This window comes from Pelagimonas sp. (assembly GCF_050633425.1).
In the GTDB taxonomy this organism is placed as follows: Bacteria; Pseudomonadota; Alphaproteobacteria; order Rhodobacterales; family Rhodobacteraceae; genus Pelagimonas.
This window is the reverse complement of sequence record NZ_JBOEGM010000026.1, coordinates 1-55,286: the sequence shown is the minus strand read 5'-3', so window position 1 is coordinate 55,286 and position 55,286 is coordinate 1. Positions and strand designations below refer to the sequence as shown.

The following is a 55,286-nucleotide window of genomic DNA, read 5'->3' as shown; positions in this document are numbered from 1 at the left end:
CATGGAGCAACGCGCAAAATGTTGGTCGTGCCGGGAATGTTGAACGGCACACCGGCTGTGACAACGATTTGGTCGCCTTCCCCGGCGAAACCGGCCTTGCGTGTCGCACGCGCAGCATTGACCACCGCTTGCTTAAAGCGCTCCAGATCGCCGGTCATGACACAATGCGTGCCCCAGCTCAGCGCCAAACGGCGCGCAGTTGAGCGCGACGACGTCATCGTGATGATCGGAACCCGTGGCCGCTCGCGTGACACTTTGGCCGCCGTGGTGCCAGACGACGTAAAGCAGCAAATCGCTTTGATGTCGGTGGTTTCTGCGATTTCACGGGCCGCAGCAACGATCCCGTCCGCGACGGAAGACCGATTGGCCTTGCGGCTGGCTTCGATGATTTCACGATAGGTCGGGTCTGCTTCAACCTCGACGGCAACCGCATCCATGGTGCTAACCGCCTCGATTGGATAATCACCCGCCGCCGATTCCGCTGACAACATAACTGCATCAGAGCCCTCGTAGATCGCATTAGAGACGTCTGAGACTTCTGCGCGCGTCGGCATCGGCGATTCGATCATCGATTCGAGCATCTGCGTCGCGACAATCACCGGTTTTGCCGCAGCACGGCATTTGCGCACCAGACGCTTTTGAATAGGCGGAACGTTTTGAACCGGAAGTTCAACGCCCAAGTCACCACGTGCAACCATGATCCCATCAGAGACCTCAAGAATCTCATCAAAGCTCTCAACCGCTTGTGGCTTTTCAATTTTCGACAAGATGGCCGCGCGGCCGTTGGCCAGCTCACGCGCTTCCCAAACGTCACGGGCACGCTGTACAAAGGACAGAGCCAACCAGTCGACACCAAGCGCGCAGACAAATTCCAAATCTTTGCGGTCTTTTTCGGACAGCGCCGCCAAGGGCAAGACAACGTCAGGCACATTCACACCCTTGCGATCTGAAATCACACCGCCGGTCACAACGGTACAATTGGCGTGGTCTTTTCCGCAATCTTCAACCCGCAGGCGAATTTTACCATCGTTGACCAGCAAATGCGCGCCGGGTTCAAGCGCTTCGAAAATCTCAGGATGAGGCAGCGTTACGCGGTTTTTGTCACCAGGCGTAGGATCAAGGTCAAGGCGGAACGTTTGCCCCCATTCCAAATCCTGCGGGCCCTCAGCAAAGGTCCCCACACGAAGCTTTGGCCCCTGCAGGTCAGCCAAAATAGAAATCGGGCTATCCAGGTCTTTTTCGACCTGACGAATGATCGCGTGCTTTTCCCTGATCTCGTCATGGCTGCCATGGCTCATGTTCAGACGGAACACGTCGGCTCCGGCCTCGTGCAATGCGCGGATCATTTCGTAGGTTGACGACGCGGGGCCCAAAGTGGCCACGATTTTGATCTTGCGATTGCGCTTCATAGTCTTCCCCAATTCATCAGATGGCCACACGCAGGAGCGGCCAGAAATTTACGTACCGTAAGCGCATTCACAAAAAGCGACTTGTTAACGCTAACGGCGCACGGTGCTTATTGCCTATTTCCCTTCACCGCGCAACTGCCCTATGTCTTGGCGACAAGAGATGACGGTACAATGACATATCACCCCTATCATATAGAAGGTGCCAGCCGCAAAAGCCGCTGGTTGATCACCTGTGACCACGCCCGCAATACAGTTCCGCCTGATTTGGGTGGCACTTTGGGCCTGCCCCAAGACGATATGCAGCGCCATATCGCCTTTGATCCCGGTGCCGAAGGGGTGTCTGTTGCCTTGGGTGAGGCATTGGGCGCACCTGTGCTTCTCGGAAATTTCTCTCGCTTGGTGATTGACCCCAATCGCGGCGAAGATGACCCGACTTTGCTGATGAAGCTTTATGACGGATCGGTCATTCCCGGTAATCGTCACGCCGATGAAGCCGAGCGGGAGCGTCGCCTGAATGCCTATTACCGCCCGTATCACGACGCCTATGCCAAACTGGCTTCGGCTCGGGAAGATATTGTCATTGTTGCGGTGCATTCCTTTACCCGCCAATTGCGCGGTCGCCCGACGCGGCCCTGGCATATCGGTATTTTACACGCTTGGGACAGCCGGTTGAGCGATCCGTTTATAGCCGGTCTGGAGGCCGAACCCGACCTGACTGTCGGACGCAACGAACCCTATCCCGGTCACCTTCCCGGAGATGCGGTTGATCGGCATGGGCTGAAACATGGGCGAAACAACACGCTGATCGAATTGCGCAATGATTTGATCGAAACTCCGCAACAGCAGGAACATTGGGGGCAACGCCTTGCCCCATTGCTCGAAGATGCTTTGCGGCAGGTGCCTGAATAACACCTGCTGCAGCGGCCCCAAACAGCACAAGCTCAGCGACACATGGGAGAGACCGACATGGACAACCAGACAAGACTTGAAATCGAAGCCGCCGCCTTTCGCCGTTTGCAACAGCATTTGATGGAAGATCGCAAAGACGTCCAGAACATCGACATGATGAATCTGGCCGGTTTTTGCCGCAACTGCCTCTCGCGCTGGTATCAAGAGGCCGCCAATGAACGCGGTGTCGAGATGGACAAAGCCCAAGGCCGTGAAGCCTTTTACGGCATGCCCTATGATGATTGGAAAAACAGCCACCAATCCGAAGCCAGCCCCGAAAAGCAGGCCGCCTTTGACGTCGCGTTCAAAGAAAACGTCACCGACAAAGAATAAGGCGGCCGAGAATGAAGGCGCGCGGCTTATCCCTGTTTGTCGCGCGCAGCCTTAAAGCCGGGACGCGCCCGTGTCCGCGCCAAATATTGCGAAAAGGCCTCTGACGGGGCCGGAAATTTGGCGCTGATCGCCCAATTGGCCAAATGGGTCAGGATGATATCCGGCACGGTAAAGGCCTCGCCCATCAAATAGGGGCCGTCTATCTCTGCAATCAGCTTGGTCACATTGCGTTCAAACTCAGCTTTGCAGGTGGCTTTGACTTCCGGCACGCGCTCTTCTTCGGGGAGAACAAAGCTGTGGCGGGCCGCAGTCCAGAGCTGGCTTTCAATATCGTCGAGAATGCGGAACGTAATCGCATCTTGTTTGGCGCGCGCGATTGTTCCCGCCTGGGCGGTAAAGGCCCCGTGTTTGTCCGCCAGAAAGGTCAAAATCGCGGTGCTGTCGGGGATCACATCATCACCAACTTGCAAAACCGGAATTTTGCCCAGCGCGCTCACCTTTTGAACGTCTTGGGATTGCGGGGCCGCATCCACATGATCATAGCTTTGACCAAGCTCTTCGAGCATCCAAATCACCCGAAACGCGCGGCTTCTGGCGCTGCCAAATAAAGTGTAGGTCATGTGATGGTGTCCCTGTTTCTTGTTCTTTGACAAGATGGCAACGACCCTAGCGCCTTGCAAGGTAGGCCAACCTCACGAATGCGCGTTCAACCAATGCCCCCGCCGGAGCTTTTTGCCCTGCGGATCGCAGTTTCAGATCGGTTTCCATCAAAGCATCCAATGCAGCCTCAAGCCGGTCCACCGACCAGCGTTGTGCCTGACGCAGCATTCTATCCCGGCGCGGCCCAAAGATTGGCGGACGCATTCTTGTGATGCCTTGCGCCGGGCCGCCGGGTGCCGACGCCAATGTGTAAAGCGCCCGAAAGTGCCGCATCCCCATGATTAAAAGGGTCACCGGGGCAACGCCTTGGGCCGTCAAACGACGCATCACCGGGTCAATCTCAGCGGTGCGCCCCTCGGCGAGAACATGAAATATCTGATCGATCTCGGCTTCGATCGACGCAGGCGCATTCAGCTCAACCTCAAGCGCGGTCAACGGATTGGCATCGTTGAGCTTATACAAAGCGATCTTTTCCAACACCTGCCGAAAATCACCGGGGGTCAGGCCACGCGCCAGTTCCTCCAACGCGCCCATGGCATCGCGGTCCATGTCCTTTAACCCAGCTCGGGCCAATTCCGCTTCGATCTCGGCACGGCCCATCGGGTCATTATACAAAGCCGCCGCATAGGTGCGGTTGTCGCCTTCAAACACCTTGCGAAGCGCCGATTTGGCCGTGAGTTGCCCGGCAGTGACGATGATCTGTGCATCACCAGCCTGCCAATCCTCAAGTGCCGCTTTGAACACCTTAGAGAAGCCATCGGTCGCCTCTTCGACCAAGACAACACGTGGGCCGGGGAAAAACCCTTGCGCCTTGACCGCATCCAACAACGCAGCCGCGTCTTTGCGCAAATCCGCCGCCGGTATCCGGGTGAGCCGCATTTCGGCCTCACCCTCGGGGCCAACCAAGGCGGCCACAACCTCTTGACGTTTCATCGCCACGCGCATGGTGTCTTCGCCACTGATCAAAAGACCGGCGGAATCGGGATTTGGCTTTTTGAAGTACCCATTTGCGTCGCGCGGAGACAGCTTCATTCCGGAAGGTTGCCCGCAGACAAGATCAGATCGTCGATCACTTGATCGGCAAGAATGACCATCAAACGCTCATAGGCGTCATTCTCGGATGCCATTGTCGCAACCGTTGATCCGGTGTTTGAATAACCGGTAAAGGCGCTGGTCGAACCGCTCAAAAGCTGGGTCTTCCCTTCGGATAGAACATAATTCGCATATCCCGTCACCTTGAATCGTGTGGTGTTCCCGGTGGACGTCGCGCCCTGATCAAGCTCTTCGGTGCTGAGTTTCACCTTGAGCACATAGGGCGCATTGGCCGGACGCCCCATGCGTGTCTCGAAATGACGATTGAACTGGTAGCTGTTGCGCGTTTCAGGGGCCTGAAGGGTGATCTTACCCTGTAGCCGATCGCCGGTTCCTTGCGGCCCATAAACAGGTGTGAAACCACAGGCGGTCAAAGACAGGGAGGCCAAAGCCAGCCCCCCAAGACATTTCCCAAGAAATTTACGTCGTTCAGACAACCACATTCACAATCCGCCCCGGTACCACGATAAGCTTTTTGGGCTGCCCACCATCGAGCGCCTTAACAACAGCTTCGTGCGCAAGGGCGGCTTTTTCAACCTCTTCCTTGGGCATATCGCGTGGAACCTTCATTTCGCCACGGCGTTTGCCGTTGATCTGGATCGGAAGTGTAACACTATCCTCAACCAACATCTTTTCATCGGCAACGGGCCAAGGCGCGTTGGCAACAAGGCCCTCGCCGCCCAAAAGCGACCACAGCTCTTCGGCCAAATGCGGCGTCATCGGTGACATCAGCTGCACAAGCGTTTTGGCCGCAAAGGTTTTCACCTCAGAGCCGGCACGCGATTTGTGCAAAACATTGGTGAAACCGTACAGTTTGGCAATCGAGGCGTTAAAGCCAAAGCTGTCGACGCCCATAGTCACATCATGGATGGCCTTGTGGGTTTCACGCAAAAGCGCTTCGTCTTCTTTAGTCGACGGCACATCGCCACCCGCGATTTCCGAACAGATGCGGAAAACCCGCGCCAAATGCTTGCTGGCCGCTTCGGCACCCGATGCTGTCCATTCAACATCACGTTCGGGCGGAGAATCAGAGAGCACAAACCAACGCGCCGTATCGGCCCCGAATGCTTTGATGATCTCAACCGGATCGACCACGTTGTTTTTGGATTTCGACATCTTGGCCGACGGGATGATTTTGACCTGCGTCCCATCCTTAAGGAAGCCGCCGCCATCGCGCAGCTCAACATCCTCGGGGTAGTGATAGACCGGGCGGCCATCGTCGCCGGTGGTCTGATAAATCGCGTGGGTCACCATGCCTTGGGTGAACAGCGCATTGAACGGTTCGCGCGCCGTGTCAGGCAAGTGACCAGTGATGTTCATCGCACGAGCAAAGAATCGCGAATAGAGCAGGTGCAAAATCGCGTGCTCGATGCCGCCGATGTATTGATCGACGTTCATCCAATAGGCCGCGGCGTCCAGATCGGTCGGTGTCGTTGCATCCGGCGCGGTGAAGCGGGCGAAATACCACGAGCTATCGACAAAGGTGTCCATCGTGTCGGTTTCACGCTTGGCCGGTTTACCACAGCTTGGGCAGGCACAATCGCGCCATGTCGGATGGCGATCAAGCGGATTGCCCGGAATGTCAAAAGACACATCATCGGGTAGCTCAATCGGCAAGTTCTCTTTCTTTTCAGGAACAACGCCGCAATCATCACAATGCACAACCGGGATCGGGCAACCCCAATAACGCTGACGGGACAGGCCCCAATCGCGCAGGCGGAACTTGGTCACACCATTGCCCCAGCCGTCCTTTTCGGCAGCATCAATCGCCGCATCAACGGCCTCGTCACCGGTTTGCTCGGTCTCACCGGCGAACCCACGCCGGAAGGTGACCTTGTCTGTTTTGGCGGGCACATAGGCTTCGGTGATGTCTTCTTCACCAAAGACCGGAATGATCGGCAGGTCATATTTTGTCGCGAATTCAAAGTCGCGCTGATCATGGGCCGGGCAAGCGAAAATCGCGCCGGTGCCGTAATCCATCAGGATAAAGTTGGCGATCCAAACCGGCAGCTCCCAATTTGGGTCCAGCGGGTGTTTGGCGCGGATGCCGGTATCAACGCCCAGCTTGTCGGCCTTCTCCAGCGCTTCTGCGGTGGTGCCACCTTTGCGCATCTCGGCGATTTGCACCGCGATCTCGGGGTTTTCGGCCTCCAACTGTTTCGCAATCGGGTGATCGGGCGAAATACCGACAAAAGACGCGCCCATCAATGTATCAGGACGGGTGGTATAAACGGTGATCGGCTCTTCGCCATCCACGCGTTCAAAGCCAAATTCCAAACCGCGCGATTTGCCGATCCAGTTTTCCTGCATCAAGCGCACCTTGGCGGGCCAGTTGTCGAGCGAATCCAGCGCGTCGAGAAGCTCTTCGGAATAATCAGAGATCTTGAAGAACCATTGGGTCAGCTCGCGCCGCTCAACCTCGGCCCCAGACCGCCAGCCCTTGCCATCAATGACCTGCTCGTTAGCCAAGACGGTCATATCGACCGGGTCCCAGTTCACCACCGCGTTTTTGCGATAGACCAAGCCCTTGGACAGAAAATCAATGAACAACGCTTGCTGCTGGCCATAGTATTCAGGATCACAGGTGGCAAACATACGCGACCAATCAAGGCCAAAACCAAGCGGCTTCATCTGGCCAACCATGGTGTCGATGTTTTCGTAGGTCCAGGTTTTGGGATGCCCGCCAATCGCCATCGCGGCGTTTTCGGCCGGCATGCCAAAGGCGTCAAACCCCATAGGGTGCAACACATTATGACCTGTCGCCAGCTTGTAACGCGCAATCACGTCACCCATCGTGTAGTTGCGCACATGGCCAATATGAATGCGGCCCGACGGGTACGGGAACATTTCCAGCACATAGTATTTGGGCTTGTCGCCTTCGCGGGTGGCTTTGAATGTACCGGCCTCATCCCAGGCAGCTTGCCATTTTGGTTCGATCGATGCGGGGTCGTAAAGCGACATGTGTATTCCTCAGGCGGGCTTAGACGGACGAATTTAGCGGCTGTGATAGGCTGATGACAGGCAATCGTCTAGCCTTTGGTGCCTTTTTGGCAACCCAATGCAGACAATCGGGCGCAAAGCATTGGCCCGCACCGCCCATCATGGCAAAACGCAAAAAATAGAAATTGAGGCGGTTCGGATGAAAATCCTTTTGATTCACCAGAATTTCCCCGGGCAATACAAGCATCTGGCCCCGGCCCTTGTTAAACAAGGCCATCAGGTTGTGGCGCTGACTTGCAAGGTGAAACAGCCAGCGCAATGGCAAGGCGTTCAGGTTCTCCCTTATGAGATCAAGGGCGGCTCGACACCAAACATTCACCCCTGGCTGTCTGATTTTGAGACCAAGCTTTTGCGGGCCACGTCCTGTTATCGCGGTGCTTTGGCGCTAAAAAACCAAGGCTTTGAGCCGGATGTTATCTGCGCCCATCACGGTTGGGGTGAACCGATGTTCCTAAAGGACATCTGGCCGACAGCCCGACTTGGTCTCTATTGTGAGCTTTATCACCTCACCAGCGGTGATTTCCTGAATTACGATCCTGAATTCCCATCCAAAAGCCCCGAAGCGGATAAATTGCGCATTCGGATGAAGAATATGAACAACCGCCTGCATGAAGAAATCATGGATGCGGGGCTTAGCCCAACACAGTTTCAGGCCGACACCTTCCCGGAACGTTGGCGCGAGCGGATCACAGTTGCCCATGATGGTGTCGACACTGATCTGGTCTGCCCCAACCCAAACGCGGCCCTTAAAGTGTCAGATGACCTGACTTTGACCCGCGACGACGAAGTCATCACCTTTATCAACCGCAACCTTGAACCCTATCGCGGCTATCACATCTTCATGCGCGCCCTGCCCGCAATCCTTAAACAGCGTCCGAATGCGCAGGTTGTTTTGTTGGGCGGGGATGAAGTGTCCTATGGGGCCAAGGCTCCTAACGGGCAAACCTGGAAGCAGATCTTTATCGACGAGGTGCGCGGCCGCATACCGACACCGCATTGGGATCGCGTGCATTTTATGGGTCGGGTGCCCTATGACACCTATCTGTCGATGATTCAGGTCAGCCGCGCCCATGTCTATCTGACATATCCGTTTGTTCTGTCTTGGTCGCTGCTCGAATCCATGAGCGCGGGCTGCGCAATTCTTGCCAGCAACACGGCCCCCGTGCGCGAGGTCATGACCGAAGACGAAAACGGCTGGATGGTTGATTTTTTCGACAAAGATGCGTTGGTCGAGCGACTTTGCGCCCTATTGGACGATCCAGATGCCCGTGCCCGCATGGGCGAAAACGCCCGGCAGTTTGTGCGGGAGAGATACGACTTGAACACAATCTGCCTGCCTCAGCACCTGGATTGGGTTGAACGCTTGTCAAAAATGGAAGCCCGCCCGGTTTTAGACTAAGGCCACAGCTTGCTTAGGCGAAGTGAGACAAAGAAAAACCTCGACCTGCGGTGGCAAGTCGAGGTTTTGTTTTTTTGCACCCGCTTATCGGTACCGATGTCCGAAGCCGTTACAAACGGCTGTCTTGCGCGCGAAGCTGGCGCGCCCGCGTCAGAATGGCATCTTCGATTGCCCGCACAGTCGCTGCGCTAGCCGGGCCTGAACGCGTCATGAGGGCGACATTCAACGACCGTGCATCCAAAGCAGGATCATTCACATGAATTGTCGCGCGATATGCTTTGCCGCCGCCCGGTGGTGTGCCAAAGCCGGTCACAATCACGCCGGTGAACGGATCCACCGACTGGATCGGCAAAAAGTCCAACGTATCAAGAGAGGCATTCCAGATGTATTTGTTAACGGCCCCAATGCGCCCCTGATCTTCGCGGGATCTGAAAATGTCCCAAATCGTTCCGCGGGGTTTGTTGCCATCAGGATAAAGGATTCCATCAACAATCTCATCCGCAGGAGGCGTCTCAACCGATCCTCGCTTGGCAGAAGACCCGCAGCCCGATTGAACAAGCAATGCCACCGCAAGACCAATACCTAATAAGATTCGCGATATGCTCATTCGCTTTTTCTCCCACCGACGATGTTTCCCATTGCATACAAGGGGCGCGGCACAGCGGCAAGTCGTCATTATAAAGACCGCCGTTCTGAGGGCTATCGGCAGGAACTTGCGCAGGAATTCGGGGATTCCCGGTTTGCCACCGAAAACCTTGTGACAATTGCGCATCACTGGATTGCTTGTTGGGCATTTGCAATTTCAGACGGGTTGCAATGCGGGGGGCAGCAAGCGCATAGATCTCGCATCAGGGCCGGACTTTCGGCCTGGTAGTGCCTTTAGAACACATGAGGGAAACAATGAAACATATTCTGCTTGCTACCACTGCACTGGTTGCAACCGCTGGCGTTGCGTCGGCAAACGAAAACATCGCACTGTCCGGTTCTGCCGAAATGGGCCTCATCGGTGGTACATTCATCGAAACTGGCTTCCACACAGACATCGACATCACTTTCACCATGACTGGTGAAGCTGACAACGGTCTGACATTTGGTGCCAAAGTTGACCTGGACGAAAACGGTGCGTTCGCGAACAGCACCCAAGGTGGTGAAACTCTGTTCATCGCTTACGGTCCTGCAAAACTGACCATGGGCGACGTTGACGGTGCATTCGACGCCGCAATGAAAGAAGCCATCATCGGCTCCGCAATCAATGACGACCACGAGCAAGGCCTCGGCGCGTTCACAACTGGCGGCGAAGAGTTCTCCTTCGGTGGTTACAATGGTAACTCCGGCCTCGACGGCGTATACGACGGTCAGATCGCTCAGCTTGAGTACTCTGCTTCTGGCTTCACCGGCTATCTGTCGGTTGAACTGGACGACACCGACGATGGTGGCGATCCTATCTGGGGTGTAGGTGTACGTTACTCTGCTGACCTTGCTGGTCTGGCACTGGGCGTTGGCCTTGGCTACCAAGCTGGTGACCTGAACGGCGACGCAGACGACGGCAACGTGTCTGTTTGGGGTGTGTCGGTTGACACCACCTTCAACAACGGCATCCAAGGTATCTTGAACTACTCCTCAACAGACTTTGGTTCCGACGACGACCAAACACATGTTGGTGTTGCATTCGGTTACACAATGAACGCACTGACCATCGGTGTGAACATGGGTAAATACGAAAACCGTGGCGGTTTCGCTGATCTGACAACCAAAGGTTACGGCCTGGCAGTTGACTATGATCTCGGTGGCGGTCTGCAGGCACAATTCGGTTACGGCTATGCCGAAATCGAAGACGAAGCCACAGACTTCAGCGACGATGCGAACAGCTGGTCCTTGGGTCTGGCAATGTCCTTCTAAGGACTGCTTGACTTAGACTAAGAGAGAGCGGGCTTCGGCCCGCTCTTTTCTTTTGCGGCAAAGCCCTTTAGCTGAGACATCAGAAGACGACACTGATCTCGGAGAGCCGACATGGGTTTGATGGACATAAAGAGCCGCATCACCAACGCCTGCCAAGAGGCGGGGCGTTCCCCGTCTGACGTCGAACTGATTGCTGTCAGCAAAGTACAGCCAATTGACCGCGTCGAAGCTGTTTTGGACCAGGGCCACAAGCTGTTCGGCGAAAACCGCGTTCAAGAAGCCGCTGAGAAATGGCCAGATCTGAAAACCCGTTTTGAGGGCGTTCATGTTCACCTTATTGGCCCATTGCAGAGCAACAAAGCCCGTCAGGCCATGGAACTCTTTGACGCCATTCATTCTGTCGATCGGCCCAAACTTGCGACGTCTCTGGCGCGTCTCGCCCAAGAGCTGGGCCATTGCCCAGACCTGTTCATTCAGATCAAAACCGGCGAAGAACCGCAAAAGGCCGGGGTCCGACCCGCCGAAGCCGATGCTTTCATCACCGAGGCACGCGGCCTTGATCTCCCGGTCAAAGGGTTGATGTGCATTCCCCCAGCCGAGGAAACCCCAAGCCTGCACTTCTCGTTGCTGCGCAAGATTGCTGAGCGCAACGGGTTGTCCGGTTTGTCGATGGGAATGAGCGCTGATTTCGAACAGGCCATTGCCTTTGGGGCCACGCATATCCGTGTTGGCTCTGCTATTTTCGGTGACCGGGTGAAACCAGCCGAATAATCGTATATCCAGATTGCAGCCGTTTTAAAGCCAGCTTATCTTGCTCCCATGGCGATACCTGTCGAAACATTCTTCCTCGCGCAAAACACCCAAGGCACCCTTCAGGCCCGCATCCAACAGATGGTGGCCGAGGGCATTTTGTCGGGGCGATTCAGACGAGGGGAAAAGCTCCCTTCGACGCGATTATTGGCCAAACACCTAAGCGTGAGTCGGATCACTGTCACGTTGGCCTATACCGAACTTCTCGCGAATGATTATCTGATATCACGGGGGCGATCGGGCTATTTTGTTAGCGAAAATGCCCCCGAGCCACCGGACTTTGGCCCCCTGACCCAAGCCGAGGATAAGGTGGACTGGGACAGTGCCTTGGCCCGTCGCTTTGCCTCTGATCGGCCGATGGGCCTCGCGCGGCCAAGCGATTGGTCGAGGTATCGGTTCCCGTTCATTTACGGCCAAACCGACCAGAAACTGTTTGATCACGCCAATTGGCGGCTTTGCGCGATGCAGGCGTTAGGGGCCAAGGATTTCGTGTCTCTGACGCAGGATCAATTTGATCTCGACGATCCTGAACTGGTGACATTTATCGCCCGGCACAGCCTGCCGAGACGCGGGATTATTGCCGGACCTGACGAAATTCTGATCACGCTGGGCGCGCAGAATGCCCTCTGGCTGGCCTCTCAACTGTTGGCCTCGGATGGTCGTAAGGTCGCGGTAGAAGATCCATGTTATCCCGAATTGCGCGGGTTATTGCGGCAAACCGGAGCCGAAATCACCCCCGTCGCAGTTGATGAACAGGGGCTGCCACCTGATGCGATTCCAAGGGACAGCCGGGTGATTTTCACCACCCCAAGCCATCAATGTCCGACCTCATCGACCCTGCCCCGTGACCGGCGCGATGCGTTATTGAAACGCGCCGCCGAGATTGACGCCCTCATTGTCGAAGACGATTACGAGTTCGAAATGTCGTTTTTGGCCCCCCCAAGCCCCGCGCTCAAAAGCCTCGATGAAGACGGGCGCGTGATCTATGTTGGCAGCTTCTCCAAGTCGCTGTTTCCGGGACTTCGGCTTGGTTACATGGTTGGATCCGCTGAATTTATTCGCGAGGCGCGGGCTCTGCGCGCCAGCGTTTTGCGCCATCCCCCCGGTCATATCCAACGCACTGCGGCCTATTTCTTATCGCTTGGGCATTACGATGCGTTGGTGCGGCGCATTGGTCTGGCCCTGACTGAACGCCGGCAGGTGATGGAGACCGCCATTGCCGAACATGGGCTCGAAATTGCAGGCAAAGGAGCACATGGCGGTTCCGCGCTTTGGATGCAGGCCCCTGAAAACTGCGACACCCGCAAATTTGCGGAACGCATGCGTGAACAAGGCGTTTTGCTTGAGCCCGGCGAAGCGTTTTTTGCCGGACCTGATCGCCCGCATAATTATTACCGATTGGGGTATAGCTCGATCCCGACCGAGCGGATCGAAGAAGGTATCGCCCGCATTGGCACAGCGCTTGCGCAAAAGAAAAAGCAAGGCTAAGCCCCCCCTATGCGGATTATCAGAGACTATCAGTTCACCACTCCCAAAGATCGCGGCGCCTGTGCTGCGATTGGCAACTTTGACGGCGTGCATCGGGGCCACCAAGCCGTGATCGCTTTGGCCCAACAGGCCGCACCCGACGCGCCGCTGGGGGTGATGACCTTTGAGCCCCATCCACGGGAATACTTTGCCCCGGACGCCCCGCCGTTTCGCTTGATGAGCGCCGAGGCCCGTGCCTCTCGGCTTGCAAAACTTGGGGTAGATCATCTGTTTCAACTGAATTTCAACACCGCCCTGGCCTCTTTGACGCCTCGCGAATTTGCGCAAAATGTCATCTGTGATGGCCTAGGCCTGACTCATATCGTCGTTGGGGCGGATTTCTGTTTTGGGCAGGGGCGCAAAGGCACTGTCGAAGATCTCAAAGCCTTTGGGCGTGAAATGGGCTTTGGTGTCACCATCGCTGATCTTTTGGAAACCGGAGGGGTGCAAGTGTCTTCAACGGCTATTCGAACAGCTTTGGGCGACGGTCGTCCGCGTGATGCTGCGATGCAGCTGGGCCATTGGCACCGGATCGAAGGCGAAGTCATCGGCGGTGAACAGCGCGGTCGTGAGCTTGGGTATCCCACCGCGAACATGTCCATCGACGGGCTGCATCCGCCAAAATTTGGTGTCTATGCTGTTCTGGTCGACGTTATGGATGGCCCGCACAAGGGCAGTTACCACGGCGCGGCCTCGGTCGGCGTCCGACCGATGTTTGGCGAAAACATGCCCAATATCGAAACATTCGTGTTTGATTTCACCGGTGATCTTTATGGCGCGACCTTGTCTGTCGCATTGGTCGATTACCTGCGACCGGAACTGAAATTCGATGGGTTGGATGCGCTGATCACTCAGATGGATCGCGATTGCGATCAAGCCCGCGCCATTTTGGCCGCTTTATGAGCGATCAGATCAACCGCACCGGCCTAAGCGACCGCTTTTGGGAACATAAGCGGATGGACGAAATGTCGGGCGCGGAATGGGAAGCCCTGTGTGACGGCTGCGGCAAGTGTTGCCTCAACAAGCTCGAAGACGAAGACACCGGCGAAGTTGCTTTGACCCGTGTTGCCTGTCGATTGCTCGACGATACGACCTGCCTGTGCGCCAAATATGAAATCCGCCACAAATTTGTACCCGAATGCATCGTGTTGCGACCAGGCAATATCGAAAAGAACCTGTATTGGATGCCCGAAACCTGCGCCTACAAGCGGGTTTGGAACAATGCGCCCCTGCCCGATTGGCACCCCCTGATTACGGGCCGTTCCGAGAGTGTTCATGAGGCCGGCGTTTCGATGAGAGGGCAAACAGTGTCCGAATATGATATCGCGGACGAAGATTGGGAAGACCACATCATTGAGGAGCCTGTTTGATGTTTTTCGCCTCTGACAATTCCGGCCCGGCCCACCCTTCCGTTCTGGAAGCGATTGCCAAGGCCAATGAAGGGTACACCTTTGGCTATGGCAATGATGATCTGACCCGCGACGTCGCCGATCAAATTCGCACGCTGTTCGAAGCGCCAGAAGCCGCTGTTTATTTGGTCCCAACCGGAACCGCCGCAAATGCTTTGGCGCTGTCGATCCTGTGCCAACCCTTTGATACCGTGTTCTGTTCGGATCGCGCCCATATCCACGAAGATGAATGCAACGCGCCTGAGTTTTATACAGGTGGTGCCAAGCTGACACTGGTTCCGGGCGGTGATCGCATGACCCCCGAACGCCTACGGACCGCCATTGAAGGTGAGGAAAACCGCGGTGTGCATGGTCCACAACGCGGTGCGGTGTCTATCACCAACGTCGCCGAGATCGGCAATGTCTATACGTTGGCCGAAATGAAGGCGCTCTGCGACATCGCCAAGGGATTTGACATGCCTGTCCATCTGGACGGGGCGCGATTTGCGCAGGCTTGTGCTGCCTTGGACTGCTCCCCGGCTGAGATGAGCTGGAAGCTTGGCATTGATGTTGCCGTGTTTGGCGGCACCAAAAACGGCCTGATGGGCGTCGAAGCTGTGGTGATTTTTGATCCCAAACTGGCCTATCAGTTTGAACTGCGCCGCAAACGCGGTGGGCATTTGTTTTCCAAACACCGTTATCTCGCGGCGCAAATGCAGGCTTATTTGGCTGACGATCTGTGGCTTGATCTTGCCCGACGGGCCAACTCCAGCGCTGCGCGCCTATATGCCGGACTACAAGACAACGGCGTGACCGTGCTCACCCAAGCCCCAGCCAATGTGATTTTCTTTGAGCTCGCACTCGGACAGCACAAGGCTTTGATGGCTGCGGGTGCGAACTATTACCTGATGGGCGACGAAAATGGATCGGACGACACAATCGTAACCGGGCGACTGGTTTGCGATTGGTCTATTGGGCACGCGGGCGTCGACGCGTTCTTGGCCGAGTTGAACCGCCTGACCTAACGCTGGATGCACGAGAAAATTCCCGGCGGGCACGGCCCGCTGGTCTTCCCCTGCTGACATGTCCGACGGTTGGTTTAATTAAGCTGAAAATGCAGTTCGTAGCTGCCATCATGAAAAGCGCCGAACAGGTCAGGAATATCCGGGTGATCCACAGGTTCGCCTGAATAGTCCGCAACTAGGTTTTGCTCAGACACATAAGCGACGTAAAAGCTTTGATCATTTTCTGCGAGCAAATGGTAAAACGGCTGCTTTTTTGTTGGGCGCGACTCTTCTGGAATGGCCTCATACCATTCATCGGTATTCGAAAATTCTGGATCGACGTCAAAAACCACCCCGCGAAACGGATGCTTGCGGTGCCTAACCACTTGGCCCAGGTGATATTTAGCGCGTTTATGTTGCATCATCCGCCTCTTTAATCCCCTTTTTACCGAAAAAGCGAGAGGCTTGTCCAACGTTTGGGGGCGCTATTTGGGAAACACTGTGTGGAATGCCTTCCGACAGAGCTTTTGAGACGGCGTGATAACGCCGCAACCGGCGGGTTTCCATACCCTTTCCGAATTGTGATTTTCATAACCGCTTTGATCGGCTAAACTGTGCCAAAATAACAAATACAAAAAGCGAGAGGCATATGAGCAAGTGGCTTCGCGCAATGGTGATTTTGGCACTCGTCGCCTCCTGTGGAGGGGGCGGTTCGGGCCAAGCGCCGCGCAGTCTTGATAACGCATGTGAGATTTTGAAACAGCGTTCGACCTATTACAAAGCTTTCCGCGCGACTGAGCGTAAGTGGGGCGTGCCGGTGCATGTGCAGATGGCGACAATCTATCAGGAAAGCAAATTCATCTCGGATGCGCGCACACCGTTGCGGTTCCGACTTGGCGTTATTCCGGCGGGCCGTCAAAGCTCTGCCTTTGGGTATAGCCAAGCCTTGGATGGAACGTGGAAAGAATACCTGGCCGATCAGGGCCGCCGTGGCGCAAGACGAGACAACATCAAAGATGCGACCGACTTTATGGGTTGGTACATGAACGATACCAAGGAACAGCTTGGGATTTCGTTATGGGACGCACGCAATCAGTATCTTGCCTATCATGAAGGGCGCGGAGGCTACCGACGCGGCACTTACAAGTCGAAATCCTGGCTGCTGCGTGTATCGTCTGAGGTCGGACAGCGTGCTGTGACCTATCAAAGTCAGCTTCGAAATTGTAGGGCAGCGCGCTAAGTCGCGCGCTGCAATCGCTTGGGTTACTTGAGCTTTTCGAGCTCTGGTTCGATGTAGAAAATCCGGTTGGGGAGGCTCTTTTGCGCCAACCCACCCAAAACCACAGTTGTGGTTGACCCGTTGCCGTCGTTGATCACCCATTGACGCAACTGCGCCGGGTTTCCAGTGAATTTCAGTTGGATTGACCCATATTCGGGATGTTTTGGGTCTTGTGCGGTGACAATGGTTGCTGTGCCATCATAGCTGTGCCCCGTCACCATCCCAGCGGCGCCAAGATTGACCTTCTTTGCGAGGATAATCGACAAGGGCGTGCGTTTGAGCGGGTAGGTCTCCGGCTGTCCACCTAGTTTGCGATCGAGAATGTAAACGGCACCGGCCGAGGCAAGCACCAGAGCCCGTTCAGGGGGGTTATAGTCAAACCTCACCTTACCGGGTCGTTTGATCAAGATCGTCCCAGTTGACACCGTGCCATCGGCATTGATCTGGGTGAAACTGCTTTCGGCGGATTTGATGGTGTTGAGGTATCGCGACAGCTCATTGAGCGACAGTTTTTGTGCCTGTGCGGGCATGGCTGCGATCAGCAGCGCCAAAGCGGCGACAAATATGCGGATCATCCTTGGGTCCTTCTGCTCCTATTGCCTGCTTTGTCGCATGATCCGTGCGGATATGCGATAGCGCGGGCGTGGCAACAGATATCAGGGGCGAAAGGGCGCCGATCAAGGGGGAGAGATTGGCTTAAAGCTGCAACTCGGGTGTATCTGTCAGCGGATCAGGGGCCCGATCCCCCTGTGGTGACACCAGAATCAGACACTCGGGCACACGCCCAATTCCAAGCCCATATGCCGCGACGCGATGATTTCCAGCCGGAATCAAGACCTCAAGCTTTTTGGCACCACCACCAGAAATCCGCAGCTTTCCAGTAGGACAAGACAGGCGAGCGTCTTGTGTAGCCTCGCGGAGCCGCCTGAATTCAAGCGATTGCGGTTCACAAGCGCCGCTTTCATGAATGCGAAGCCGCACTTTGACGGCTCCGTCACCTCCCAAGTTCAGGAACAAATATCCCAACCGGTTCATATGGCTGTGAAGAGGCTCTTTGTCCGAATACTCAACATCCTTGCTGGCGTCTTGTATCCAAAGCCCCCCTGCCTCGACATCCAACGTCCGCGCTTTTTCCAAAAGGATCTTGGGTTCGGGATCGCCGAGAGCCTCGCGCCGCCTTCGCATCAAGCGTGCCCGAGACATATGGAGACGCTGTGAAGCGTAATGGGCCATGGCCCCTGCGGCCAGTGCCTCAATCGCAACCGTCATTTCCTTGGCGTTTTGCAAGGCCCCGGCCTTCTCCAACTCCATAGCGGCATAACCAAGCGCCTTTGCCTGTTTCCGGCGTTCCTTGATCGGCAACGTCTTTAGCTGTGCGACAGCGCTTCGAAAACTGGCAAAATCAGGCAATATGGTCGGTCTCTTACTGCTCCGGGACTAGGATTTCACGTTTCCCGACATGGTTCGCGGGCGACACCATACCTTCATCTTCCATTTGCTCGACCAAACGGGCTGCTTTGTTGTAGCCAATGCCGAGCTTTCGCTGGATATAAGACGTCGAGCATTTGCGATCCTTGATCACAATGGCCACGGCCTGATCATACAGGGCATCTTCGCCGGTTGTGTTCCCGCCAGTGTTCAAACCCAAGACCGCATCGATATTGCTGGCCTTTTCATCATCCGGCCCGGCCACAACACCCCCGACATATTCAGGCGGACCAAAGGCCTTGAGATGGTTGACGATTTCTTCGACCTCTTCATCCGACACAAACGGACCGTGGCAGCGGGTGATTTTCGCTCCCCCAGCCATGTAGAGCATGTCGCCCATGCCAAGCAGCTGTTCCGCGCCCATTTCACCCAAGATGGTACGAGAGTCGATTTTCGACGTCACCTGGAAAGAAATCCGGGTAGGGAAGTTCGCCTTAATCGTGCCGGTGATCACGTCCACCGATGGACGCTGGGTTGCCATGATCAAATGGATGCCCGAGGCACGGGCCATCTGGGCAAGACGCTGGATACAGGCTTCAATCTCTTTGCCCGCCACCATCATCAGATCGGCCATTTCGTCGACGATCACGACGATATATGGCATTTTCTTGGGCTCGAACTCTTCGGTTTCAAACACGGGTTCACCGGTATCATCGTCGAAACCAGTCTGAACCGTACGTGAGAACATCTCGCCTTTGGCCTGCGCATCCGCAACGCGACCATTATAGCCGTCAATGTTACGCACACCCATTTTCGACATTTTGCGATAGCGGTCTTCCATCTCGCCCACGACCCATTTCAACGCAACAACAGCCTTTTTCGGGTCGGTCACAACTGGGGAGAGCAAGTGTGGAATGCCGTCATACACGGACAGTTCCAGCATTTTGGGGTCGATCATGATCAAACGGCAATCATCCGGCGTCAGCTTGTACAGCAACGACAGGATCATCGTGTTGATCGCAACCGATTTACCCGAGCCGGTGGTCCCCGCAATCAAAAGGTGAGGCATCTTGGCTAGGTTGGCAACAACTGGATCGCCACCAATATCTTTGCCCAGCGCCAGCGGCAGTTTGTGGTTACCGTCTCCGAATTCACGCCCGGCAAGGATTTCGCGAAAACACACCATTTCGCGGAAATCATTGGGCAGCTCGATGCCGATCACGCTGCGGCCGGGCACAGTGGACACACGCGCCGAAAGCGCAGACATAGACCGTGCAATGTCATCAGCAAGACCGATAACGCGTGAGGCTTTCAGGCCCGGCGCCGGTTCAAGTTCGTACATGGTGACAACCGGGCCAGGGCGGACCGATACGATCTCGCCTTTGACGCCGTAGTCATCCAAAACCGCCTCGAGCATGCGGGCGTTTTCTTCGAGCGCTTCGTCACTCAGGTGGTGGCGCTCAATGGCTTCGGGCGACATCAACAGGCCAAGCGCTGGCAATTCATATTCGGGCTTGGTGTCGTCAAACTTGAGGCTGGGTTGCGCTTCGGCCTGAGCGCGTTTCGATTGTACAATCGGTTTGCGGACAGGCTGCTGGACAACCGCCTTTTTCGGCTCGGCTTTGGGAATGGGCAAATGGGGCTGTGCAATGCGCGGCGCGGGGGCGGCTTCTGGTTCCCGCGCGGCTGGCATCGCGACAGGCGCGTCTGTGCCGTAATCGTCGAATTCGCTCATTTCCGCGTAGTGATCGACCTGTTGATCGGCGTGTTGATCAACAGGCGGCTGCGCGTATTGTTCGGCATGGGACTCGGCCACAATCGCCTTTGGGGCGGGGGGCATTGATGAGATGACATCGTCAGCCGCATCCATCATGGGCGCCTCTGGGATCGCCATCGCACCAGCCATGCCCGCCGTCAATGGCGGCTCTGGGGGCAGCCCACCGACTCGGGGCGATGTGTCTACGATCAAAGGTTGCGGACCATGGCCACGCCCTTTGGTCAGAGGCTTGCTTGGATCGTGCTGGGCGCGAACGGCAACCGGGCTTTCACGGCGACGCGTTTTGACAGCATCGGCGATTTTGGACTGGATGCGGTCTTGGCTTGGCGCTTCGACATCGTGATCCATCACGTTGGACACCATTTCAGGTTCCGGCATCGGGTCAGCCTGCCCGCGACGAATAAGAGACGGCATGCGAGACAAAAACCCGGACTTGGTTTCGGAATCGTCTTCGATATTGCCATCATCAATCAGGCTATCGTCCTCAACCAAAGCACTTTGCGGGATTTCAGAGCGCTGAACACGCGCCGGAACCGGAACGGCCTCTTGGGCGGCGGCCCAAGCGGCAGCCTCGGCTTCTTCGGCTTTGCGTGCGTCGCGACGTTCTGCGTTGGCGGCTTGCATACGCTGAGCCGCCTGCGCCGCCCCAACCGCACCACGCCCGGTGAAGCGCACCAAAGTTGCATAGGAAACAACCACGCCTACAATCAAAAAACGGGCAATGCTGCGCAGCTCGTCACGGGTGGAGCCGAGCACAAAGGCCCCCATCGCCAAGATGACACCACCAAGCAACAACTGCATGATTTTCAGGCTCACCCCAGCCGAAAATGGCAGGATGTTGAGCATCGACCCCATGACCATATCGCCAAACAGCCCACCCATGCCAAAGCTATGGCTCCAGCCCACGCTTTCCGGCAGACCAGCGGCATAGACAGAGCAAAGTGCAATCCAAATCGGCGAGAACACAGCACAGAAAAAGCGGTTTTCGCCAAGATGCAGGACGAAGCGCGCACCCCAAACCAGCAAAGTCGCCGCAATTGCCCAGCTTCCCAATCCACAGATCGTGTACAACGGTGCGGCAAACAACGCACCGGGCCGGCCTATCCAATTTTGAATCGGAGCATCAGAGGCGCTGAACCACGACGGGTCATTGGGGGAATAGCTGCCGATGGCTGCGGCGGCGATCAACCCCAACACAATCAGCGCCATACCAATCAGCTCGCGGCCACGTCGTTCTAGCGTTGCCGCCGTGTCAGTGTCGAACAGTGGGTCGCGCCCGCGTGCCTGAAAAGATGCCATACCGTGCCTCGTCTTTTTATTCTTGTCCAAACAGGCAGTCCCGGATGAGGGTCAGTCCTGTTTCGGTGTCTTTGTAAGGGGCGACCAGGGCCACCCGTATAAATCCCTGCCCCGGATTTCCGTCAGCAGTATCGCGCGACAGATAGGACCCCGGCAGCACACGCACGCCAGTTTCCTTCCAGAGTTTCAAGGTTGCCTCTTCGCCATCTTCGACAGGAAGCCACAGGAACATGCCCGCGTTGGGGGACATGTAACCGGGCACATTGCCGAAAATGCGATCAGCCAATTCATATTTCGCTTTATAGAGCGCCCGGTTTTCGACCACGTGCTCTTCGTCGGCCCAGAGCCGTTCGGATGCGCGCTGAAGCGGCATCGGAATGGGCGCACCCGCATAGGCGCGCAGTTGTTTCAATCGCGCAATGCTTTGCGGTCCGCCCGCGACAAACCCTGACCGAAGCCCCGGCAGGTTCGAACGCTTGGACAAGGAATGAAAGGTCAAAACCCGCTCGGCGTTCGCACCCATTGCTTGCGCGACTTGCAAGGCACCAACGGGAGGCGTGTCTCGATACACTTCGGAATAACACTCATCAGCAAGGATCTGAAAATCGTGCTTTTCGCCCAGTTCAATCAACGCTTGCCAATAGGCTTCATCGGCGATGACCCCCTGCGGATTGGCCGGTGAGCAGATGTAACACAGAGCTGCCCGGTCCAATTGGTCGACCGGAAGCGTCGTGAAATCAGGAAGATGACCCGTTGTATCGGTCGCCGGTACAAAGACAGGTTCAGCCGCCGCTGAGATCGCCGAGATCATATAGACCTGATAAAATGGGTTCGGCATCAGCACGGTGCTGCCTTGCGGGCAGAGCGCGATACCAGCGTTATAAAGCCCTTCGCGGGTGCCGTTTAGCGCCAAAATTTGCGTATCAGGGTCAACATCAGCGTCGTAACGGCGCTTGAGCCAGCCCGCGATGGCCGCGCGCAGTTCAGGCGTGCCCTCATTGATCGGGTATCGCCCAAATTCCGCAGCATGTTCGACAATCACATCCGTCACCCACGCCGGAAAGGCGTGTTTGGGCTCTCCAATCGACATATGCCGAACCTCGCCACCCGGTTCATGCACGTCCAAAAGGGCGCGCAGACGCGGGAACGCATAGGCCGGTAGGTTCGAAAACCGCTCGGGGAACATGATAATACTGCCTCAGGTTACGGGATCATTGTCGCCCCGTTTGAGCGCAGGATACGAAATTGCGGCGGCTCCTGTCCAGAATCCGCGTTTGTTCCCCGTAGGATGTGGCTTGAATGTCGCAGGTGCGTTTCTGCCGGGGCTTTCCCTAGGCTTTCAAGGCCATTTCAACCGCCTGTGCGACCCTAAGAAGCCGATCTTCTTGCATTGGCGCCCCGGTCAAAAGCAATCCACAACTCGGAGTGCCGGTTGGAATGGTGATGCCGCAGCCTCCTGTCAGATTGCCGACGCGGGTGTTGCGCAGCGTCAAGAGGTTGGCCGTGACATAGGTCTCCCCCAGCTCCATCAGCGCATCAATTTTAGGCGGCAAGTTGGGTGCCGTGGGGCACAAAACTGCGTCAAAACCGGCGGTTGCGGTGGCCCATGCCGTTCTCATCTGGTCCAAACGCTGCCATGCCGCCACGTAATCTGCGCCGCTGGGGTGCTGCCCGGCTTCAAATCGCTCTCGGATCGGTTTGAACATCAGGTCAGGCTGCGCAGTAATTTCGTTGCGCCAGGTCGCCCATGCCTCGGTCGTATAAAGAACGCCAGCGTCATTCATTGACGCCACAAGTTGCGGCACATCAAGGGGCACAATTTCGGCACCGGCATCGCGCATTTTGTCCAAGGACTCAGAATAGGATTGCGCCACTTGGGGGGCCAAATCTTCCAACACGATTGTTTGCAGAGCTGCAAAACGTCTCCCCTTGAGCCCCTGTGCGCCCCGTAAATCGGGCCCGCCTCGGCCTTCCAAGACGGCAAGCATCTGTGCGGCATCCGCCACAGTTCGGCACAACGGCCCAACCGTGTCGAACTTGACCGCCAGTGGAACAACACCTTGCAACGACACACGGCCAGACGTTGTTTTCAAGCCCACCAGGTCATTCCAAGCGGACGGGATACGCACCGATCCCCCCGTGTCAGACCCAATCGCCGCCGCCGCCAGCCCAAATGCCACAGATGTTGCCGCACCAGACGACGATCCACCAGCCACTGCGTCGTGGTCGTTTACGCAAGGCGATGTTGCGGTCACGGGGTTTAACCCCAAGCCTGAAAAGGCAAGCTCGGACATGTGGGTTTTACCCAAACAGACCAAGCCCATGGCAGAGGCCGTATTCAACACCTCGGCATCACGATCTGGCACCCGCCCCGTAAGCAGAGCCGACCCGGCTTCGGTGGCGGTTCCGGCCGTATCAAACAAGTCCTTCCAGCTCACCGGCACACCATCCAGCCCAGACAATCGCCGCCCGATTTTGGCGCGCTGCGACGCTGCACGGGCCTCGGCCAACGCGCGGTTGGGTGTGACCCGCGCATAGATTCGATCGGCCAAAGGATGCGTGGCGATCTTGTCCAGAAAGCTCTGCGTCAGTTCCACAGGGTCAAGCGCCCCTGCCCCAATGGCCGCGCCCATCTCGCTTGCGCTTTTGACTGTCCAATCCATACCGCCACCCTTTGCTGTTTTCATTACGGTAGCGGCACCGAAGCGCATGGACAATCGCGATTTGAAGCGCATATTGCCTGCTAAAAACCGAGTGAGATAAACAGCATGAACAACGATCTCATCATCGTCGGCGGTGGGCTAAACGGCCCGGCTTTGGCTTTGGCGGCGGCGCAGGTTGGGCTTCGCAGCACAGTGATTGACGCCCTGCCCAAAGATACCCGTGATGATCCGGGCTTCGATGGGCGATCTTATGCATTGGCGCAATCGTCTAAACGTATGTTGGCGGCACTCGGGCTTTGGGGTGATTTGGCTGAAAATGCCCAGGCGATGAATGAGATTAAAGTCTCGGACGGGCGCGTTGGGGATGCTTCGGTGTTTTTGGGCCTGCATTTTGACAGTGCTGAGATTGAAGAAGGCCCGATGGGCTATATGCTTGAAGATCGGTATTTGCGCCGTGCTTTGCTTGGGGCAATGGAAGCAGAGCCACTGATCACGCACCGCGCGGGCGAAACCGTTGTTGCGCAGGATTGCGACGCCCGTCATGCGCAGGTGACATTGGTCAGCGGTGAAGAGATCAGCGGCCGTTTGTTGGTTGGGGCCGATGGTCGGGCAAGTGGAACTTGCGCCCGCGCCGGTATCAGACGGACGGGATGGAGCTACTCTCAGACGGCTTTGGTGTGCGCCATCGCCCATGAAAAACCGCATGGTGGTGTCGCGCACCAATTGTTTTTACCGCCGGGGCCCTTGGCGATCTTGCCGCTGACAGGCAACCGCAGTTCGATTGTCTGGAGCGAGAGAGATGCGCAGGCCCGTGCCATAAATGCCCTGTCTGAACAGGAATACCTGCAGGTTTTACGCCCGCGGTTTGGCGACTTCCTCGGCGACATTTCCCTTGAAGGCCAGAGGTTTGCCTACCCGCTCAACCTGACACTGGCCAATCGGTTCATCGATACACGGATGGCGTTGATCGGTGACGCGGCCCACGGCATGCATCCAATCGCCGGGCAAGGGCTGAACGCCGGACTGCGCGATGTCGCAGCCCTTGCGCATGTGATCACACATGCGGTTCAGCGCGGAGAGGATTTCGCATCAGAGCTGGTGTTAGAACGTTACCAAAGCTGGCGTCGCTGGGACACCGCGTCTCTAGCGGCGGCGACAGATCTGTTTAACAGGCTGTTTTCCAACGACAACGCGCTATTGCGCATGGGGCGTGATCTTGGCATGGCTGTTGTCGGTAGCCTGCCGGGAGTGAGGCGCGGGTTTATCCGCGAGGCCGCTGGGTTGACCGGAGATTTACCGGATTTGATGCGCCTTTAGGGGGCGACAGGGGCCTTGCTCCATCGCCACAGGTGCCTCTCCGGGAGTTAATGCAAAAGAGAAGCAGGGGGGCTTCATGACTAAGAAAGTTGCAGTTGTGACGGGGGCGGCGCGCGGGATCGGGCTTGCTACGACAGATTTATTTTTGGAAATGGGCTGGGATGTTGCGATGGTTGATCGCGACGGGCCTGAATTGTCCAAGGCCGCAGAAACGCGCAGCAATGTTTTGGCCGTCGAACGGGACGTCTCGGACCCAGCTGCCGTCGAGGGCATGGTGTCGGATGTCATGACCTGGCTCGGCCAAATTGATGCATTGATCAACAACGCCGGGGTGGCCGAATTTGGACCCGTTGCCGACACAGATTTCGCCGCTTGGCGCCGGGTGATGGAAACCAACCTGGACGGGGTTTTCCTGTGCACACAGGCCTGTACGGATGCCTTGAAGGCAACACGTGGATCGGTGGTCAATATCGCCTCGATCAGCGGTTTACGGGCGTCGACCTTGCGGGTCGCTTATGGAACATCAAAAGCGGCCGTGATCCAGCTGACCAAGCAACACGCCGCTGAATTGGGCGAGCACGGTATCCGCGTCAATTGCGTGGCACCGGGCCCGGTGCGCACCAAACTGGCGATGGCGGTTCATTCCCAAGAGATCATCGACGCCTATCACGATGCTTTGCCATTGAACCGGTATGGGAGCGAGCGTGAGATTGCGGAAGCGATCTGCTTTCTGGCATCGGAAAAAGCATCGTTTGTGACCGGTCAGATTCTGGCCGCAGATGGCGGATTTGAAGCGACGGGTGTCGGCTTGCCCGCGTTGCGGAAGTAACATCATCGCGACCGGTCATCCAAGCTGCCCGAGTACAAGAGGACCGGTCGGGCTGTGTCGAAAGTGGTCACCACCAACCGCCAAATCCGCCGTTGTTAATTTGACGGTGCGTTGGGCGGTGATGCAGGGCCGACACAATCCGGGTTCTAGGCCACGGATAGAGGTGGGAGCTACATTCTATATCAAACTATATCAAAGGTTGCTCCCGCCCCCCAACCGGGGGCATGTTTCCATCTGGCGACCGGGTTAGGAAACACAAAGATAAAGGGAAATGGGCAGATTGCTCCGCCCATTTCCAGAAGCTGCGTTACTTCAAACGCTGACCATTGGCCAAAACATGACCTTCGGCATTTACTTCGATAACAGATGTGGCCGTGTCGGGTTCTGCACCCGGCACTGTGAACATGCCCATCATCATCCGTGCACCCATGGCGTCCTCTTCACCCATCAGGCCCATGCCGATCAGCTTGTCGATCAAGCCATTCGCACCAGCGACTGACAGGTCCAACTTGCCTTCTGGACGCGGCAGGCCATCAAAGCTTTCCATGTCGGAGTTGTCAAAGGTGAACGCGCCGGAGCCCAAAATTTTGCCCCCCACAGCATCGATAACCAATTCGCGTAGGTTAACCGAATTCAGCTCACCCGGAACGCCGCCTTCCATCTCCATTTTGGCCATGGCTTTTGGATCAAAGATGTTGGCAAAGGGAGAGACTTTGGCATCCATTGCAAGGCGAATTGTTGCAGGGTCGCGGGGCAAATTGGCCGCTGGGTCGAACAGGTTCCATAGCATTTCAGCCATTTCGAACCCACCCATTACGACTTCAAGCGTGGCGTCTTGGGGCGCATCACCGGGTGACAAGGGGGCCGAAAATGTAAAGCCCGTTTCGGCCATCTTGGCGCTAACCGGCACAGGAATTTCGGGACCAGACAGGTCGATTGCAGATTCGGTACTATCCACTTTGTATGTCAGGTTGTCACTCGACATCGCCACAGTTATGCTGCCGGTTGCCGAGCTGGTCTTGCCGTTGGTTGTCCCGCCGTGTTCGGTAACCGCAAATTCCATCCGGCCGCCGGTATGCGCCAAGGTCGCGTCTACGCCAAACCCGCTTTCGAAAATCGCAGTTGGGTCGGAGAAGTCGATACCTTCGGGGATCACGGTCTCGGCGACACCTGTCACACCTGAGAGGGCACCGTTAAACAGTCCGGCGTCATCGCTGTCTGGGTCGTTAAAGGCAAAGTCATAAGTGACATCGCCATAGCTCAGCGCCTGCGAAATGCTTTGCATGCCTGCGGCACGCAAAACCGTGGATTTGCCGCTTAGCGGGCCGGCTTCGACGTCAAAACGGAACATGTCACGGGTGATTTCCTGACCGTCGGCCATCATCTTGCCCAGAGCAATCGTCATTTTGGTTGCGGAATAGTCGTATGTCAGATTGTCCGGCTCACCCGACACAATCATGGTCATGTCTTGCTGGCCAAAGTTAACGGTCACGTCGATCTCGTCGCCGCCATCGGTGCCGGTAACGTGGACCGGCATTTGCTCAGCAAAGCTCACTGCAACAGTGCCGTCGCCCTGATCGGTCAGCCCCATTGTGCCCATTGTAAAGGTCACGGAGCCATCCATTTCGGGAATTGGCATCGACATGACCACATCATTCACAATGAGGTTGCTACCATCGGCAACTTCTGTGGCCGAGACAGTGTAGCCAAAGCTCTGCAAATAGGTTTCAAGATCATCCCAGACCTGTTGCGGCGTCACATCCGCGAGGGCTGGGGTCACAAATGCGCAGAGGGCCAGCGCTGATACCCCGGAAAGCCGTTTCATAATCCACCTCTTTCTGTCGGTTGGTTCAAATGTGCCCCTAGTGTCGTAGGCAGACGAAAGCCGGTCAAGGGACTGGATTCCATACTTTGTACGCTCTAACTAGATTACGAGATGTAGAGGGGCGATTGTCATGAATCTTTCTGGAAAAACCGTTTTAATAACAGGGGCTAGCCGAGGAATCGGAGCCGAGGCTGGGCGGATATTCGCCAATGCCGGGGCCAATGTGGCACTGGTTGCGCGGTCTTCCGAGGCCATTGCCGAACTTGCCGGTGAATTCGGGGAGCAAGCCATTGCAATCCCATGCGATATTGCCCGCTACTGGGAAGTTAGTCAGGCCGTTGATGCCTGTATTCAAACCTTTGGCGGGCTTGATATCCTCATCAACAACGCCGGGGTAATCGAACCGGTCGCCCATATGGCCGAGGCCGATCCAGAGGCCTGGGGTCAGGTGATCGACATCAATCTCAAGGGTGTTTTCAATGGGTTCCGCGCAGCATTGCCGGGGATGTTGGAGAACGGCGGAGGCACAGTGTTGACCATCGGATCAGGCGCGGCCCATGGCCCGGTTGAGGCGTGGTCGCATTATTGCTCGTCCAAGGCCGGGGCGTTGATGTTGACCAAAATGGCCGACAAAGAATACCGCGATCAGGGCATTCGCGCCCTTTCGTTATCGCCCGGAACCGTCGCAACCCAGATGCAGCGCGAGATCAAAGCGTCCGGCATCAATCCAATCAGCAAACTAGACTGGTCAGATCACATTCCCCCCGAATGGGTCGCCAAAACATTGCTTTGGATGTGTGGCGAGGATGCAGACGGGTTTGTGGGCGACGAAATTTCACTACGCGACGAGACGATCCGCAAAAAGGTAGGTTTGATTTGATTTCCCTTGAAAAAGACGGTGGCCTTTGGGTCGCCACCATTAACCGCCCAGACAAGGCCAATTCGCTGACGGCTGAGATGCTGGAACAACTTTGTGAGATCGCAGAAGACGCGCGAGAGTCGCGGGTTTTGGTTTTGACCGGTATCGGCAAAGTGTTTTCCGCAGGCGCAGATTTGGACGCGGCTAGGGCTGGGCTGGCGACTTCACCGCTTTGGGAACGGTTGTCTGGCGCAATTGCCCGTTTGGATGCGTTGACGATCTGCGCGGCCAACGGAACGGTTGCTGGCGGGGCCATGGGCATGTTTCTCGCTTGCGATCTGCGGATCGCCGCCCCCGGTGCCAAAGTCTTTTACCCGGTGATGAAACTTGGGTTTTTACCACAACCGTCTGATCCCAAACGGTTGTCTGCTCTTGTCGGGACATCTCGTGCCAAGATGATTTTGATGGCGGGACAAAAAATCCCGGTTGAAGACGCGCTGGACTGGGGTTTGATCAACCAGATTGTTGAAGGGGATGTTGTCGATGCTGCCAAAGAGCTGGCCCAAGACACCGCGGGTGCCAGCCCCGAACATGCCACGGCAATCAAACGTCTGATTGGCTAAATAGCGTTTGGGGGTTTGGGCCCCCAAACTTCACAACATCTGTTGAATTGACAGCTGTTATGTTGACAGGCGCGCCACAACACTTTGCGCCGAGACCCGGCCAATGGGCTGACCATTTTCCATGACGGTAACGGGCCCCTGACCAAGATTTGGCATGATGTCCCGGATCGGTGTTTCAGCATCAATCGAGGTGTCGCCCGTGCCCGGCTCCATTGCATCGCGCGCCGTCAAAACGCCAAGCGGGTTCATGTTGGCCACAAAATCCTGCACATAATCATTGATTGGATTCGAGAAAATGTCTCGGGGGGTGCCCGACTGAACGATGCGGCCCCCTTCCAGGATCGCAATGCGATTGCCAAGTTTGAAAGCTTCGTCCAAATCGTGGCTGACAAAAATGATGGTGCGCTTAAGCTCGCGTTGGAGTTCCAGCAACTCGTCTTGAAGCCGGGTGCGGATCAGCGGATCAAGGGCCGAGAACGGCTCGTCCATGAGCAAAATCGGCGCATCAGTCGCAAAGGCACGGGCAAGGCCGACACGTTGCTGCATACCACCAGACAACTCGCCAACCTTGCGATCCGCCCAGTCTTTGAGACCAACCAACTCCAACTGTCTTTGAACTGTCTCGGCGCGTTTGGTGTTCTCCATTCCGGCAAGCTCAAGGCCAAACCCCACGTTCTCAGCAACCGAGCGCCACGGCAGCAAGCCGAACTGTTGAAACACCATGGCGACCCGATGTTGGCGCACATCGCGCAACTCAGCTTTGGAACAGCTGACCACATCCACCATGCCATCGCCGCTATTGACCCGCACCGCGCCGCGCACCACCGGGTTCAACCCGTTCACAGCGCGCAAAAGCGTCGATTTGCCCGAGCCAGACAGGCCCATCAGAACGACAATCTCGCCTTCCTGCACCTCAAGAGAGCAATCATGAACACCCAGAACCTGACCGGTTTGTTCCTGAATTTGCGTGCGGTTCAAGCCATTGTCGGCGTGTGGCAGCGCGGACTTTGGCGCATCGCCGAACATGATCGAGACATTATCAAAGCTAACAGCGGTCATTTGTCTTCTCCCACGCGCAGGGCGCGATCCAGCATGATTGCAACGACAACGATGATCAAACCAGCCTCAAACCCAAGGCCTGTATCAACGCGGTTCAAGGCCCGTACAACCGGCACGCCAAGGCCATCCGCACCAACCAACGCAGCAATAACGACCATCGAAAGCGACAACATGATGGTTTGGTTCAACCCGGCCATGATTTGCGGAAGCGCGCTTGGCAGTTCAACCTTCCACAGCTTTTGCTGTGGCGTTGCACCAAAGGCATCAGCGGCTTCGATCAAGGCCGTCGGTGTTGAGGATATGCCAAGATAGGTAAGCCGGATGGGGGCAGGAACCACAAAGATCACCGTCGCGATAAGGCCAGGAACCATGCCGATTCCAAAAAACACAATCGCGGGGATCAGATAAACAAAGGTCGGCAACGTCTGCATCAGATCGAGCACTGGGCGCATCCACGCATATAAATGCGGACGGTGTGCGGCGGCGATACCAATCGGTACGCCCACACCCATACACACCACACAGGCCGACAAAACCAGCGTCAGGCTTTCGGTGGTTTCCTCCCAGTACCCTTGGTTGATGATGAACAGGAACCCAATGACGATAAGCGCAGGCACTTTCCAAGTGCGGTGCACAAACCAAGACGCGATGGCCATAACAGCGATGACAATCAGCGGATGCGGCGTTTGCAAGACCCACAAAATGGCGTCAATCAGCCATTCCATCGCCTCGGCCATGCCGTCAAAAAACACTGCACCGTATTTCTGCAGCCAGTTGAACATCGCCTCGGCGGCGTCTCCTACGGGTATTTTATACTCGGTTAGCCAGTCCATACATCAGCTCTCGGGTTTGAGGGCCATGGTCAGGCCGGAGAAAATCAGGAAACCGCCGACACCGCGATTGAGGCGGTGCAGACGAGGCGGAGTGAGCACGTGGCTCATGGCGCGTCCAAAGACAGCGTAGATCGCAATCGCCGCCACTTCCAGCGCCAGAAACAACGCTCCAAGCAAGGCAAACTGCGACAAGAGATCACCAGATCGGTCGATAAATTGCGGAAAGAAAGCGGTGAAGACAGCAATGGCCTTGGGGTTGGCCGCCGCAAAACTCATATCGCGACGCATCAACGCCAGAATGCTGGTTTGCTTGGAAACCGCTTCGCTGGGCGCGGGTGCAGACCACATTTTCCAGCCGACATAAATCAGATACGCTGCACCGGCATATTTGACGACAATCAACGCCGCCTCAAACGTTGTCAGCAAAGTGCTCAGCCCCAAAGCCACCAAAGCGATCATTGCCGCAAAGACCGGCAACCGCCCCAGCCCCCCCGCCAAGGCAGGCCAAAAGCCCAAACGTGACGCATTGGAAAATGCCAACAGGTTGTTAGGCCCCGGCGACAGGTTCAGCGCAAAACAGGCCGGAATAAAAATGGCGAGCAGGGTCAGCGACATGACATCTTTCGCGAAGTTTCTTGAGGTATATAAAAAACCCGCCGCCTTTTGACCGGGCGGCGGGTAATTTCAATCGGACCGTTACAGACCCAGCGCACCTTTGACCGCGCCCATTGCGTCACCGCCATCTTTTGTCGTGACACCAGCGAGCCAACTATCAAGGGCAGCAGGGTTGGCTTTGAGCCAAGCCGTTGCAGCTTCGTCAGGGTCCTGACCATCGTCGAGGATCGCGCCCATGATTTCATTCTCCATCGCGAGCGAGAATTCGAGGTTGCTCAGCAGCGCACCAACATTGGGGCATTCAGCCACATAACCTGCGCGTGTGTTTGTCGCGACGGTTGCACCACCCAGGTTCGGGCCAAAGTAATCGTCACCACCAGTGAGGTATGTCAGGTCATAATTGGCGTTCATCGGATGGGGTTCCCACGCAAGGAAAACAACCGCGTCACCTTTGTTATCGGCGCGGCCAACCTGAGCCAACATACCCTGCTCAGAGCTTTCTTTGACATCAAAGCCGCTGAGACCAAACGCATCCGCTGCGATCATGTCCATGATCAGGCGGTTGCCGTCGTTGCCCGCTTCGATACCGTAAATGGTCTGGTCAAGCGCATCACCGGCTTTGGCAATATCAGCGAAATCTTTGATGCCCATTTCGGCACCGGCGGCGTTGGTCGCCAATGTATATTTCGCGCCTTCAAGGTTGGTGCGCACGGTGTCAACGGTTCCGGCCTCACGGTAGGGCGCGATGTCGGCTTCCATGGTTGGCATCCAGTTTCCTAGGAAAACATCGACGTCGCCCTTGGCCATTGATGTGTAGGTCACGGGGACGGACAGAACCTTGATGTCTGTCTCATAGCCCAGCGCCTGAAGCACAACGGTGGTTGCGGCGGTGGTTGCGGTGATGTCTGTCCATCCCACATCGGAGAATGTCACGCTGTCACAGCTGGCAGAGGCAGCCCCTGCTGCAACGATCAGCGCCAATGTGGATGTGGTGAGTTTGGTCATGGTCATTGTTATATCTCCCTGAGCGTTTTATCTTGACTGGCCAGTCAATCAACGCAGTTTCTTATAAAAAAGCAACATCAAGTTTGACCTACCCTGCGAAACCGGCAGTTTAGGTATCAATGGCGTCATAAAAGGACACTTAGACCATGAACACTCTGGTGAACAGGATTGCACAGGGCCGCGGCGATGAAATTGCAGACAAGGTCTTGCGGGGTGGGACAATTCTCGATCTGATAACCGGCGAATTGATCGCGGGTGATGTGGCAATCTGCGGTGATACGATCGTAGGCGTGTTCGACGATTACGAGGCCCGCGAAGTGATAGATGTGAGCGGCACCATACTGGTTCCCGGCTTTATCGACACCCATTTGCATATCGAATCGTCTTTGGTGACGCCCTTTGAATTCGACCGCTGCGTAACCCCGCGCGGTGTGACAACAGCAATTTGCGACCCGCATGAAATCGCCAATGTCATCGGCTCGGCCGGGATACACTATTTCCAAAACGCATCTGAACACACGCTGATGGACATCAAAGTTCAGCTGTCATCTTGTGTTCCATCCACCCATATGGAAACCGCAGGCGCATCACTGTCGGCTTCAGACCTGGCTCCGTTGCGGGGGCATGCGTCGGGGCTCGGATTGGCGGAATTCATGAATTACCCCGGTGTCATCCACCGTGATCCAGAGTGTATGGCCAAACTGGCGTTGTTTGAAAACGGCCATATCGACGGCCACTGCCCCCTGCTTTCGGGGCGCGATCTCAATGCCTATATCGCCGCCGGCATTCGAACCGAGCACGAGGCGACATCAGCCCCGGAAGCGCTTGAAAAGCTGCGCAAAGGCATGCGTGTCCTAATCCGCGAAGGCTCTGTTTCCAAAGATTTGCACGCGTTGCAACCGCTTTTGAATGAACGCACCTCACCCTATATGTGCCTGTGTACCGATGATCGCAATCCGCTCGACATCGGTGAATACGGTCACCTTGATCACATGATCCGCGAATTGATTCGCCTTGGCACACCGCCCATCGCGGCTTACCGAGCTGCATCACTTTCCGCCGCAGAAGCCTTTGGCCTCAAGGATCGGGGCATGATTGCGCCGGGCAAACGCGCGGACATCGTTGCCATTGACAGTTTAGAAGGGTGCCATGCGCATCTGGTGATGGCCGCAGGAACAGTTGTCAACGATACCAGCTTTGCGCAACGTCGCCTTGTGGATCCGGTCGGCCGTCACTCTGTTCAGGCCCCAAAAGTACAAGCCTCCGATTTCCGCACCCGCGCCAACCGTGCTGAAACCGATGTGATCGGCATCCGCGAGGGGCAAATTCTCACCGACCATTTACACGAAAACATCGCAATCGAAGACGGTGACAAACGCCCCGATATTTCCCGCGATCTTGTGCGTATTTCTGTGGTCGAAAGGCATGGCAAAAACGGCAATATTGCCACCGGGTTCGTCAAAGGATTCGGCCTCAAGGCGGGGGCAATTGCCTCAACCGTTTGCCACGACCACCACAATATTGCCTGTGTGGGCGTCAATTATGCCGACATGGCCGTTGCGGCCAACCGGCTCGGCGAAATCGAAGGTGGGTTCGTCGTGGTCCAAGACGGCAAAATCCTGGCTGAACTGGCCCTGCCAGTCGCCGGGTTGATGAGCTTGCTCAGTTTTGAAGAGGTACGCGACCACCTTCTCGACCTGCGCGCCGCCGCCCGCCAATTGGGCGTTACGCTAGAAGAGCCGTTCTTGCAGCTCGCCTTTCTGGCTCTACCGGTGATCCCAGCGCTCAAGATCACCGATAGGGGCATGGTCGACGTGCATAAATTCGAGATTATTTCCTGACCCAAGCACCGACTTGGGCCAGAACCCCAAGCTACAGCCGGTTCAGCAAATCGGCTGTAGGCCACGAATCGGCGGGCAAGCCCATCTTGATCTGAACGTCGCGCACCGCTGCGCGCGTTCCTGCACCCAAAATCCCGTCGATTTTGCCGACATCATAACCCATGCCCTGCAACTTGCTTTGCAGCGCTTTCATCTGTTCGCCCTCCAAGCCTTTGGCCGGGCTCCCTGCGTCATAAACCGAGGCCCCTTCAAGCCGCGTTCCGAAATATGCCGCGGTGAGCACATAGGTGAAGCTCTGGTTCCACTCAAAGTAGACGCTGAAATTTGGGTAAGCCATAAAGGTTGGCCCGCCGCGCCCTTGCGGCAAGAGAATCGAAGATGGCAGTCTGCCATCATCCAAAACACCTTGGCGCGCCCGCACCCCCATCTGCTCCCATTCGGCGACGGTACGGGTGGTTTGCAAACCGGCCATGGACCAATCAAAACCGTCAGGCAAAGTCACCTCTTGCAACCATGGTTCGCCGGGGCGCCAGCCCAAATGCGACAGCATTTTCGCCCCAGACAAAAGCGCATCTGCGGCCGAGGTCTTGAGCGTCACACGCCCATCACCATCCCCATCGACGCCGTTTTCCAGGATGTCCTTGGGCAGCATTTGCACCATGCCAATTTCTCCCGCCCAGGCGCCTGTCGTGGTATCAGGATCAAATCCGCCTTGTTCATAAAGCGACAAGGCCGAAAACACCTGTGGGCGGAAAATCTCGGGCCGGCGGCAATCATGAGCAAGCGTCACGAGCGCATTGGCGGTGTTAAAGTTGCCCTGAAACGCTCCGTAGTCGGTCTCAAACGCCCAAAAGGCCAGCAATACCCCCGGCGCAATACCGTAATCACTTTGAATACGATCAAAGACCGACGCGTGTTTCGCACCCATCTGCCGCCCTTTGTCGAGCCGGTTCTGGCTGATCAGTTTGCGGGAAAACGTGATAAATGGGTCTTGGAAAATCCCCTGACGGCGGTCTGCCTTAAGAACACTGTCACTATGGCTGATGCCATCGAAAAAGCGCCGGGTTGCGTCGGCATCATGACCAGAAGCAACGGCTTCGTCGGCCATTTGCGCTTTGAATTGCGCAAAGCTTCCTCCACAGGTCACCTCTTGGGCAGCGACTGCGCCTGCCATGAACATTCCCGCTAGCGATACCAATTTGAGCATCTCACCCTCATTTTTAATTTATTGTTCAGACTATCAGCAGGTATCTGCCCGGCAAGGCACAATCCTGCTCAACGGCCAAAGTGTTCTTGATTTGTTCAAAATCTTTACGTGCTAATTAACCCTTTGTTAGGATTTCTGAATGAAACGTAGCACTCACATTAACCCGTTCGCAGGAGGTCCACTTGAAAGTTTTGATAGTGGAAAGCCAGATCGCCCTCGCCAATTTGTGGCAACGTCACCTGAATCGTCTGGGTGCCAAGGTCCACCTAGCCAGGAGCCAAGAAGAAGCCACCGATCTCATTTCCAATACATCCTTTGACGTCATTGTGCTGGATCTCGTCCTGCAAAGTGGCAGTGCGTTAGCAGTATCCGATTTTGCCCAATACCGTCGCCCCGAAACCCGTGTCGTATTTGTAACCAACTCAAGCTTTTTTTCAGACGGATCGATTTTCCAACATTGCGCGAATGCCTGTGCATTCTTGCCCAGCACCACGCCGCCAAGCGATTTGGCAACGATGGTTGAGCATTACGCGCAAATACATTGATTGGCGGCCGTTCTGCGGCCACCAATCCACTTATAGGTAGGGTTTAAAGAGCAAAGCGAATTTCACGCCCATGCGGCATGGTGAAATCCAACTTCGGCCCAACAGGTATTATTCTGTGCGGGTTTATCGTGTCATGGCTAAAGTGGTAGTGCCGCGAAATTTGCCCGAAATCCACGGTCTCCGCGACACCCGGCCATTGGTAAAGCTCGCGCAAATACGCCCATAGATTCGGGTAATCGACAATACGCGCACGATTGCATTTGAAATGCCCATGGTAGACCACATCGAACCGAACCAGCGTCGTAAACAGGCGCCAATCGGCTTCGGTTATGCAGTTGCACATCAAGTACCGATGGGCTGACAGCCGCTCTTCGAGCCAATCCAACGTTTCAAACAGCGGTTCAATGGCCTCTTCATAGGCGTCTTGTGTCGTGGCAAAACCTGCTTTGTACACGCCGTTATTAACCGTGTGATAGATGCGATCATTGACCAGTTCGATTTCATCACGAATCGCCTCGGGCCAATAATCGTCCGTGTTGCCCGTTATCGTGTCAAAGGCGCTGTTGAACATTCGAATGATCTCGGAAGATTCGTTGGAAACAATCGTCTCGCGCTTTTTGTCCCATAGGATGGGCACGGTGACACGACCTGAGGCCTTGGGATTGGCTTTGATGTAGATATCGCGGGCAAAAGGCAAACCGTATAGCGAATCTCCGGTCCCGCCATTTTCGTCCTGGGTGAAACTCCAGCCATCACTCAACATGTCGGGATGAACCGACGATACCGAAATGACGTCTTGCAGCCCTTTGAGCGCGCGAAAAATCAGGGTGCGATGCGCCCAAGGGCAAGCCATGCTGACATACAGATGATAGCGGCCAGCCTCAGCCTTGAACCCGTCATCACCGGTCGGACCGGCAGAGCCATCAGCCGTAATCCAATGACGGTAACCGGCATCTTGCCGCACAAACCGGCCCTTACTTTTGCCGGTATCGTACCATTGGTCATGCCATTGTCCGTCGATCAACAGGCCCATCTCAACCTCCTATTTCGTGTTGGAATAGAGGTAGCGACTGTTGATGAGTGCGCAAATAGCCAACAGCGCGCAGCTTTGGCGCGCAATCGCACAAACCATATTGTGACTGACTCTGTCCAATGGTTGCGCCAATGGTTAACGGAGATGGTTAACGCCCGGTATATGATTTCCAAATATAGAGCAAAAGCATCGCGCCCAGCACCGCGCCAACCAACCCGGCAAATGCGCTAAAAACGGACAGTAAAAACCGCAGCAGCAAACCACCAATCAAAGCCCCGGCGATCCCGACACCAATGGTTTGGATGACACCGGTTTCAACCTTCATGAAACGCGTCGCCAGGAACCCCGCCGCGGCACCAATAATGATCAGAAAAACAATCGACATGGTTTATTTCCTTCGCCAATGAGTAGGGACAATGATCAGCGCACCAATGGATGCGGCAACTGCATTGATCCCCGGTGATCGAAAACCAAGACCAAACATCAGCTGCACGAAATAGGCCAAAAAGGCACCGCCAATACAGATGATGATGCTTTGCAAAATGCCGTTATGGGTAAACCGGCTCCGCTCAGAAGCGTAGCCAACAATCCCGGCAATCACGACAGTGCCTATCATAGTGGGGAACATCAGGGCCTCTTTGCGATTTGTGCCAGTTATAAACACAAGTTTAATGTAGGCGGCCCAGGGCGCAATCCCTATGGTCTGAGATAAGGGGAAAACAGGCCGGTTATTCCCCTAGCTTGGCACCTTTGACAACAGGGCAGCCGCGCAAAAAGACCTCTGCATCTTGGGCACCCTTACCGGCACGTTGCGCGCGTGTGATTTGAACCGCACCCGTACCGCAGGCGATGGTGAGGGTATCGTCAAGCGCCTCGCCCACAGACCCCTGCCCCGCAACAACCCGTGCGCCCAACAACTTGATCCTCTGACCGTCCAGCATGGTCCACGCCCCCGGAAACGGCGAAAGGCCGCGGATTTGGCGCGAAATTTCTTGGGCGGTGCGGGTCCAATCCACAGCGGCTTCGGCCTTATCGATTTTCGCCGCATAAGTCACGCCGTCTTCGGACTGAGCCTCTGGTTGCAGATCTGGCAAAACGTCCAGAGCTTGGCAAATCATCCGCGCACCCATTTCGGACAAGCGATCATGCAAACCCCCGGTGGTTTCTTCGTCGCCAATCTCAAACGCGTCACGCAGCAAGACCGGCCCAGTATCCAGGCCCGCCTCCATTTGCATGATGCAAATTCCGGTTTCCGCATCACCTTCCATGATCGCCCGATGAATAGGTGCCGCCCCGCGCCAGCGCGGCAACAACGAGGCGTGAATATTCAGGCAACCCGATTTGGGAGCATCCAGAATGACTTGGGGCAAGATCAAACCATAGGCCACAACCACAGCCACATCCGCGCCCAGAGCTGCAAACTCTTGCTGCTCCTCGGTGCCCTTCAAAGACACGGGATGCCGCACATCCAGCCCCATTTCGGTCGCGCGGGCATGAACCGCCGTTGGCCGATCCTTTTTGCCGCGCCCGGCGGGTCTCGGCGGTTGGCAATACACTGCGGCAATCTCGTGGCCAGCTGCCACCAGCGCCTCAAGGACCGGCACCGAAAAATCCGGACTTCCCATAAAGATCACACGCATCTTTTGCCCTTTCCAAAGACGTTCTTCTGGCCCCCAATTCTCTGGGGTGAAATCGCTGACGATATCCTATCTAGAGCCAAGAGGAGCCCCGCCCGACCCGGCTCATAGCCAAACCTTTATCGTGCCAGCTTTTGAGCCCGTTTGATCAACCGATCTCGCTTGACCTTGGACAGTTTGTCAAAATACATTTTGCCATTCAAATGATCGATCTGATGTTGAACGGATGTCGCCCAAAGACCGACAAAGTCGCGCTCAACGGTCTCACCATCGACATCCATAAATCGCACTGTCACGGCCCGTGGTCGGTCAATCGGCGCAGACACGCCGGGCAGGTTTGGACTTGCTTCTTCATGCATGCGAAGCTGAACCGAAGCATGCAGAATTTCAGGGTTCGCCATGCGCACCGCTTGCCCACGTTCATCCGAGCAATCCACCACAGCCAAGCGTTTCATCACACCGATTTGCGGCGCACCTAGGCCGACCCCCGGCATGGCATCCATGCTTTCAATCATGTCATTCCAGATGGTTCGGATCTCATCAGTGATCTCCTCCACAGGTTCGGCCGCTGTTTTGAGCCGCTTATCTGGCCATTTCAGAAACGGTCGAATGGTCATGTCAAAGCCTCATAATCTTTCAAAATGCGCGCGCGCTCATCCGGCTTGACCCGATCAAAATGCATCTTGCCATTCAGATGGTCCAGCTCATGTTGCGCACAGATGGCGGCGAAACCGTTCAACGTCTGCGTGACGCGGTTCCCGCTGGCATCGGTATAGCGCAGGTCGATGCCCGCCGGTCGCGTTACATCCACAGTTACGCCAGGCATAGACAGACATCCCTCGGGGCCGGTCACCTGCTCTTTGGATACAGACAAGATTTCAGGATTGATACACACCAGAGGCTGTTTCACACCCTCTTTCCAACCCACATCCATGACAAACACCCGCTGCATCACGCCAATCTGAGGGGCTGCCAAGCCACGGCCCGGCGCATCATACATTGTCTCAAACATATCGGCGATCAGCTTCGCATCTGGCTGATCAACCTTTTGGCAGACCTGCGTCAAGCGATCATCAGGCCAGATCAGAACCGGCCGGACACTCACGTGCGCGCCCGCTCTCGTTTCAGTTTTTGCATTTTGCGGGTGATCATCTGGCGTTTGAGAGGCTTGAGGTAGTCGATGAACAGTTTGCCGTCCAAATGATCAATCTCGTGCTGCACGCATGTCGCCCACAGCCCGTCGAACTCTTCGCTCTGCTCATTGCCGCTCTGGTCGATCCACTGGACTTGCACCATTTTCGGGCGGGTCACTTCGGCATATTGATCGGGGATCGACAGGCATCCCTCTTCATACACATTGATCTCGTCAGATGAGGCCACAACCTTGGGATTGAACATCACCAAAGGCCGCGCTGGTCCGTCTTCCTCTTTGACACAATCCAACACGATCAACCGCTGCAAGATACCAATCTGCGGCGCAGCAAGGCCAATGCCCGGCGCGTCATACATGGTTTCAAGCATATCATCGGCCAATTTCCGCAGGTCATCCGAAAGATCGGCAACCGGGTCGCAATGCTTTTTCAGGCGTGGGTCGGGGTGGATGAGGATAGGGCGCTTCATGCGATGTGACTTAGGCAAAACACGACCAAGACGCAAGCCAGCCCCCTTGCACACAGCGTAAATACCAGTAGCGTCACCAACGATAATTGACTTTTTCCCGACCGCCACCGGCGCGCTCCAAATTCCGTGAACGGAATTTGCAAATTTCTAGCAAGAAATTTGGAGCCAGACGCTCGGTAGCGCCAAGCAAGGACACAGTATGAGCCGCTTTGACGAAGAGATCGACCGCTTTGGCACCCATTCGGTAAAATGGGACATGATGGAGAAAATCTATGGAGTTCCCGCCAAGGACGGTTTGTCGATGTGGGTGGCTGACATGGATTTTCGCCCTCCGGCCTGTGTTCAAGATGCCCTGCAAGGCATGCTTGATCATGGTATTTACGGCTATTTTGGCGACAACACTGCCTATTTAAACGCCATTTGCTGGTGGATGGAAAACCGGCACGGCTGGGCTGTTGACCCAGAAGCGATCTTTACCACCCACGGTTTGGTCAACGGCACTGCGATGTGTATCGACGCCTATAGCGCGCCCGGTGACGGTGTGGTTTTGTTCACCCCTGTCTATCACGCCTTTGCTCGGGTGATCGAAGCCGCCGGACGCGAGGTTGTCGAATGCCCATTGCAGCTAAGCGAGGGTCGATATGAGATGGATTTCGATGCCTACGACAAAATGATGACCGGTAATGAGCGCATAGTCATCTTGTGCTCTCCCCACAATCCGGGCGGCCGGGTGTGGACCAAAGCCGAGCTGAAAGGTGTGGCCGATTTCGCCCGACGTCATGACTTGATCTTGGTGTCTGATGAAATCCATCATGACTTGGTGATGCCGGGCAACAGCCATACTCCAATGGCATTGATCGATGACGACATCCTTGACCGGCTTGTAATGCTGACCGCGACCACCAAGACCTTCAACATCGCCGGAAGCCATATTGGCAATGTCATTATTCCCAATGCAACGTTACGGGCCCCTTTTGCCGCCAGAATGGCCGCTATGGGGATGTCTGCGAATTCATTTGGCTTGTTCATGGCAACTGCCGCTTATTCCCCAGATGGCGCGGCATGGGTGGATGAGCTTGTCGCCTACCTTGATGGCAATCGCAGGATATTTGATGACGCGGTCAACACTATCCCCGGCCTTGCATCCATGGAGATGCAATCAACGTATTTGGCCTGGGTCGATTTCGAAGGAACAGGCATGAGCCGTGATGAATTCACAAAGCGTGTCCAGCAAGATGCCAAGATCGCTGCGAATCTGGGGCCGACTTTTGGTACCGGCGGCGAGAGCTTCCTGCGGTTCAATTTTGCCACGCCCCGCGCCCGTGTGATTGACGCCGGTGCGCGATTGCAAAAGGCGTTTGGGGATTTGCAATAACGCCGGACTTTACAACACCGCCGGGCATCATGGGGGCATTGCCCCCGCCCCTCTGGCATGGGTGACCGCGGCGAAATGCTATTGGCGCGGTGGCCGCGGTTTATACGTTGGCAGCGACCAGCCAAACATGAGTGACCCTGCGCGCAGGGCAAAGGTAACGCCTGCGCATAGGATACTGGCAGTGATCACTCCGACCTGAGGAGCGAAAAGCAGCGCCACAGAGCCCGCCAAGGCGCAGGTGACATAGAGTTCGCCTTGTTTCAGCACCAAGGGCACCTCATTGGCGACGACATCACGCATCAACCCTCCTGCGCAGCCCGTCGCGACCCCCATCACCAAAACGATGGTTGCGGGCAAATCCAGGCTCTGCGCAAGCCCAGCCCCCGCTGCAACCGCGACGCCCAATGCCGCCGCATCGAGCCACAAGATCGCCCGATAGCGGCTCTCGATAAGATGCGCGGTGAAGAACACCAAAAGCGCGGCAACGCTCGCCACCGCCAAATAGGTTGGGTTTTCGATCCAAATCGGTGTGCGGTCCAAAAGCAAATCGCGCAGAGTGCCGCCGCCCAAACCTGTTAAGCACGCAAAGAACCCAAAACCGATCAAATCCAATTGAGCCCGGCTCGCGACCAATGCCCCAGTCAGGGCAAAAACCAAAACAGCCGCGTAATCTAACAGGGACAAAAGAGTCATGGCATAGCTCGCTTTAACTTGAACATAACGCGCCGGTAGCAGCCGTCGAACCCCTCCATTGGCCCATCTAGGTCATGCCAGAAGAACGCGAATTCATGGCCTCCGTCATCGAGGCACAAATGCGTCCAACGGTCCGGCAATCCCACCGTTTGCATCACAAACAAGTGCCAAACCTGCTCCGAGGAAATCGTAACATCCTCCCCGAGTGAGACTGCGACACTTGCCGCGACACCCGCTTCCTCTCGCAATTCCCTGATAGCAGCCTGCGCAGGATCTTCGCCCGGTTCAATCGTTCCTTTGACCAATTGTAACCCGGCCAAAGGATGGCGAAACGCCAAAACCTGTGTTCCGTCATGACGCAATACCAAGGGGCATACTTTGTGACTGTCTGTCACGTTTTCCCGGGCTTAAACGGAGCCATTCCTTCGCGCGCCAGTTCGTCGGCGCGCTCATTTTCCGCATGACCAGCGTGGCCCTTGATCCATTTCCACGTCACATCATGGCGGACCTGCGCCTCATCCAAACGCTGCCAGAGGTCAACATTCTTGACCGGCTTTTTAGCCGCAGTTTTCCAACCATTGCGCTTCCAGCCATGAATCCAGCCAGTCACACCGTTTTTCACATAGGCGCTATCGGTCACCACCGTCAGAGCCGACGGTTTGGCCAGCGTTTCAAGCGCCATAATCGCCGCCATCAACTCCATCCGGTTGTTGGTGGTTTCGGCTTCACCGCCATTGAGCGTGCGCTCTTTGAGCACCGTATCGCCATCCCTGGCAAAAAGCAAAACGCCCCAACCACCGGGGCCAGGATTCCCGGAGCACGCCCCGTCTGTATAAGCAAAAAGTTCAGGCATAGGCTGTTGTCGATATCCAAGCGGCGGGCATTCCATCAAGCCCCATATCAACGCCAGTGCGATAGGGGCCGGGGGTGAGGCCTGCGTCTTGCAACAGCGCGCTCAGCGTTTCAACCGTGTAATAGTTATACTGACGTCCCAAACTGTCGCGTTTATGGCCATCCCCCTCCTTAAGAGCGATGTGGAAAAGTCCTTTGGGTTTCAAGGCACATTGAATAGCGGCCAGATGTTCAGGCATCTGGTCTCGGGGCGCATGAAGCAGGCTAAAATTCGCCCAAATGCCATCGTAAACATCGACGGCGGCCAAATCTGCAAAGACCGCTTGGCGCGTTTTGACCTCGGGCTGTTTGGACGCCAATGCCACCATTTCCGCCGAGGCATCCCATGCCTCTACATCAAACCCCTGCGCAGCCATATAGCCGGCTGCCAGCCCCGGACCACAGCCAAGGTCGAGTACTTTGCCGCCCTTCGGTAGCGCGTTCATAAAGCTTTTCAGCGTCTTATCTGGCGATTTAGAAGAGGTTACATCTGCATATTCGGACGCCCGTTGATCATAGACCCGGATCGTTTCACGATCACTCATGCGCGCTCCAATGCCAGACGCCCAGCCAGCGCTGCAAAGACCGCAGCAAAAGAGCGATTCAACCAGCGCATAACCCGCTCACTCCCCAAAAGCCATTTACGGGCAAAGGCGGCAAAGGCCCCATACAACGCGAAGATCCCAAATGTCATGGCCATAAACACCCCACCAAGCAGGGTCATTTCAGCCGTAGCAGTCGCTGCGTTGCCTGACAAAAATGGCGGAAGAAGTGCGAGAAAAAAGATGGAAAGCTTGGGGTTCAGGATATTGATAAGAGCAGCGCGACGGGCAATGCGCCAAGATGACTCTGCGCTTTTCTCGGCGTTCAAGCTCAGCGCGCCACCGGATCGGAGGGACTGCCAAGCCAGCCAAAGCAGATAAGCGACGCCTGCGAATTTAACGATGTTGAAAGCCAGTGCCGAGGCGTGCAAAACCGCGGCCAACCCAAAGGTTGCCGCCAACAAGTGCGGGACAATTCCCAAAGTGCATCCAAAAGCAGACGCCAATGAGGCGCGGCGCCCTTGCCCCAGACCAATCGCCAAAGTGTATAGCACGCCAGTGCCGGGCGCGAGCACCACCACAAATGCTGTGAGCAAAAATTGCGCAGAAATCATCAGTCACTCCATTCAAATACAGCGCCAGCGTAGAGCCTAACTTGGATTTGCCAAGCCTTTTTACGCCGGAATGCACGAGGCCGCGGGACGAGTGCTCAAGAAAACAGTTGGGGTCAGGCGGGTTGGCGCAAGACCCGAGGCACCTTAAATTCCACGTCTTCCTTGGCGGTTTCCACCATTTGGACCGTGACATCAAAACGATCGCGGAAGGCGTCTATCACCTCTTCAATCAGCACCTCTGGCGCAGAGGCCCCCGCGGTAATCCCGACCGTCGCAATACCCCCAAGCGCACGCCAATCAATGTCCGTCGCCCGCTGCACCAATTGCGCATAATCGCAGCCGTTTTTGCGTGCGACTTCGACCAGCCGCTTCGAATTGGAAGAGTTCGGGGCACCCACAACCAGCAATGCATCGCAATCCGGCGCGATAGCTTTGACAGCCTCTTGGCGGTTGGTTGTGGCGTAACAAATGTCTTCCTTATGCGGGCCGACAATGGCCGGAAAACGCTTGTTCAGCGCTGCGACAATCCCTTTTGTGTCATCGACAGACAGGGTGGTCTGTGTCACAAAAGCCAACCGCTCTGGGTCTCGCACCTTGACCTCGGCCACATCGGCTTCGGTTTCAACCAAAAGCACCTCACCATCGGGCAATTGCCCCATTGTACCAACGGTTTCGGGGTGCCCTTCATGACCAATCATAATCATTTGCAACCCGGCTTCGGCGTGGCGTTGCGCTTCGATATGTACTTTAGACACCAGCGGACAAGTTGCATCCACATAAACCATCTGGCGCCGAGCAGCCTCGGCCGGGACAGCTTTGGGAACACCGTGGGCAGAAAAGATCACAGGACGGTCGTCAGGACATTCTTCGAGTTCCTCAACGAACACTGCGCCCTTGGCGCGCAGATCATCAACCACGTATTTGTTGTGCACAATTTCGTGACGCACAAAAACTGGAGCACCCCATTTTTCGATTGCCATTTCGACAATCTTGATCGCCCGATCAACGCCTGCACAAAACCCACGCGGCGCAGCCAAAAACAAGGTCAGGGCCTGAGGCGTCACAGATCTTTGTGTATCATTCATCGCGGTCTCCTTCACCGGCTTGACCTATAACCAATGTGGCCCGCACGTCCAGAGTTGCAACCTTAATGCGCGAGGTTTCCGGTGCCCAACGCATGTCCCACCGGCATGAGCGGCAGAGCGCAATCGGGCATGCACATACGAATAAAGGCCGCCCATAGCAGGCGACCTTTTGCATTCTGTTTCGGAAAACCTCATCCCCATGAGCTTGCCGTTAGGATTTTCAGGCCCTTTTACTGACCGGTTGCCACTTCAAAGCTCCGCTCAAGAGGGGTCTCACGAGGTGGGCGCCCAATCACGTCACGCAGCTCATCCAATTCGATAAAGTTATCGCATTGGCGGCGTAGTTCGTCTGCAATCATCGGCGGCTGGCTACGGATGGTCGAAACAACCGACACACGCACACCTTGGCGTTGCAGTGATTCGATCAGCGGACGAAAGTCGCCATCACCAGAGAAGAGCACGATGTGATCAACACGAGGAGCAAGCTCCATCGCATCAACTGTCAGCTCAATATCCATGTTGCCTTTGACCTTACGGCGGCCCTGGCTGTCGGTGTATTCTTTGGCCGGCTTGGTCACCATTGTGTAGCCGTTATAGTGCAGCCAGTCGACCAGCGGGCGGATCGGAGAATATTCGTCATTCTCAAGCAAAGCAGTATAATAGAAGGCTCGAACCATCTTACCACGACGTGCGAATTCCTGGCGAAGCAACTTATAATCGATATCAAACCCAAGCGCTTTCGCGGCGGCATAGAGATTTGAACCATCGATGAACAGCGCCAGCCGTTCGTCTTTATAGAACATCAAAAAGTCCTTTCATCTAATGCAATCCGCGAAGAAGTGTGTGAGTGTGAGGCGGATCAGGCTAATTACAGTAAGCAATAAAAGGGCGGGTTCAAGCGTCCGAATATGCGCAAAAGGATAGACGGAACTGCTCTATGGTACAAGAATTCTTGATTGCCCTAGGGTCAAACCTAGGCATGAACCGGTCTAACCCTTTGGAAACAGTTCAAAATTCGATTCGTGAACTGTCAAACCGCCGTTTCACACTACGTCGCGTCAGTCGCTTTTTTGTGACACCATGTTTTCCAGCAGGAGCCGGACCAGACTATGTTAACGCATGTGTGGCGATTTCGCACCATGGAAATTGTGACGATGTGCTGAAAAACCTGCATGAAATCGAAGCGGACTTTGGCCGAGAGCGGCAACAAAGGTGGGGGAGCCGGACGCTTGACCTTGATCTGATCGCGTCAGGGGCGCAGGTGCTGCCATCGGATGCCATACACACACAATGGCGCGATCTTCCGCTCGAACAGCAAAAAATGCGTGCTCCTCAAGAATTGATCGTCCCACATCCGCGCATCCAAGAGCGCGCGTTCGTTTTGGTGCCGCTTTGCGATGTTGCGCCAAATTGGGTCCATCCCATTCTGGGCCGGACAGTGCGCGAGATGACTGAGGCCCTTCCATCTGCGCAACGCAACGAGGTTATACCCATTTAGCGCGAATTGCCTTGTCAAGTCCTTTGAGCCACGCTAAAAGCGCAACTTCGGATACATCCAATAAAGGTAGTCGCCCCATGGCCCGCGTGACCGTAGAAGATTGCGTCGACAAGGTTCCCAACCGTTTTGATCTGGTGATGCTTGCCGCTCACCGGGCGCGCGAAGTGTCTGCTGGTGCAGCCATTACTGTAGATCGTGACAACGACAAGAACCCCGTTGTTGCCCTGCGTGAAATCGCAGAAGAAACCCAGTCGGTTGAAGAGCTGCGTGAGCGTCTGATCGAATCGAACCAGACTCAGATCGAAGTTGATGAACCCGAAGAAGACGCGATGGCGCTTTTGATGGGTGCCGAACAGGACAAGCCTCAAGATGATGACATGTCCGAAGAAAAATTGCTGCGTGCCCTTATGGAAGCGCAAGGTCAGGGCTAAGCCTGACAATTTGGGGGATAAAGGCGCCCTATGATCGCCGCAGAAGACCTTGTTGCCCTTGTTCGCAACTACAACCCCAAGACCAACGAAAAGCTGATCCTCGCGGCCTATGATTATGGCCGCGAGATGCATGAAGGCCAGTTCCGCAAGTCGGGCGAGCCTTATTTCACCCATCCTGTCGCTGTTGCCGCCATTCTGACCGAACAACAGCTTGATGATGCGACGATCATAACCGCCCTGCTGCACGACACGATCGAAGACACCCGGTCGACCTATTCCGAGGTCACGGAGAAATTTGGTCGCGATATCGCAGATCTGGTCGATGGCGTCACCAAACTGACCAACCTCCAGCTTTCCAGCACCGAGACCCAACAGGCCGAGAATTTCCGCAAGCTGTTCATGGCCATGTCCAAGGACATGCGGGTGATTTTGGTCAAGCTGGCCGACCGTCTTCACAATATGCGCACCATTCGCGCGATGAAGACCGAAAAACAGATCAAGAAAGCCCGCGAAACGATGGATATCTACGCGCCCCTTGCCGGACGCATGGGTATGCAATGGATGCGCGAAGAGCTTGAGGATCTCGCCTTTCGCGTGCTGAATCCTGAGGGGCGCAGCTCAATCATTCGGCGCTTTATCACGCTACAAAAAGAAACCGGCGATGTGATCCATAGGATCACCGGCGACATGCGACATGAGTTAGGCAAAGTCGGGATTGAGGCCGAAGTCTTTGGTCGCGCAAAGAAACCCTATTCGATCTGGCGCAAGATGCAGGAAAAGAAGATCGGCTTTTCCCGCCTGTCTGACATTTACGGGTTTCGCATTATCACGATGAACGAGGCCGAATGCTATGCCGCGCTAGGCGCGATTCACCAACGGTGGCGTGCGGTTCCGGGGCGGTTCAAGGATTATATCAGCCAACCAAAATCCAACGGCTATCGCTCAATCCACACCACGGTATCGGGACGCGACGGCAAGAGGGTTGAGGTGCAAATACGCACCCGCCAAATGCACGAAGTGGCCGAAACCGGGGTTGCGGCCCATTGGTCCTATAAGGATGGGCAGCGCGCCGAAAACCCGTTTGCGGTTGACCCGGCCAAATGGATTGCGTCGCTGACCGAACAGTTTGGCGAAGACGATGATCACGACGAATTTCTCGAAGCGGTCAAGCTTGAGATGTATTCGGACAAGGTGTTCTGCTTCACGCCCAAGGGCGATGTGGTGAAATTGCCAAAGGGCGCGACACCGCTGGATTACGCCTATCAAATCCACACCCGGATTGGCTCGAAATGCGTTGGTGCCAAGGTGGATGGCATTCGGGTGCCTCTTTGGACGCGTTTGAAAAACGGACAGTCGGTTGAGATCATCATTGCCGAAGGTCAAACGCCACAGGCCACATGGCTTGATATTGCCACAACCGGCAAAGCCAAAACCGCAATTCGGCGATCCCTGCGGGAGGCCAACAAAGAACGCTATGTCAAACTCGGGGCCGAGCTCGCCCGGGCAGCGTTTGAAAACAACGGCAAGAAAGCCACCGACAAAGTATTGGAGAAAGCCGCGGGCACATTGCGGTTCGAAGACACTGACACGCTTCTTGCACGCCTGGGCAGCGCCGAGATATCTGCCCGCGAAGTTGTCGAAGCGGTGTATCCAGACCTAGCGATTCGCAATGAAAGCGAAATCGATGCGGGCCGCGCAGTGGTCGGATTGGAACATGGCCAAGGTTTTGAGCGTGCGGCATGTTGTCAGCCCCTGCCCGGCGAACGGATCATCGGATTGGCGCGACGCGGCCGCGGTGTTGCCGTTCACACCATAGATTGTGGGGCTTTGGCCGATTTTGAGGACCAACCCGAACGTTGGCTTGACTTGCATTGGGCCGAGGGAACTCACCCTCCAGTTTATACAATCTCCCTAGAGTTGACCATTGGTAACGACGCCGGGGTGCTGGGACGGATTTGCACATTGATTGGAGAGCGGAAGGCCAATATCTCGGACATGAAATTCACCGATCGGAAACCTGATTTCTATAGGCTGATGGTCGATGTGGATCTGAGAGACGCTGAACATCTTCACACGGTGATGTCAGCTGTAGAAGCAGAAAGCAACGTCGCCTCGGTGGAACGCCGTCGTGATCCGGCATTGGCGGCCGCCCCCGCAACAGCGGAGTGACCCGGTCGGCGCAGTGATTGGAAAGGCAGGGAGTGGTCTTCAAGAGACGTGACAGGCGGCCGATCTGGAAGATCGTGCTTGAGTTCTTCTGGCCGCGTGGCGGTTGGGCGCGCGCTGCGCGTTACGTCAAGCACCGTTTACACCGCCTTCCTGATCCGCCCCATCGTATCGCACGCGGCATTTTTGCCGGGGTATTTACAACCTTTACCCCCTTCTACGGCCTCCATTTTCTAACTGCGGCCCTCATTTCCTGGGCGATGCGGGGGAATTTTCTGGCCGCAATCCTGTCGACCTTTTTCGGCAACCCGTTGACCTATGTGCCGATTGGTGTCGCATCCATGACAACTGGAAACTGGCTTTTGGGGTTGGACGACGACGGCAAGCATGGCGGTTTGGCCCACAAGTTTGTCAAAGCGGGCGAAGATTTGTGGCGCAATTTGGTGTCCGTTTTCAATGGCTCTGACGTTGACTGGACTGACTTGTCAATTTTCTACAACGAAGTGTTCTATCCATACATGGTCGGCGGCATAATTCCGGGGCTGATCACCGCAACCATCTGCTATTACATCTCTTTGCCACTGATCACAGCCTACCAGAATCGCCGCAAGGGCGCGCTGAAAGCACGGCTTGCGGCCCTGCGTAAGAAAAAGGCGGATAACGGGGCCAAGTGATCCGAAAAGTGGGTTGGAGCGCTGTGTTATCGCCCATATGATCAAATTCGACTCGATCTTCTAAGACGACGTTTCAGACAAGGTTTCGATCATGACCGACTATGCCGGAAAGCTGCGCCTTGGCGTGAATATTGACCATGTGGCCACCGTGCGAAATGCACGCGGCGGGGCTTATCCTGATCCGGTTCGCGCCGCTAAGCTGGCCGAAGAGGCCGGGGCAGATGGCATCACTGCCCACCTGCGCGAAGATCGCCGACACATCACCGACCCGGATATTGATGGGTTGATGGCGGCGCTTTCTGTGCCGCTCAACTTTGAGATGGCCGCAACCGATGAGATGCAGGCCATTGCCCTGCGCCACAAGCCCCACGCCGTTTGCGTCGTGCCCGAAAAGCGCGAAGAGCGCACCACAGAAGGTGGCCTTGAGGTTGCGCGCGAGGAAAACAAACTGGCGCATTTCATCGCTCCGCTGCGCGACGCAGGGTGCCGTGTCTCGATCTTTATCGCCGCTGACCAAAAGCAAATCGACGCCGCCAATCGCATCGGCGCTCAGGTCATCGAGCTGCATACCGGGGCCTATTGCGATTTCCACGCCGAGGGCCAGTTTGATGAGCGCGACGAAGAACTGGCCCGCCTGCGTGACATGTGTACCTATGCGCATTCTCTGGGCCTTGAGGTCCACGCCGGGCACGGGTTGACCTATGACACGGTTCAGCCAGTCGCAGCCTTCCCTGAGGTGATGGAGCTCAATATCGGGCACTTCCTGATTGGTGAAAGCATCTTTCGCGGGTTGCAACCCGCCATCGCCGAAATGCGCCGCCTTATGGATGACGCACGCAATTAACGAGTGGAGCTTGTCGTGAGTATCAACCTTATCCGCTATACCGTCATCTATGTGCTGGCTATCACCGGTTTGATGGCCATATCCTTCGCTCTGCAAGTCTTTACCAACATTGAAATGCCAACCGGTGTGTCGACCGTTTTGCCGGTCATGATGGCCGCCATGCTAGAAGGGCAACGCTACGCCCGCGAAACCAAGCAGCCAATTGAACCGAATGACGCATGGAAAGCTGCACTGGCGGCAACGGGTGTCGTCATCGTGGTGTCTATTTTGCTTGTTGCCGTATTCTTTGTATTTGTTCCCGGGTTTGCTGGGCTCTTTGCGGCGTTGGGGTCGGTTGGGTTGCTGATTGTCCTGACCATAAGCCTGGTCATCGTGTTGCTCGCAAATCGCTTTGCCCTAACCATGGGGGCCAAGAACGAATTGAAAGCGCAGGCCAAACGCAGCACGTAGGGTATAGGGGGCATAGCGTTTTACAAAAGTCATGCTACCCTGCCTAAAACCCCATGTCAGGAGTTCCAGATGTTGCGCCCAATCCTAGCCCTCCTCGCCCTTGCCAGCGCCCCGGCCATGGCCGCCGATGTTCAAGTCTTGGACTGCGATTGGCAGGCAAGCGCCCGCAATATCGTGGAACCTTGGGAGGCCAACACACGCTCCTTTTCCAACGGCAAAACCCGCATCGCAGCGCTGGATACCATAGAACCCGCTGCGGGTTGGGCGTATGTTCTGGTGTTGTCCCCGCCCTATGATGAACTCGGCAGCCGCCAATGCAAGGTGATCGGCATGAATGGGATGGGCTTCGCTGGGATGGATTTCAGCCAATTACGAAGCAGTTACGACCCGGCGTCCGGGCTATCATTTCTTCTTCCTGTAGCTGAATACGATTTTAACCAAGGCATTGGTGTTCCACGTGTTCTCTGGTTTCAGCTCAACCAAGCAACCGGTGAAATCAGAACCCAAATCCGATTTGCGGAATAGGCAATTGGCTTGATCCTTGGCATTGGGACGGACCTCGCGAATATTGATCGAATTCAACGAACGCTGGACCGGTTCGGAGATCGGTTTCGCAATCGTGTCTTTACGGATGTGGAACAACGCAAATCGGAACGCAGACGCGACGTCGCCGGCACCTATGCGAAACGCTGGGCAGCCAAAGAAGCGTGTTCCAAGGCGCTTGGCACGGGGCTTCGGATGGGAATAGCTTGGAAAGACATGTCTGTGTCCAACCTAAAGACGGGTCAGCCAGTGATGCATGTCACCGGCTGGGCCAAGGAGCGGCTCGACAGCCTAACACCGCCGGGGTATGAGGCATTTATACACGTCACGTTAACCGATGATCATCCCTGGGCACAGGCCGTCGTTATGATCGAGGCTCGACCGGTTTCAAACAGCGAACAACCATGACATCCATGCCAGAAGCGCAGTTGGGAATGCGTCATTATGAACGCGCCTGCCTTGACTCCGACCGTTTGCCCCCGCATGAAGCCAACAGAATTTTAGGCAAGGAATAGACGCATGGCGGCCACGGAAAAGAAGAGCGGCGGGATCCTCGAAACGATCAAGACTGTGGTCTATGCCCTGCTGATCGCGGGCATTTTTCGCTCGCTGTTTTTCCAGCCGTTTTGGATCCCGTCGGGGTCGATGAAGGACACTTTGCTGATTGGCGATTTCCTGTTCGTCAACAAGATGGCCTACGGCTATTCTTATGCCTCCTGCCCGACTGTGATTGTCGGCGTTTTGGGTATCAACGTTGACGCGGGTGACATCTGTGGTTGGGCGGATGGCGACAATACACGCTTGTTCGGGAACGAACCTGAGCGTGGGGATGTCGTTGTATTTCGCCACCCAGTCACCGGCCGCGATTTTATCAAACGCGTGATCGGCATGCCGGGTGACAAAGTGCAGGTCAAACAGGGACTGGTTTACATAAATGGAACCCCGGTCAAAGTAGAACCCGACGGGACCTTTGTTGAAGTTGCCGAACCACAGGGGCCGCAGCGGCTTTCCCCACGTTGTGAAAACGGCCCGGTTGGCCATGGCGGGGCCTGCAACAAGTCCAAGTTCATTGAAACCCTGCCCAACGGTCGGTCTCACAGTATCCTGAATATTGGCAATCAACCGTCTGACAATACCTCGGTCTATTCCGTTCCCGAAGGTCACTTCTTCTTTATGGGTGACAATCGCGATAACTCTTCGGATAGCCGCGTGCCAAATATCGTCAATGGGGTCGGTTTTGTTCCTTTCGAAAACCTGATTGGCCGCGCCGATCGGGTTATGTTTTCCTCAGCGGGAACATCCATGTTATATTTCTGGACTTGGCGTAGCGACAGGTTCTTCAAAGCAATCCAATGAAGATTTCTGCAGAGTTGATCGCATTGCAAACCAGGCTGGGGTATAAGTTTTCCCGGCCTGAATTGCTGCGTCAGTCAGTAACGCATAGCTCCATGTCCAGCCCTGGACGGAATGACAATCAACGGCTCGAATTCTTAGGTGATCGGGTTTTGGGATTGGTCATGTCCGAAGCGCTCCTTTTGCAGGATCAGGACGCCACAGAAGGTGTCTTGGCCCCCCGCTTCAATGCGTTGGTGCGCAAGGAAACATGTGCTGATGTCGCCCGGCAAATAGATCTGGGCGCCGCGCTGAAACTCGGCAGGTCTGAACAGATGTCGGGGGGGCGTCGAAAGCTAGCTTTGCTTGGCGATGCTATGGAAGCCGTCATTGCCGCTGTATATATTGATGGTGGGTTTGAAGCCGCCAAGGAGCTTATTTTACGGCTGTGGGGTCATCGCATAGAGTCGGTCGAGACCGACGCCAAAGACGCCAAGACTGCATTGCAGGAATGGGCCCAGGCTCGTGGCTTGGAGCCCCCGAAATACGAACAGATCTCAAGGTCTGGTCCAGATCACGCCCCAGTCTTTACGATCGAAGCACGCTTGGCGTCAGGCGAAACGTCTCAGGCGACTGCAGGCTCTAAGCGACAGGCCGAACAAGCGGCAGCAAAGGCACTGCTGACGTCGCTAAATTAGTTAAACGGCACGGACACACGAAGTTGCACGGTTTCAATCCCAGGGTTGTCATTATAGATGCCGGCATTTGACCTGTGGTCATAGCTGGCAGCAAATCGCCACCCCCGTCGGTTTTCATATCCAAACTCTACGCCCGACCGAAATTCCAACGGTCCGCCCAAATCAAAACCGCCGTTGTCCAAGTATAGCCCCGGCATGGCGTGAAGTTCCGTATAGAAGGGGCTATTTCCAAAATCCAATTTGTACGTCTGCCCAAAACCGACCCAAACTTCTCCATTCTCACCAAATGAAGCGCCAACGGCATTACCGAAGGGACCGATTTTCGTTCCCAGATCATAGCGGAAATAGACTTCAGACGCAGGCTTCGCACGACGCTCAAGCACTTCTCCGGCGGAAAACGCAAGGCGTGGTGCCTCATGCGATTTTCCCATGCATCCACTTGAAGTACCGCAATGGTTTACGCTCATATCCGCCAACCCGAGTACCAACATTAAGACGGCAAATGTCCCGTCAGCCATGGCAAAGCCCTCCTGTTTAGAACATGCATGGAGCAGTTTAGAGAGGCTGTCTAGACTGGCTTTGGAAAAAGCATCCAGATTGGTCCAAATTGGAAATTCGACAGCGAGTTATGTATCTAAAATTGGTTGCGAGAGGTGGATTTGAACCTACGACCTTCAGGTTATGAGC

Annotated in this window: 60 protein-coding genes (1 of these 60 running past the window's edge); 27 read left to right on the top strand and 33 right to left on the bottom strand. The window is 55.8% G+C overall.

Features of this window, described 5'->3' with window-relative positions:
* Positions 1-1,409, bottom strand: the 5' portion of a protein-coding gene (gene pyk / locus ACRBB0_RS21300; RefSeq protein ID WP_431376486.1) for a pyruvate kinase. 37 nt of this gene lie to the left of the window's left edge; 1,409 of the gene's 1,446 nt are visible here — the first part of the coding sequence; the start codon lies at positions 1,407-1,409; the stop codon falls past the left edge of the window.
* 171 nt (positions 1,410-1,580) lie between these two features.
* On the opposite strand from pyk, the gene ACRBB0_RS21295 reads away from it, so the two are divergent.
* Entirely contained in the window at positions 1,581-2,318 is a 738-nt protein-coding gene (locus tag ACRBB0_RS21295) for an N-formylglutamate amidohydrolase (protein WP_431376485.1), read from the top strand.
* A 57-nt stretch (positions 2,319-2,375) separates the two neighbouring features.
* Entirely contained in the window at positions 2,376-2,690 is a 315-nt protein-coding gene (locus ACRBB0_RS21290; protein ID WP_431376484.1) for a DUF1244 domain-containing protein, read from the top strand.
* Between the two features lie 26 nt (positions 2,691-2,716).
* Here the strand turns inward: ACRBB0_RS21290 and ACRBB0_RS21285 are convergent, their stop codons facing one another.
* Genes ACRBB0_RS21285 through leuS form a run of 4 tightly spaced genes read right to left on the bottom strand, consistent with a single transcriptional unit; the run spans position 2,717 to position 7,403 of the window.
* Positions 2,717-3,310 carry a glutathione S-transferase family protein gene (locus tag ACRBB0_RS21285; RefSeq protein WP_431376483.1) on the bottom strand — a complete coding sequence of 198 codons (594 nt, stop codon included), beginning with the start codon at positions 3,308-3,310 and terminating at the stop codon, positions 2,717-2,719.
* Between the two features lie 46 nt (positions 3,311-3,356).
* On the bottom strand, positions 3,357-4,382 hold the full coding sequence (holA, locus tag ACRBB0_RS21280; RefSeq protein WP_431376482.1) for a DNA polymerase III subunit delta: 1,026 nt from the start codon (positions 4,380-4,382) through the stop codon (positions 3,357-3,359).
* A complete protein-coding gene (gene lptE, locus ACRBB0_RS21275; RefSeq protein ID WP_431376481.1) occupies positions 4,379-4,885 on the bottom strand; it encodes an LPS assembly lipoprotein LptE in 507 nt (168 codons plus the stop codon). Before lptE ends, holA begins: the two co-directional genes overlap by 4 nt.
* The gene (gene leuS / locus ACRBB0_RS21270) at positions 4,872-7,403 is read right to left on the bottom strand and encodes a leucine--tRNA ligase (RefSeq protein WP_431376480.1); all 2,532 of its coding nucleotides are present in this window, start codon (positions 7,401-7,403) and stop codon (positions 4,872-4,874) included. Before leuS ends, lptE begins: the two co-directional genes overlap by 14 nt.
* 178 nt (positions 7,404-7,581) lie before the next feature.
* On the opposite strand from leuS, the gene ACRBB0_RS21265 reads away from it, so the two are divergent.
* On the top strand, positions 7,582-8,841 hold the full coding sequence (locus tag ACRBB0_RS21265; protein ID WP_431376479.1) for a glycosyltransferase: 1,260 nt from the start codon (positions 7,582-7,584) through the stop codon (positions 8,839-8,841).
* A gap of 109 nt (positions 8,842-8,950) precedes the next feature.
* Here the strand turns inward: ACRBB0_RS21265 and ACRBB0_RS21260 are convergent, their stop codons facing one another.
* Entirely contained in the window at positions 8,951-9,448 is a 498-nt protein-coding gene (locus ACRBB0_RS21260; protein WP_431376478.1) for a DUF3576 domain-containing protein, read from the bottom strand.
* Between the two features lie 293 nt (positions 9,449-9,741).
* On the opposite strand from ACRBB0_RS21260, the gene ACRBB0_RS21255 reads away from it, so the two are divergent.
* The 6 genes from ACRBB0_RS21255 to ACRBB0_RS21230 all read left to right on the top strand — a co-directional run bounded on the left by ACRBB0_RS21255 (position 9,742) and on the right by ACRBB0_RS21230 (position 15,490).
* Positions 9,742-10,740, top strand: a complete 999-nt coding sequence (locus tag ACRBB0_RS21255; RefSeq protein ID WP_431376477.1) for a porin — start codon at positions 9,742-9,744, stop codon at positions 10,738-10,740.
* Positions 10,741-10,851: 111 nt separating this feature from the next.
* On the top strand, positions 10,852-11,511 hold the full coding sequence (locus ACRBB0_RS21250; protein ID WP_431376476.1) for a YggS family pyridoxal phosphate-dependent enzyme: 660 nt from the start codon (positions 10,852-10,854) through the stop codon (positions 11,509-11,511).
* A 48-nt stretch (positions 11,512-11,559) separates the two neighbouring features.
* Entirely contained in the window at positions 11,560-13,038 is a 1,479-nt protein-coding gene (locus ACRBB0_RS21245; RefSeq protein WP_431376475.1) for a PLP-dependent aminotransferase family protein, read from the top strand.
* A gap of 9 nt (positions 13,039-13,047) precedes the next feature.
* On the top strand, positions 13,048-13,980 hold the full coding sequence (locus ACRBB0_RS21240) for a bifunctional riboflavin kinase/FAD synthetase (protein WP_431376474.1): 933 nt from the start codon (positions 13,048-13,050) through the stop codon (positions 13,978-13,980).
* Entirely contained in the window at positions 13,977-14,447 is a 471-nt protein-coding gene (locus ACRBB0_RS21235; RefSeq protein ID WP_431376473.1) for a YcgN family cysteine cluster protein, read from the top strand. The genes ACRBB0_RS21240 and ACRBB0_RS21235 overlap by 4 nt, the downstream gene beginning before the upstream one ends.
* Complete coding sequence (locus tag ACRBB0_RS21230) at positions 14,447-15,490, top strand: threonine aldolase family protein (protein ID WP_431376472.1); 1,044 nt, start codon at positions 14,447-14,449, stop codon at positions 15,488-15,490. Before ACRBB0_RS21235 ends, ACRBB0_RS21230 begins: the two co-directional genes overlap by 1 nt.
* A gap of 74 nt (positions 15,491-15,564) precedes the next feature.
* Here the strand turns inward: ACRBB0_RS21230 and hspQ are convergent, their stop codons facing one another.
* Entirely contained in the window at positions 15,565-15,891 is a 327-nt protein-coding gene (gene hspQ / locus ACRBB0_RS21225; protein ID WP_431376471.1) for a heat shock protein HspQ, read from the bottom strand.
* A 227-nt stretch (positions 15,892-16,118) separates the two neighbouring features.
* Here hspQ and ACRBB0_RS21220 point away from each other — a divergent pair, with 227 nt between their 5' ends.
* Positions 16,119-16,709 (top strand): lytic transglycosylase, encoded by a 591-nt coding sequence (locus tag ACRBB0_RS21220; RefSeq protein WP_431376470.1) that lies wholly within the window; start codon positions 16,119-16,121, stop codon positions 16,707-16,709.
* Between the two features lie 23 nt (positions 16,710-16,732).
* Here the strand turns inward: ACRBB0_RS21220 and ACRBB0_RS21215 are convergent, their stop codons facing one another.
* From ACRBB0_RS21215 to ACRBB0_RS21195, 5 genes are all read right to left on the bottom strand, one after another.
* Positions 16,733-17,323 carry a LolA family protein gene (locus ACRBB0_RS21215; protein WP_431376469.1) on the bottom strand — a complete coding sequence of 197 codons (591 nt, stop codon included), beginning with the start codon at positions 17,321-17,323 and terminating at the stop codon, positions 16,733-16,735.
* A 121-nt stretch (positions 17,324-17,444) separates the two neighbouring features.
* Positions 17,445-18,158 carry a hypothetical protein gene (locus ACRBB0_RS21210; RefSeq protein ID WP_431376468.1) on the bottom strand — a complete coding sequence of 238 codons (714 nt, stop codon included), beginning with the start codon at positions 18,156-18,158 and terminating at the stop codon, positions 17,445-17,447.
* Between the two features lie 13 nt (positions 18,159-18,171).
* Positions 18,172-21,252, bottom strand: coding sequence for a DNA translocase FtsK (locus ACRBB0_RS21205; protein WP_431376467.1), 3,081 nt, complete (start codon positions 21,250-21,252; stop codon positions 18,172-18,174).
* Positions 21,253-21,268: 16 nt separating this feature from the next.
* Positions 21,269-22,438 (bottom strand): aminotransferase class I/II-fold pyridoxal phosphate-dependent enzyme, encoded by a 1,170-nt coding sequence (locus tag ACRBB0_RS21200; RefSeq protein WP_431376466.1) that lies wholly within the window; start codon positions 22,436-22,438, stop codon positions 21,269-21,271.
* Between the two features lie 145 nt (positions 22,439-22,583).
* On the bottom strand, positions 22,584-23,915 hold the full coding sequence (locus ACRBB0_RS21195; RefSeq protein WP_431376465.1) for an amidase: 1,332 nt from the start codon (positions 23,913-23,915) through the stop codon (positions 22,584-22,586).
* Positions 23,916-24,020: 105 nt separating this feature from the next.
* Between ACRBB0_RS21195 and ACRBB0_RS21190 the strand changes: the two genes are divergently transcribed.
* Complete coding sequence (locus ACRBB0_RS21190) at positions 24,021-25,232, top strand: UbiH/UbiF/VisC/COQ6 family ubiquinone biosynthesis hydroxylase (RefSeq protein WP_431376464.1); 1,212 nt, start codon at positions 24,021-24,023, stop codon at positions 25,230-25,232.
* Positions 25,233-25,308: 76 nt separating this feature from the next.
* Positions 25,309-26,061 carry an SDR family NAD(P)-dependent oxidoreductase gene (locus ACRBB0_RS21185; protein WP_431376463.1) on the top strand — a complete coding sequence of 251 codons (753 nt, stop codon included), beginning with the start codon at positions 25,309-25,311 and terminating at the stop codon, positions 26,059-26,061.
* Positions 26,062-26,368: 307 nt separating this feature from the next.
* On the opposite strand, the gene ACRBB0_RS21180 is transcribed toward ACRBB0_RS21185, so the two are convergent.
* Complete coding sequence (locus ACRBB0_RS21180) at positions 26,369-27,886, bottom strand: DUF2125 domain-containing protein (protein WP_431376462.1); 1,518 nt, start codon at positions 27,884-27,886, stop codon at positions 26,369-26,371.
* A gap of 130 nt (positions 27,887-28,016) precedes the next feature.
* Here ACRBB0_RS21180 and ACRBB0_RS21175 point away from each other — a divergent pair, with 130 nt between their 5' ends.
* Both ACRBB0_RS21175 and ACRBB0_RS21170 read left to right on the top strand, forming a co-directional pair.
* A complete protein-coding gene (locus ACRBB0_RS21175; RefSeq protein WP_431376461.1) occupies positions 28,017-28,766 on the top strand; it encodes an SDR family oxidoreductase in 750 nt (249 codons plus the stop codon).
* The gene (locus ACRBB0_RS21170; RefSeq protein WP_431376460.1) at positions 28,763-29,368 is read left to right on the top strand and encodes an enoyl-CoA hydratase/isomerase family protein; all 606 of its coding nucleotides are present in this window, start codon (positions 28,763-28,765) and stop codon (positions 29,366-29,368) included. Before ACRBB0_RS21175 ends, ACRBB0_RS21170 begins: the two co-directional genes overlap by 4 nt.
* A 57-nt stretch (positions 29,369-29,425) precedes the next feature.
* Here the strand turns inward: ACRBB0_RS21170 and choV are convergent, their stop codons facing one another.
* The 4 genes from choV to choX all read right to left on the bottom strand — a co-directional run bounded on the left by choV (position 29,426) and on the right by choX (position 32,880).
* Positions 29,426-30,427, bottom strand: coding sequence for a choline ABC transporter ATP-binding protein (gene choV, locus ACRBB0_RS21165; RefSeq protein ID WP_431376459.1), 1,002 nt, complete (start codon positions 30,425-30,427; stop codon positions 29,426-29,428).
* Positions 30,424-31,260 carry a choline ABC transporter permease subunit gene (gene choW, locus ACRBB0_RS21160; RefSeq protein ID WP_431376458.1) on the bottom strand — a complete coding sequence of 279 codons (837 nt, stop codon included), beginning with the start codon at positions 31,258-31,260 and terminating at the stop codon, positions 30,424-30,426. The genes choV and choW overlap by 4 nt, the downstream gene beginning before the upstream one ends.
* A 3-nt stretch (positions 31,261-31,263) precedes the next feature.
* Positions 31,264-31,875, bottom strand: coding sequence for a LysE family translocator (locus ACRBB0_RS21155; RefSeq protein WP_431376457.1), 612 nt, complete (start codon positions 31,873-31,875; stop codon positions 31,264-31,266).
* 81 nt (positions 31,876-31,956) lie between these two features.
* Complete coding sequence (gene choX, locus ACRBB0_RS21150; protein ID WP_431376568.1) at positions 31,957-32,880, bottom strand: choline ABC transporter substrate-binding protein; 924 nt, start codon at positions 32,878-32,880, stop codon at positions 31,957-31,959.
* A gap of 146 nt (positions 32,881-33,026) precedes the next feature.
* Between choX and ade the strand changes: the two genes are divergently transcribed.
* Positions 33,027-34,721, top strand: coding sequence for an adenine deaminase (gene ade / locus ACRBB0_RS21145; RefSeq protein ID WP_431376456.1), 1,695 nt, complete (start codon positions 33,027-33,029; stop codon positions 34,719-34,721).
* Between the two features lie 31 nt (positions 34,722-34,752).
* On the opposite strand, the gene ACRBB0_RS21140 is transcribed toward ade, so the two are convergent.
* Positions 34,753-35,928: a lytic murein transglycosylase gene (locus ACRBB0_RS21140; protein ID WP_431376455.1), complete on the bottom strand. Its 1,176-nt coding sequence runs from the start codon at positions 35,926-35,928 to the stop codon at positions 34,753-34,755.
* Between the two features lie 182 nt (positions 35,929-36,110).
* On the opposite strand from ACRBB0_RS21140, the gene ACRBB0_RS21135 reads away from it, so the two are divergent.
* Positions 36,111-36,473: a response regulator transcription factor gene (locus ACRBB0_RS21135; RefSeq protein WP_431376454.1), complete on the top strand. Its 363-nt coding sequence runs from the start codon at positions 36,111-36,113 to the stop codon at positions 36,471-36,473.
* 43 nt (positions 36,474-36,516) lie between these two features.
* Here ACRBB0_RS21135 and ACRBB0_RS21130 read toward each other — a convergent pair whose 3' ends face one another.
* The 7 genes from ACRBB0_RS21130 to def (ACRBB0_RS21100) form a co-directional block, all read right to left on the bottom strand.
* Complete coding sequence (locus ACRBB0_RS21130; protein WP_431376453.1) at positions 36,517-37,506, bottom strand: glutathione S-transferase family protein; 990 nt, start codon at positions 37,504-37,506, stop codon at positions 36,517-36,519.
* Positions 37,507-37,654: 148 nt separating this feature from the next.
* Positions 37,655-37,891, bottom strand: coding sequence for a GlsB/YeaQ/YmgE family stress response membrane protein (locus ACRBB0_RS21125; protein WP_431376452.1), 237 nt, complete (start codon positions 37,889-37,891; stop codon positions 37,655-37,657).
* Between the two features lie 3 nt (positions 37,892-37,894).
* Complete coding sequence (locus ACRBB0_RS21120; protein WP_431376451.1) at positions 37,895-38,134, bottom strand: hypothetical protein; 240 nt, start codon at positions 38,132-38,134, stop codon at positions 37,895-37,897.
* Between the two features lie 100 nt (positions 38,135-38,234).
* A complete protein-coding gene (gene fmt / locus ACRBB0_RS21115) occupies positions 38,235-39,146 on the bottom strand; it encodes a methionyl-tRNA formyltransferase (RefSeq protein ID WP_431376450.1) in 912 nt (303 codons plus the stop codon).
* A 116-nt stretch (positions 39,147-39,262) separates the two neighbouring features.
* Entirely contained in the window at positions 39,263-39,760 is a 498-nt protein-coding gene (gene def, locus ACRBB0_RS21110; RefSeq protein ID WP_431376449.1) for a peptide deformylase, read from the bottom strand.
* On the bottom strand, positions 39,757-40,248 hold the full coding sequence (gene def / locus ACRBB0_RS21105; protein ID WP_431376448.1) for a peptide deformylase: 492 nt from the start codon (positions 40,246-40,248) through the stop codon (positions 39,757-39,759). Before def (ACRBB0_RS21105) ends, def (ACRBB0_RS21110) begins: the two co-directional genes overlap by 4 nt.
* On the bottom strand, positions 40,245-40,763 hold the full coding sequence (gene def, locus ACRBB0_RS21100; RefSeq protein WP_431376447.1) for a peptide deformylase: 519 nt from the start codon (positions 40,761-40,763) through the stop codon (positions 40,245-40,247). Before def (ACRBB0_RS21100) ends, def (ACRBB0_RS21105) begins: the two co-directional genes overlap by 4 nt.
* A gap of 199 nt (positions 40,764-40,962) precedes the next feature.
* Between def (ACRBB0_RS21100) and ACRBB0_RS21095 the strand changes: the two genes are divergently transcribed.
* Entirely contained in the window at positions 40,963-42,138 is a 1,176-nt protein-coding gene (locus ACRBB0_RS21095; protein ID WP_431376446.1) for a MalY/PatB family protein, read from the top strand.
* 78 nt (positions 42,139-42,216) lie between these two features.
* Here the strand turns inward: ACRBB0_RS21095 and ACRBB0_RS21090 are convergent, their stop codons facing one another.
* From ACRBB0_RS21090 to ACRBB0_RS21060, 7 genes are all read right to left on the bottom strand, one after another.
* Entirely contained in the window at positions 42,217-42,831 is a 615-nt protein-coding gene (locus ACRBB0_RS21090) for a trimeric intracellular cation channel family protein (protein ID WP_431376445.1), read from the bottom strand.
* Entirely contained in the window at positions 42,828-43,226 is a 399-nt protein-coding gene (locus ACRBB0_RS21085) for an NUDIX hydrolase (RefSeq protein ID WP_431376444.1), read from the bottom strand. Before ACRBB0_RS21085 ends, ACRBB0_RS21090 begins: the two co-directional genes overlap by 4 nt.
* Entirely contained in the window at positions 43,223-43,684 is a 462-nt protein-coding gene (gene rnhA / locus ACRBB0_RS21080) for a ribonuclease HI (RefSeq protein ID WP_431376443.1), read from the bottom strand. The genes ACRBB0_RS21085 and rnhA overlap by 4 nt, the downstream gene beginning before the upstream one ends.
* Positions 43,677-44,267 (bottom strand): class I SAM-dependent DNA methyltransferase, encoded by a 591-nt coding sequence (locus ACRBB0_RS21075; protein ID WP_431376442.1) that lies wholly within the window; start codon positions 44,265-44,267, stop codon positions 43,677-43,679. The genes rnhA and ACRBB0_RS21075 overlap by 8 nt, the downstream gene beginning before the upstream one ends.
* Positions 44,264-44,878, bottom strand: a complete 615-nt coding sequence (locus ACRBB0_RS21070; RefSeq protein ID WP_431376441.1) for a LysE family translocator — start codon at positions 44,876-44,878, stop codon at positions 44,264-44,266. The genes ACRBB0_RS21075 and ACRBB0_RS21070 overlap by 4 nt, the downstream gene beginning before the upstream one ends.
* A 113-nt stretch (positions 44,879-44,991) precedes the next feature.
* Positions 44,992-45,942: a 4-hydroxy-3-methylbut-2-enyl diphosphate reductase gene (gene ispH, locus ACRBB0_RS21065; RefSeq protein ID WP_431376567.1), complete on the bottom strand. Its 951-nt coding sequence runs from the start codon at positions 45,940-45,942 to the stop codon at positions 44,992-44,994.
* A gap of 251 nt (positions 45,943-46,193) precedes the next feature.
* Positions 46,194-46,766 carry an NYN domain-containing protein gene (locus ACRBB0_RS21060; RefSeq protein ID WP_431376440.1) on the bottom strand — a complete coding sequence of 191 codons (573 nt, stop codon included), beginning with the start codon at positions 46,764-46,766 and terminating at the stop codon, positions 46,194-46,196.
* A gap of 134 nt (positions 46,767-46,900) precedes the next feature.
* Here ACRBB0_RS21060 and folK point away from each other — a divergent pair, with 134 nt between their 5' ends.
* From folK to rnc, 10 genes are all read left to right on the top strand, one after another.
* Positions 46,901-47,461: a 2-amino-4-hydroxy-6-hydroxymethyldihydropteridine diphosphokinase gene (folK, locus tag ACRBB0_RS21055; RefSeq protein ID WP_431376439.1), complete on the top strand. Its 561-nt coding sequence runs from the start codon at positions 46,901-46,903 to the stop codon at positions 47,459-47,461.
* A 77-nt stretch (positions 47,462-47,538) separates the two neighbouring features.
* Positions 47,539-47,892 (top strand): DNA-directed RNA polymerase subunit omega, encoded by a 354-nt coding sequence (gene rpoZ, locus ACRBB0_RS21050; protein ID WP_431376438.1) that lies wholly within the window; start codon positions 47,539-47,541, stop codon positions 47,890-47,892.
* A gap of 30 nt (positions 47,893-47,922) precedes the next feature.
* Complete coding sequence (locus ACRBB0_RS21045; RefSeq protein WP_431376437.1) at positions 47,923-50,061, top strand: RelA/SpoT family protein; 2,139 nt, start codon at positions 47,923-47,925, stop codon at positions 50,059-50,061.
* Positions 50,062-50,093: 32 nt separating this feature from the next.
* Complete coding sequence (locus ACRBB0_RS21040) at positions 50,094-50,732, top strand: DUF2062 domain-containing protein (protein ID WP_431376436.1); 639 nt, start codon at positions 50,094-50,096, stop codon at positions 50,730-50,732.
* A 91-nt stretch (positions 50,733-50,823) separates the two neighbouring features.
* Positions 50,824-51,576 (top strand): pyridoxine 5'-phosphate synthase, encoded by a 753-nt coding sequence (locus ACRBB0_RS21035; protein ID WP_431376435.1) that lies wholly within the window; start codon positions 50,824-50,826, stop codon positions 51,574-51,576.
* Positions 51,577-51,591: 15 nt separating this feature from the next.
* Positions 51,592-52,026: an ABZJ_00895 family protein gene (locus ACRBB0_RS21030; protein WP_431376434.1), complete on the top strand. Its 435-nt coding sequence runs from the start codon at positions 51,592-51,594 to the stop codon at positions 52,024-52,026.
* A gap of 69 nt (positions 52,027-52,095) precedes the next feature.
* Positions 52,096-52,551, top strand: a complete 456-nt coding sequence (locus ACRBB0_RS21025; protein ID WP_431376433.1) for a hypothetical protein — start codon at positions 52,096-52,098, stop codon at positions 52,549-52,551.
* A gap of 9 nt (positions 52,552-52,560) precedes the next feature.
* Positions 52,561-52,977 carry a holo-ACP synthase gene (gene acpS, locus ACRBB0_RS21020; protein WP_431376432.1) on the top strand — a complete coding sequence of 139 codons (417 nt, stop codon included), beginning with the start codon at positions 52,561-52,563 and terminating at the stop codon, positions 52,975-52,977.
* A 111-nt stretch (positions 52,978-53,088) separates the two neighbouring features.
* On the top strand, positions 53,089-53,925 hold the full coding sequence (lepB, locus tag ACRBB0_RS21015) for a signal peptidase I (protein ID WP_431376431.1): 837 nt from the start codon (positions 53,089-53,091) through the stop codon (positions 53,923-53,925).
* Complete coding sequence (gene rnc, locus ACRBB0_RS21010) at positions 53,922-54,599, top strand: ribonuclease III (RefSeq protein ID WP_431376430.1); 678 nt, start codon at positions 53,922-53,924, stop codon at positions 54,597-54,599. Before lepB ends, rnc begins: the two co-directional genes overlap by 4 nt.
* On the opposite strand, the gene ACRBB0_RS21005 is transcribed toward rnc, so the two are convergent.
* Entirely contained in the window at positions 54,596-55,117 is a 522-nt protein-coding gene (locus ACRBB0_RS21005; protein WP_431376429.1) for an acyloxyacyl hydrolase, read from the bottom strand. The two genes, rnc and ACRBB0_RS21005, sit on opposite strands and share 4 nt — an antisense overlap.
* Positions 55,118-55,286: the final 169 nt, after the last annotated feature.

Excerpts from the sequence above, each read along its gene's own strand:
- ACRBB0_RS21295 (WP_431376485.1), top strand. The coding sequence starts at position 1,581 with ATGACATATCACCCCTATCATATAGAAGGTGCCAGCCGCAAAAGCCGC.
- ACRBB0_RS21290 (WP_431376484.1), top strand. The coding sequence starts at position 2,376 with ATGGACAACCAGACAAGACTTGAAATCGAAGCCGCCGCCTTTCGCCGT.
- ACRBB0_RS21285 (WP_431376483.1), bottom strand. The coding sequence starts at position 3,310 with ATGACCTACACTTTATTTGGCAGCGCCAGAAGCCGCGCGTTTCGGGTG.
- holA (WP_431376482.1), bottom strand. The coding sequence starts at position 4,382 with ATGAAGCTGTCTCCGCGCGACGCAAATGGGTACTTCAAAAAGCCAAAT.
- lptE (WP_431376481.1), bottom strand. The coding sequence starts at position 4,885 with ATGTGGTTGTCTGAACGACGTAAATTTCTTGGGAAATGTCTTGGGGGG.
- leuS (WP_431376480.1), bottom strand. The coding sequence starts at position 7,403 with ATGTCGCTTTACGACCCCGCATCGATCGAACCAAAATGGCAAGCTGCC.
- ACRBB0_RS21265 (WP_431376479.1), top strand. The coding sequence starts at position 7,582 with ATGAAAATCCTTTTGATTCACCAGAATTTCCCCGGGCAATACAAGCAT.
- ACRBB0_RS21260 (WP_431376478.1), bottom strand. The coding sequence starts at position 9,448 with ATGAGCATATCGCGAATCTTATTAGGTATTGGTCTTGCGGTGGCATTG.
- ACRBB0_RS21255 (WP_431376477.1), top strand. The coding sequence starts at position 9,742 with ATGAAACATATTCTGCTTGCTACCACTGCACTGGTTGCAACCGCTGGC.
- ACRBB0_RS21250 (WP_431376476.1), top strand. The coding sequence starts at position 10,852 with ATGGGTTTGATGGACATAAAGAGCCGCATCACCAACGCCTGCCAAGAG.
- ACRBB0_RS21245 (WP_431376475.1), top strand. The coding sequence starts at position 11,560 with ATGGCGATACCTGTCGAAACATTCTTCCTCGCGCAAAACACCCAAGGC.
- ACRBB0_RS21240 (WP_431376474.1), top strand. The coding sequence starts at position 13,048 with ATGCGGATTATCAGAGACTATCAGTTCACCACTCCCAAAGATCGCGGC.
- ACRBB0_RS21235 (WP_431376473.1), top strand. The coding sequence starts at position 13,977 with ATGAGCGATCAGATCAACCGCACCGGCCTAAGCGACCGCTTTTGGGAA.
- ACRBB0_RS21230 (WP_431376472.1), top strand. The coding sequence starts at position 14,447 with ATGTTTTTCGCCTCTGACAATTCCGGCCCGGCCCACCCTTCCGTTCTG.
- hspQ (WP_431376471.1), bottom strand. The coding sequence starts at position 15,891 with ATGCAACATAAACGCGCTAAATATCACCTGGGCCAAGTGGTTAGGCAC.
- ACRBB0_RS21220 (WP_431376470.1), top strand. The coding sequence starts at position 16,119 with ATGAGCAAGTGGCTTCGCGCAATGGTGATTTTGGCACTCGTCGCCTCC.
- ACRBB0_RS21215 (WP_431376469.1), bottom strand. The coding sequence starts at position 17,323 with ATGATCCGCATATTTGTCGCCGCTTTGGCGCTGCTGATCGCAGCCATG.
- ACRBB0_RS21205 (WP_431376467.1), bottom strand. The coding sequence starts at position 21,252 with ATGGCATCTTTTCAGGCACGCGGGCGCGACCCACTGTTCGACACTGAC.
- ACRBB0_RS21200 (WP_431376466.1), bottom strand. The coding sequence starts at position 22,438 with ATGTTCCCCGAGCGGTTTTCGAACCTACCGGCCTATGCGTTCCCGCGT.
- ACRBB0_RS21195 (WP_431376465.1), bottom strand. The coding sequence starts at position 23,915 with ATGGATTGGACAGTCAAAAGCGCAAGCGAGATGGGCGCGGCCATTGGG.
- ACRBB0_RS21190 (WP_431376464.1), top strand. The coding sequence starts at position 24,021 with ATGAACAACGATCTCATCATCGTCGGCGGTGGGCTAAACGGCCCGGCT.
- ACRBB0_RS21185 (WP_431376463.1), top strand. The coding sequence starts at position 25,309 with ATGACTAAGAAAGTTGCAGTTGTGACGGGGGCGGCGCGCGGGATCGGG.
- ACRBB0_RS21180 (WP_431376462.1), bottom strand. The coding sequence starts at position 27,886 with ATGAAACGGCTTTCCGGGGTATCAGCGCTGGCCCTCTGCGCATTTGTG.
- ACRBB0_RS21175 (WP_431376461.1), top strand. The coding sequence starts at position 28,017 with ATGAATCTTTCTGGAAAAACCGTTTTAATAACAGGGGCTAGCCGAGGA.
- choV (WP_431376459.1), bottom strand. The coding sequence starts at position 30,427 with ATGACCGCTGTTAGCTTTGATAATGTCTCGATCATGTTCGGCGATGCG.
- choW (WP_431376458.1), bottom strand. The coding sequence starts at position 31,260 with ATGGACTGGCTAACCGAGTATAAAATACCCGTAGGAGACGCCGCCGAG.
- ACRBB0_RS21155 (WP_431376457.1), bottom strand. The coding sequence starts at position 31,875 with ATGTCGCTGACCCTGCTCGCCATTTTTATTCCGGCCTGTTTTGCGCTG.
- choX (WP_431376568.1), bottom strand. The coding sequence starts at position 32,880 with ATGACCAAACTCACCACATCCACATTGGCGCTGATCGTTGCAGCAGGG.
- ade (WP_431376456.1), top strand. The coding sequence starts at position 33,027 with ATGAACACTCTGGTGAACAGGATTGCACAGGGCCGCGGCGATGAAATT.
- ACRBB0_RS21140 (WP_431376455.1), bottom strand. The coding sequence starts at position 35,928 with ATGCTCAAATTGGTATCGCTAGCGGGAATGTTCATGGCAGGCGCAGTC.
- ACRBB0_RS21130 (WP_431376453.1), bottom strand. The coding sequence starts at position 37,506 with ATGGGCCTGTTGATCGACGGACAATGGCATGACCAATGGTACGATACC.
- ACRBB0_RS21125 (WP_431376452.1), bottom strand. The coding sequence starts at position 37,891 with ATGTCGATTGTTTTTCTGATCATTATTGGTGCCGCGGCGGGGTTCCTG.
- ACRBB0_RS21120 (WP_431376451.1), bottom strand. The coding sequence starts at position 38,134 with ATGTTCCCCACTATGATAGGCACTGTCGTGATTGCCGGGATTGTTGGC.
- fmt (WP_431376450.1), bottom strand. The coding sequence starts at position 39,146 with ATGCGTGTGATCTTTATGGGAAGTCCGGATTTTTCGGTGCCGGTCCTT.
- def (WP_431376449.1), bottom strand. The coding sequence starts at position 39,760 with ATGACCATTCGACCGTTTCTGAAATGGCCAGATAAGCGGCTCAAAACA.
- def (WP_431376447.1), bottom strand. The coding sequence starts at position 40,763 with ATGAAGCGCCCTATCCTCATCCACCCCGACCCACGCCTGAAAAAGCAT.
- ACRBB0_RS21095 (WP_431376446.1), top strand. The coding sequence starts at position 40,963 with ATGAGCCGCTTTGACGAAGAGATCGACCGCTTTGGCACCCATTCGGTA.
- ACRBB0_RS21090 (WP_431376445.1), bottom strand. The coding sequence starts at position 42,831 with ATGACTCTTTTGTCCCTGTTAGATTACGCGGCTGTTTTGGTTTTTGCC.
- rnhA (WP_431376443.1), bottom strand. The coding sequence starts at position 43,684 with ATGCCTGAACTTTTTGCTTATACAGACGGGGCGTGCTCCGGGAATCCT.
- ACRBB0_RS21075 (WP_431376442.1), bottom strand. The coding sequence starts at position 44,267 with ATGAGTGATCGTGAAACGATCCGGGTCTATGATCAACGGGCGTCCGAA.
- ACRBB0_RS21070 (WP_431376441.1), bottom strand. The coding sequence starts at position 44,878 with ATGATTTCTGCGCAATTTTTGCTCACAGCATTTGTGGTGGTGCTCGCG.
- ACRBB0_RS21060 (WP_431376440.1), bottom strand. The coding sequence starts at position 46,766 with ATGTTCTATAAAGACGAACGGCTGGCGCTGTTCATCGATGGTTCAAAT.
- folK (WP_431376439.1), top strand. The coding sequence starts at position 46,901 with ATGGTACAAGAATTCTTGATTGCCCTAGGGTCAAACCTAGGCATGAAC.
- rpoZ (WP_431376438.1), top strand. The coding sequence starts at position 47,539 with ATGGCCCGCGTGACCGTAGAAGATTGCGTCGACAAGGTTCCCAACCGT.
- ACRBB0_RS21045 (WP_431376437.1), top strand. The coding sequence starts at position 47,923 with ATGATCGCCGCAGAAGACCTTGTTGCCCTTGTTCGCAACTACAACCCC.
- ACRBB0_RS21035 (WP_431376435.1), top strand. The coding sequence starts at position 50,824 with ATGACCGACTATGCCGGAAAGCTGCGCCTTGGCGTGAATATTGACCAT.
- ACRBB0_RS21025 (WP_431376433.1), top strand. The coding sequence starts at position 52,096 with ATGTTGCGCCCAATCCTAGCCCTCCTCGCCCTTGCCAGCGCCCCGGCC.
- lepB (WP_431376431.1), top strand. The coding sequence starts at position 53,089 with ATGGCGGCCACGGAAAAGAAGAGCGGCGGGATCCTCGAAACGATCAAG.
- rnc (WP_431376430.1), top strand. The coding sequence starts at position 53,922 with ATGAAGATTTCTGCAGAGTTGATCGCATTGCAAACCAGGCTGGGGTAT.
- ACRBB0_RS21005 (WP_431376429.1), bottom strand. The coding sequence starts at position 55,117 with ATGGCTGACGGGACATTTGCCGTCTTAATGTTGGTACTCGGGTTGGCG.